This is a genomic window from Nonomuraea sp. LPB2021202275-12-8 (assembly GCF_037044575.1).
Taxonomy (GTDB): domain Bacteria; phylum Actinomycetota; class Actinomycetes; order Streptosporangiales; family Streptosporangiaceae; genus Nonomuraea.
In genome coordinates, this window is record NZ_JBAHWD010000042.1 from 1 (window position 1) to 55,353 (window position 55,353).

The 55,353-nt window shown below is 69.3% G+C and carries 57 protein-coding genes and 1 pseudogene (1 of these 58 only partly in view); 25 read left to right on the top strand and 33 right to left on the bottom strand.

Annotated elements, in window-relative coordinates:
• Positions 1-1,068 precede the first annotated feature (1,068 nt).
• Positions 1,069-1,521 (bottom strand): Lrp/AsnC family transcriptional regulator, encoded by a 453-nt coding sequence (locus tag V5E28_RS42600; protein ID WP_336215704.1) that lies wholly within the window; start codon positions 1,519-1,521, stop codon positions 1,069-1,071.
• 127 nt (positions 1,522-1,648) lie between these two features.
• Here V5E28_RS42600 and V5E28_RS42605 point away from each other — a divergent pair, with 127 nt between their 5' ends.
• Both V5E28_RS42605 and V5E28_RS42610 read left to right on the top strand, forming a co-directional pair.
• Complete coding sequence (locus V5E28_RS42605) at positions 1,649-2,536, top strand: phenylalanine 4-monooxygenase (protein ID WP_336215705.1); 888 nt, start codon at positions 1,649-1,651, stop codon at positions 2,534-2,536.
• 33 nt (positions 2,537-2,569) lie between these two features.
• The gene (locus tag V5E28_RS42610) at positions 2,570-3,688 is read left to right on the top strand and encodes a serine hydrolase (protein WP_336215706.1); all 1,119 of its coding nucleotides are present in this window, start codon (positions 2,570-2,572) and stop codon (positions 3,686-3,688) included.
• On the opposite strand, the gene V5E28_RS42615 is transcribed toward V5E28_RS42610, so the two are convergent.
• Together V5E28_RS42615 and V5E28_RS42620 are read right to left on the bottom strand one after the other, a co-directional pair.
• Complete coding sequence (locus tag V5E28_RS42615; protein WP_336215707.1) at positions 3,657-4,220, bottom strand: response regulator transcription factor; 564 nt, start codon at positions 4,218-4,220, stop codon at positions 3,657-3,659. The two genes, V5E28_RS42610 and V5E28_RS42615, sit on opposite strands and share 32 nt — an antisense overlap.
• Positions 4,220-4,807, bottom strand: a pseudogene (locus tag V5E28_RS42620) (phosphate ABC transporter ATP-binding protein); the annotation flags it as partial. The gene V5E28_RS42615 and the pseudogene V5E28_RS42620, both read right to left, overlap by 1 nt.
• 23 nt (positions 4,808-4,830) lie before the next feature.
• Here V5E28_RS42620 and V5E28_RS42625 point away from each other — a divergent pair.
• Complete coding sequence (locus tag V5E28_RS42625; protein WP_336215708.1) at positions 4,831-5,313, top strand: low molecular weight protein-tyrosine-phosphatase; 483 nt, start codon at positions 4,831-4,833, stop codon at positions 5,311-5,313.
• Positions 5,300-6,085: a fructosamine kinase family protein gene (locus tag V5E28_RS42630; RefSeq protein ID WP_336215709.1), complete on the top strand. Its 786-nt coding sequence runs from the start codon at positions 5,300-5,302 to the stop codon at positions 6,083-6,085. The genes V5E28_RS42625 and V5E28_RS42630 overlap by 14 nt, the downstream gene beginning before the upstream one ends.
• A 4-nt stretch (positions 6,086-6,089) precedes the next feature.
• Here V5E28_RS42630 and hisN read toward each other — a convergent pair whose 3' ends face one another.
• Positions 6,090-6,878 carry a histidinol-phosphatase gene (gene hisN, locus V5E28_RS42635; protein ID WP_336215711.1) on the bottom strand — a complete coding sequence of 263 codons (789 nt, stop codon included), beginning with the start codon at positions 6,876-6,878 and terminating at the stop codon, positions 6,090-6,092.
• Positions 6,879-6,969: 91 nt separating this feature from the next.
• On the opposite strand from hisN, the gene V5E28_RS42640 reads away from it, so the two are divergent.
• Positions 6,970-7,425, top strand: a complete 456-nt coding sequence (locus V5E28_RS42640) for a DUF4442 domain-containing protein (RefSeq protein ID WP_442945963.1) — start codon at positions 6,970-6,972, stop codon at positions 7,423-7,425.
• 9 nt (positions 7,426-7,434) lie between these two features.
• On the opposite strand, the gene rsgA is transcribed toward V5E28_RS42640, so the two are convergent.
• Together rsgA and aroA are read right to left on the bottom strand one after the other, a co-directional pair.
• Positions 7,435-8,517: a ribosome small subunit-dependent GTPase A gene (gene rsgA, locus V5E28_RS42645; RefSeq protein ID WP_336215714.1), complete on the bottom strand. Its 1,083-nt coding sequence runs from the start codon at positions 8,515-8,517 to the stop codon at positions 7,435-7,437.
• Complete coding sequence (aroA, locus tag V5E28_RS42650; protein WP_336215716.1) at positions 8,507-9,796, bottom strand: 3-phosphoshikimate 1-carboxyvinyltransferase; 1,290 nt, start codon at positions 9,794-9,796, stop codon at positions 8,507-8,509. Before aroA ends, rsgA begins: the two co-directional genes overlap by 11 nt.
• Before the next feature lie 111 nt (positions 9,797-9,907).
• On the opposite strand from aroA, the gene V5E28_RS42655 reads away from it, so the two are divergent.
• Both V5E28_RS42655 and V5E28_RS42660 read left to right on the top strand, forming a co-directional pair.
• Positions 9,908-10,654, top strand: coding sequence for an SOS response-associated peptidase (locus tag V5E28_RS42655; RefSeq protein WP_336215718.1), 747 nt, complete (start codon positions 9,908-9,910; stop codon positions 10,652-10,654).
• Positions 10,655-10,807: 153 nt separating this feature from the next.
• Complete coding sequence (locus V5E28_RS42660; protein WP_336215720.1) at positions 10,808-11,140, top strand: TraR/DksA family transcriptional regulator; 333 nt, start codon at positions 10,808-10,810, stop codon at positions 11,138-11,140.
• A 1-nt stretch (position 11,141) separates the two neighbouring features.
• On the opposite strand, the gene V5E28_RS42665 is transcribed toward V5E28_RS42660, so the two are convergent.
• The gene (locus V5E28_RS42665) at positions 11,142-11,885 is read right to left on the bottom strand and encodes a class I SAM-dependent methyltransferase (RefSeq protein ID WP_336215721.1); all 744 of its coding nucleotides are present in this window, start codon (positions 11,883-11,885) and stop codon (positions 11,142-11,144) included.
• Positions 11,886-12,118: 233 nt separating this feature from the next.
• Between V5E28_RS42665 and V5E28_RS42670 the strand changes: the two genes are divergently transcribed.
• From V5E28_RS42670 to V5E28_RS42700, 7 genes are all read left to right on the top strand, one after another.
• Positions 12,119-12,724, top strand: coding sequence for a sigma-70 family RNA polymerase sigma factor (locus V5E28_RS42670; RefSeq protein ID WP_336215723.1), 606 nt, complete (start codon positions 12,119-12,121; stop codon positions 12,722-12,724).
• The gene (gene rsrA, locus V5E28_RS42675) at positions 12,721-12,987 is read left to right on the top strand and encodes a mycothiol system anti-sigma-R factor (protein WP_336215724.1); all 267 of its coding nucleotides are present in this window, start codon (positions 12,721-12,723) and stop codon (positions 12,985-12,987) included. The genes V5E28_RS42670 and rsrA overlap by 4 nt, the downstream gene beginning before the upstream one ends.
• A gap of 9 nt (positions 12,988-12,996) precedes the next feature.
• Positions 12,997-13,941: an NAD-dependent epimerase/dehydratase family protein gene (locus tag V5E28_RS42680; protein WP_336215726.1), complete on the top strand. Its 945-nt coding sequence runs from the start codon at positions 12,997-12,999 to the stop codon at positions 13,939-13,941.
• A gap of 212 nt (positions 13,942-14,153) precedes the next feature.
• On the top strand, positions 14,154-15,509 hold the full coding sequence (locus tag V5E28_RS42685; RefSeq protein WP_336215727.1) for an HD-GYP domain-containing protein: 1,356 nt from the start codon (positions 14,154-14,156) through the stop codon (positions 15,507-15,509).
• A complete protein-coding gene (locus V5E28_RS42690) occupies positions 15,506-16,765 on the top strand; it encodes an HD-GYP domain-containing protein (protein WP_336215729.1) in 1,260 nt (419 codons plus the stop codon). Before V5E28_RS42685 ends, V5E28_RS42690 begins: the two co-directional genes overlap by 4 nt.
• Positions 16,766-16,913: 148 nt before the next feature.
• A complete protein-coding gene (locus V5E28_RS42695) occupies positions 16,914-18,302 on the top strand; it encodes an acetyl-CoA carboxylase biotin carboxylase subunit (protein ID WP_336215730.1) in 1,389 nt (462 codons plus the stop codon).
• Positions 18,303-18,334: 32 nt separating this feature from the next.
• On the top strand, positions 18,335-18,547 hold the full coding sequence (locus V5E28_RS42700) for a biotin/lipoyl-binding carrier protein (protein ID WP_336215732.1): 213 nt from the start codon (positions 18,335-18,337) through the stop codon (positions 18,545-18,547).
• Here the strand turns inward: V5E28_RS42700 and V5E28_RS42705 are convergent.
• Complete coding sequence (locus V5E28_RS42705; RefSeq protein WP_336215734.1) at positions 18,537-18,917, bottom strand: thioesterase family protein; 381 nt, start codon at positions 18,915-18,917, stop codon at positions 18,537-18,539. The two genes, V5E28_RS42700 and V5E28_RS42705, sit on opposite strands and share 11 nt — an antisense overlap.
• Before the next feature lie 270 nt (positions 18,918-19,187).
• Here V5E28_RS42705 and V5E28_RS42710 point away from each other — a divergent pair, with 270 nt between their 5' ends.
• Complete coding sequence (locus V5E28_RS42710; RefSeq protein WP_336215736.1) at positions 19,188-20,750, top strand: serine/threonine-protein kinase; 1,563 nt, start codon at positions 19,188-19,190, stop codon at positions 20,748-20,750.
• A 6-nt stretch (positions 20,751-20,756) separates the two neighbouring features.
• On the opposite strand, the gene V5E28_RS42715 is transcribed toward V5E28_RS42710, so the two are convergent.
• From V5E28_RS42715 to V5E28_RS42750, 8 genes are all read right to left on the bottom strand, one after another.
• Entirely contained in the window at positions 20,757-22,403 is a 1,647-nt protein-coding gene (locus tag V5E28_RS42715) for an acetolactate synthase (protein ID WP_336215737.1), read from the bottom strand.
• 41 nt (positions 22,404-22,444) lie between these two features.
• Positions 22,445-23,209 (bottom strand): DUF4097 family beta strand repeat-containing protein, encoded by a 765-nt coding sequence (locus V5E28_RS42720; RefSeq protein ID WP_336215738.1) that lies wholly within the window; start codon positions 23,207-23,209, stop codon positions 22,445-22,447.
• Positions 23,206-23,859 carry a response regulator transcription factor gene (locus V5E28_RS42725; protein ID WP_336215739.1) on the bottom strand — a complete coding sequence of 218 codons (654 nt, stop codon included), beginning with the start codon at positions 23,857-23,859 and terminating at the stop codon, positions 23,206-23,208. The genes V5E28_RS42720 and V5E28_RS42725 overlap by 4 nt, the downstream gene beginning before the upstream one ends.
• A complete protein-coding gene (locus V5E28_RS42730; RefSeq protein WP_336215741.1) occupies positions 23,850-25,010 on the bottom strand; it encodes a sensor histidine kinase in 1,161 nt (386 codons plus the stop codon). Before V5E28_RS42730 ends, V5E28_RS42725 begins: the two co-directional genes overlap by 10 nt.
• Positions 25,011-25,087: 77 nt before the next feature.
• On the bottom strand, positions 25,088-26,056 hold the full coding sequence (locus V5E28_RS42735) for a thermonuclease family protein (protein ID WP_336215743.1): 969 nt from the start codon (positions 26,054-26,056) through the stop codon (positions 25,088-25,090).
• Positions 26,057-26,095: 39 nt separating this feature from the next.
• Entirely contained in the window at positions 26,096-26,677 is a 582-nt protein-coding gene (locus tag V5E28_RS42740) for a helix-turn-helix domain-containing protein (protein WP_336215744.1), read from the bottom strand.
• A gap of 61 nt (positions 26,678-26,738) precedes the next feature.
• A complete protein-coding gene (bioD, locus tag V5E28_RS42745) occupies positions 26,739-27,461 on the bottom strand; it encodes a dethiobiotin synthase (protein ID WP_336215746.1) in 723 nt (240 codons plus the stop codon).
• A gap of 30 nt (positions 27,462-27,491) precedes the next feature.
• On the bottom strand, positions 27,492-28,211 hold the full coding sequence (locus V5E28_RS42750) for a GntR family transcriptional regulator (RefSeq protein ID WP_336215748.1): 720 nt from the start codon (positions 28,209-28,211) through the stop codon (positions 27,492-27,494).
• Between the two features lie 580 nt (positions 28,212-28,791).
• Between V5E28_RS42750 and V5E28_RS42755 the strand changes: the two genes are divergently transcribed.
• Positions 28,792-30,267, top strand: coding sequence for a histidine kinase N-terminal domain-containing protein (locus V5E28_RS42755; RefSeq protein ID WP_336215750.1), 1,476 nt, complete (start codon positions 28,792-28,794; stop codon positions 30,265-30,267).
• Positions 30,268-30,412: 145 nt separating this feature from the next.
• Here the strand turns inward: V5E28_RS42755 and V5E28_RS42760 are convergent, their stop codons facing one another.
• A complete protein-coding gene (locus tag V5E28_RS42760; RefSeq protein ID WP_336215752.1) occupies positions 30,413-30,667 on the bottom strand; it encodes a WhiB family transcriptional regulator in 255 nt (84 codons plus the stop codon).
• 270 nt (positions 30,668-30,937) lie between these two features.
• Positions 30,938-31,900 (bottom strand): diacylglycerol/lipid kinase family protein, encoded by a 963-nt coding sequence (locus V5E28_RS42765; protein WP_336215754.1) that lies wholly within the window; start codon positions 31,898-31,900, stop codon positions 30,938-30,940.
• Between the two features lie 118 nt (positions 31,901-32,018).
• On the opposite strand from V5E28_RS42765, the gene V5E28_RS42770 reads away from it, so the two are divergent.
• Positions 32,019-32,411 carry a hypothetical protein gene (locus tag V5E28_RS42770; RefSeq protein ID WP_336215756.1) on the top strand — a complete coding sequence of 131 codons (393 nt, stop codon included), beginning with the start codon at positions 32,019-32,021 and terminating at the stop codon, positions 32,409-32,411.
• On the opposite strand, the gene V5E28_RS42775 is transcribed toward V5E28_RS42770, so the two are convergent.
• The 3 genes from V5E28_RS42775 to sodN form a co-directional block, all read right to left on the bottom strand.
• Positions 32,408-33,187 carry an RNA polymerase sigma factor SigF gene (locus V5E28_RS42775; RefSeq protein WP_336215758.1) on the bottom strand — a complete coding sequence of 260 codons (780 nt, stop codon included), beginning with the start codon at positions 33,185-33,187 and terminating at the stop codon, positions 32,408-32,410. The two genes, V5E28_RS42770 and V5E28_RS42775, sit on opposite strands and share 4 nt — an antisense overlap.
• Positions 33,188-33,204: 17 nt before the next feature.
• The gene (locus V5E28_RS42780; RefSeq protein ID WP_336215759.1) at positions 33,205-33,630 is read right to left on the bottom strand and encodes an anti-sigma factor; all 426 of its coding nucleotides are present in this window, start codon (positions 33,628-33,630) and stop codon (positions 33,205-33,207) included.
• A gap of 128 nt (positions 33,631-33,758) precedes the next feature.
• Positions 33,759-34,160, bottom strand: a complete 402-nt coding sequence (gene sodN, locus V5E28_RS42785; RefSeq protein ID WP_336215760.1) for a superoxide dismutase, Ni — start codon at positions 34,158-34,160, stop codon at positions 33,759-33,761.
• A gap of 89 nt (positions 34,161-34,249) precedes the next feature.
• Here sodN and V5E28_RS42790 point away from each other — a divergent pair, with 89 nt between their 5' ends.
• On the top strand, positions 34,250-34,546 hold the full coding sequence (locus V5E28_RS42790; RefSeq protein ID WP_336215761.1) for a S24 family peptidase: 297 nt from the start codon (positions 34,250-34,252) through the stop codon (positions 34,544-34,546).
• On the opposite strand, the gene V5E28_RS42795 is transcribed toward V5E28_RS42790, so the two are convergent.
• From V5E28_RS42795 to V5E28_RS42810, 4 genes are all read right to left on the bottom strand, one after another.
• Positions 34,516-34,935 (bottom strand): CGNR zinc finger domain-containing protein, encoded by a 420-nt coding sequence (locus V5E28_RS42795; protein WP_336215763.1) that lies wholly within the window; start codon positions 34,933-34,935, stop codon positions 34,516-34,518. The two genes, V5E28_RS42790 and V5E28_RS42795, sit on opposite strands and share 31 nt — an antisense overlap.
• A gap of 68 nt (positions 34,936-35,003) precedes the next feature.
• Positions 35,004-35,747 carry an amino acid ABC transporter ATP-binding protein gene (locus tag V5E28_RS42800; RefSeq protein ID WP_336215764.1) on the bottom strand — a complete coding sequence of 248 codons (744 nt, stop codon included), beginning with the start codon at positions 35,745-35,747 and terminating at the stop codon, positions 35,004-35,006.
• A complete protein-coding gene (locus V5E28_RS42805) occupies positions 35,744-36,571 on the bottom strand; it encodes an amino acid ABC transporter permease (protein WP_336215765.1) in 828 nt (275 codons plus the stop codon). Before V5E28_RS42805 ends, V5E28_RS42800 begins: the two co-directional genes overlap by 4 nt.
• 3 nt (positions 36,572-36,574) lie before the next feature.
• Positions 36,575-37,429, bottom strand: a complete 855-nt coding sequence (locus tag V5E28_RS42810; RefSeq protein WP_336215767.1) for an ABC transporter substrate-binding protein — start codon at positions 37,427-37,429, stop codon at positions 36,575-36,577.
• 278 nt (positions 37,430-37,707) lie between these two features.
• On the opposite strand from V5E28_RS42810, the gene V5E28_RS42815 reads away from it, so the two are divergent.
• Together V5E28_RS42815 and V5E28_RS42820 are read left to right on the top strand one after the other, a co-directional pair.
• Positions 37,708-38,886 (top strand): NAD(P)-dependent malic enzyme, encoded by a 1,179-nt coding sequence (locus V5E28_RS42815; protein WP_336215768.1) that lies wholly within the window; start codon positions 37,708-37,710, stop codon positions 38,884-38,886.
• Between the two features lie 140 nt (positions 38,887-39,026).
• Positions 39,027-40,385 (top strand): hypothetical protein, encoded by a 1,359-nt coding sequence (locus V5E28_RS42820; protein ID WP_336215770.1) that lies wholly within the window; start codon positions 39,027-39,029, stop codon positions 40,383-40,385.
• Positions 40,386-40,433: 48 nt separating this feature from the next.
• On the opposite strand, the gene V5E28_RS42825 is transcribed toward V5E28_RS42820, so the two are convergent.
• The 6 genes from V5E28_RS42825 to V5E28_RS42850 all read right to left on the bottom strand — a co-directional run bounded on the left by V5E28_RS42825 (position 40,434) and on the right by V5E28_RS42850 (position 50,088).
• Positions 40,434-41,939 carry a hypothetical protein gene (locus V5E28_RS42825; protein ID WP_336215771.1) on the bottom strand — a complete coding sequence of 502 codons (1,506 nt, stop codon included), beginning with the start codon at positions 41,937-41,939 and terminating at the stop codon, positions 40,434-40,436.
• Between the two features lie 180 nt (positions 41,940-42,119).
• Positions 42,120-43,643 carry a hypothetical protein gene (locus V5E28_RS42830; RefSeq protein WP_336215772.1) on the bottom strand — a complete coding sequence of 508 codons (1,524 nt, stop codon included), beginning with the start codon at positions 43,641-43,643 and terminating at the stop codon, positions 42,120-42,122.
• A 433-nt stretch (positions 43,644-44,076) separates the two neighbouring features.
• Complete coding sequence (locus V5E28_RS42835) at positions 44,077-45,585, bottom strand: trypsin-like serine peptidase (protein WP_336215774.1); 1,509 nt, start codon at positions 45,583-45,585, stop codon at positions 44,077-44,079.
• Positions 45,586-46,171: 586 nt separating this feature from the next.
• Positions 46,172-47,335 carry a trypsin-like serine peptidase gene (locus tag V5E28_RS42840; protein WP_336215775.1) on the bottom strand — a complete coding sequence of 388 codons (1,164 nt, stop codon included), beginning with the start codon at positions 47,333-47,335 and terminating at the stop codon, positions 46,172-46,174.
• A gap of 202 nt (positions 47,336-47,537) precedes the next feature.
• Positions 47,538-48,641 carry a trypsin-like serine peptidase gene (locus V5E28_RS42845; RefSeq protein WP_336215776.1) on the bottom strand — a complete coding sequence of 368 codons (1,104 nt, stop codon included), beginning with the start codon at positions 48,639-48,641 and terminating at the stop codon, positions 47,538-47,540.
• A 325-nt stretch (positions 48,642-48,966) separates the two neighbouring features.
• Entirely contained in the window at positions 48,967-50,088 is a 1,122-nt protein-coding gene (locus V5E28_RS42850; protein WP_336215777.1) for a trypsin-like serine peptidase, read from the bottom strand.
• Between the two features lie 283 nt (positions 50,089-50,371).
• Between V5E28_RS42850 and V5E28_RS42855 the strand changes: the two genes are divergently transcribed.
• The 5 genes from V5E28_RS42855 to V5E28_RS42875 all read left to right on the top strand — a co-directional run bounded on the left by V5E28_RS42855 (position 50,372) and on the right by V5E28_RS42875 (position 54,575).
• Positions 50,372-51,811 (top strand): acetyl-CoA synthetase, encoded by a 1,440-nt coding sequence (locus tag V5E28_RS42855; RefSeq protein WP_336215778.1) that lies wholly within the window; start codon positions 50,372-50,374, stop codon positions 51,809-51,811.
• A gap of 99 nt (positions 51,812-51,910) precedes the next feature.
• Positions 51,911-52,168 (top strand): DUF6364 family protein, encoded by a 258-nt coding sequence (locus tag V5E28_RS42860; RefSeq protein WP_336215779.1) that lies wholly within the window; start codon positions 51,911-51,913, stop codon positions 52,166-52,168.
• A 7-nt stretch (positions 52,169-52,175) separates the two neighbouring features.
• On the top strand, positions 52,176-52,580 hold the full coding sequence (locus V5E28_RS42865; RefSeq protein ID WP_336215781.1) for a type II toxin-antitoxin system VapC family toxin: 405 nt from the start codon (positions 52,176-52,178) through the stop codon (positions 52,578-52,580).
• Positions 52,581-52,623: 43 nt separating this feature from the next.
• Positions 52,624-53,535: a hypothetical protein gene (locus tag V5E28_RS42870; RefSeq protein WP_336215783.1), complete on the top strand. Its 912-nt coding sequence runs from the start codon at positions 52,624-52,626 to the stop codon at positions 53,533-53,535.
• An 83-nt stretch (positions 53,536-53,618) separates the two neighbouring features.
• Positions 53,619-54,575, top strand: a complete 957-nt coding sequence (locus V5E28_RS42875) for a zinc-binding dehydrogenase (protein WP_336215785.1) — start codon at positions 53,619-53,621, stop codon at positions 54,573-54,575.
• Between the two features lie 217 nt (positions 54,576-54,792).
• Here V5E28_RS42875 and V5E28_RS42880 read toward each other — a convergent pair whose 3' ends face one another.
• Positions 54,793-54,948 (bottom strand): hypothetical protein, encoded by a 156-nt coding sequence (locus V5E28_RS42880; protein ID WP_336215786.1) that lies wholly within the window; start codon positions 54,946-54,948, stop codon positions 54,793-54,795.
• Positions 54,945-55,353 carry the 3' portion of a PadR family transcriptional regulator gene (locus tag V5E28_RS42885; protein WP_336215787.1) on the bottom strand. 311 nt of this gene lie beyond the right edge of the window, so the window shows 409 of its 720 coding nt (coding positions 312-720); its start codon lies off the right edge, out of view — the gene reads right to left on this strand; the stop codon is at positions 54,945-54,947. The genes V5E28_RS42880 and V5E28_RS42885 overlap by 4 nt, the downstream gene beginning before the upstream one ends.

Below are 55,353 nucleotides of genomic sequence, written 5' to 3' on the forward strand. Positions count from 1 at the left end.
GCTGGACACGGGTTTGGTGCCGGCTACTGCGGGCCTTTCGCGCCCACGTTTTGCTGCAGCTTTATTGGGGGTTTCCCGCGTCACCGCGGGGAGCCCCCTTTTTTGCGTTCCGGGCCGGGAAGCCGTCCGTTTTTCCGTTGCGCCGGGCGCAGCTGAGCCTTTTGCGTCGGCGTTGTGCTGCCGGTGCTGTGAGGGTTCGTGGGTCACTGCGGGGAGCCCTTTCGTGTGTGGGGGCCCGGGGGGAAGTCTGTTTCCGAGCTCGTATATCGGTATTGCCGCGTGGGGTCAGCGGGGTCAGCCGGAACCGACGGGTACGGCTGTATCGGGAGGAGCCACGGGTTTCCCCGTGTTCCGAATCGAGGACGTCGGCTTACGGCAAGTCCGCTGGCCTTGCGTGCACCGAGGCCGGTACTAGGCCGGCTGCCCGATAGGCACGGCCCATGTGGCCGCCGACGAGGCTGGGCGATGCTGCAGCTTGGACGCCGGCCCAGGTCGCCGACGGTGGAGTGCTGCTCTCGTGTGTGTGACGACCGCGTGAAAGCTGCCCCATGGGCATCGATGGGGGCCAAGAGTCGAGTGTCGTCGACATCGTGCGCCTCTGCTGCGAAGCAGGCGCGAACGCCGGTCACTGTTCATCCGGCTCGCGCCTGTCGATGAATGCTCACCCATCAGCTCAGATTGCCGGCCTGATCACGTCGGACGGAGTTGGCTAGCATCGTGAATATGGACGAGCCGCAGCCCGTTACCCTGCCTCACGGTGGCAACCTCACCTGTGACACATGCCGGAGTGAGCTCTTCGAAAGTTATCGGTGGAAGTTACAGACCACTGGGATGACATTCATGGGCTTTGACTGGGCCAATCGTGATGCGACCTGCTTCGTCTGCACCACCTGCCGCCGCATCCATTGGTTCCATTTGTGATCAGAGGCGGACCCGCCGGCAAGCTGTGCTCGGCGGGGCCGTTTGGGACCCTCGCCGGTGCTGCATCGCCGGCGATGGTGCCGGCAAGAGGCTCCAGCGGCTGCCGATCACCGTTGCTCCGATGGCCGCGATGGGTTGGAGGTCGTGTCAGCGGGCCTGGAGCAGGGGCTCGATGCGGTAGGGGATCTGGGTCGAGAGCGCGACCGTGGTGTCGGTGCGTTGCACCGCCGGAGACGTCAGGATATGGGCGATGATCTCCTGCAGGTGCTCGGTGCTCTTGGCGACCACGCGGCAGAGCAGGTCGTGCTGGCCGCTGGTGCCGTGCACCTCCAAGATCTGAGGTACGGTGCGCAGCCCCTCCACGGCTTCGGCCAGTCGCCCCTGGGCGATCTGGAGCCATACGAACGCCAGTATGGGGTGGCCGGCGTGTGCGGGCGACACCGCTGGGCCGAAGTCCTCGATCACGCCGCGGGACATGAGCTTGTCCACGCGGGCCTGGACGGTGCCGCGGGCCACGCCCAGGAGCCGGGCGAGCTCGGTGAGGCCGATGCGGGGGTGGGCGCGCATGGTGACGAGCAACCGGGCGTCGAGCTCGTCCACGGCTGCCTCCTCGAAGACTGTGCGATTCGACTAGAAATGTCGGCGTAGGTCGTACTGAATGCAGCGTATCGCGCAGTGAAACTGCGCGCTCTTGCCAGGGATGACGTGAGTTGCTGTCATTTGGTGCATGTTCGAGGAAGCGCAGTACTTCGCCCCGATCGCTACCCAGGACGATGGGTCGGTGGTGGTCGAGTTGGCCACGTCTCATCCGGGTTTCGCGGATCCGGTGTATCGGGCACGGCGGAACGCGATCGCGGGGCTGGCCGTCAACCATCGGCGCGGGACCCCCATCCCCGTCGCCGAGTACATCGAGCAGGAGCACGAGGTCTGGGCGCTGGTGACCAGGGAGCTGGCCGCCAAGCACGCCACCTATGCGACCGCCGAATACCTCGACGGCGTCGCCAGGCTCGGGCTGCCGCGTACGCGCATCCCGCAGCTCCAGGAGGTCGGCGAGTTGCTGGAGCCGCTGACCGGGTTCCGGTATCTGCCTGCCGCGGGGCTGGTGCCGCTGCGGGACTTCTACGAGGTCCTGGCCGACGGGTACTTCCACTCGACGCAGTACATCCGCCACCATTCCGTGCCGTTCTACACGCCGGAGCCCGACGTGGTGCACGAGGTCATCGGGCACGCCAACGCGCTGGCCAGCGACCGTTACGCCGCGCTCTACCGCCTGGCCGGGGACGCCGCGCGCCGGGTGCGGGGCGAGGAGGCGCTGGAGTTCGTGTCCAAGGTGTTCTGGTTCACGCTGGAGTTCGGAGTGATGCAGGAGGGCGGCGAGCTCAAGGCGTACGGGGCGGGCATCCTGTCCTCGTACGGGGAGATCGAGGAGTTCCGGGGGATGGACATCCGGCCGCTGGATCTGGCCGCGATGGGGACGACTCACTACGACATCACGAAATATCAGGACGTTCTGTTCAGGGCTGACTCGCTCCAGCACCTGGAGGACGTTGTGGGAGACTTCTGGGCCACCTGCGACGACGACTCGATCGCCAAACTTCTCGCCACGATTCCCTAGCGATGTGTCGCGAATTTTCGTGATAATTCACGAATGATCGCGGGCCGGGGGCGCGCGTTACGAATGATCATCATGGCGCTCGCCCTGCTGCTGTTCCTCGCCGTGTCGACGCTGGGCGCGCACTCCACCGCCTCCCGGACCTGGGTTTCAGCCCAGGCCGAGGCGGCCAGGGTGGTGGGGATCAGCGACGAGGGGCTCGGCCCGCCGGCCACCGCGGCGTATCCAAGGAGTGCCGCGCCCGACAAAGTCGCTCCCGGGGGTATCTGGTCCCACAACACTGTCCGCCCCAAGGAGGGGACCTGGTCCCTGACGGCCGTCCCGTGGGCCGTGCTGACCCGGGAGGCTGCCTTCCGGATCGTCCCATCCGTTGCGGCCGCTCCTCAGCTCGTCAGCTTCGAGCAGACCGCTTCACGGATCTCCTCCAATGAGATCACCAAGCGCCTCGACCGCTATCTGGCAGGCCGGGCCGGGCCGGTCACCGCCATGGTCGAGGATCTGACGACCGGCCGCCGATACCGTTACCACCCCGACGGGCGGATGATCACCGCCAGCACCGCCAAGGCCCAGATTCTCATGGCCCTCCTTCTGGACACCCCCTGGAGCAAGCTCTCCGCGAACGTCAAGCGTGACGCCGAGCTGATGATCCGCTTCAGCGACAACCACGCCGCCGACCGGCTCTGGCTGCGCATCGGCGGCGCTCCCGGCTTCACCGCGGCGGGCAGGAAGCTGGGTCTGCGCCACACCCAGGGCGTCTCCGGCAACTGCGTGGATCTCTATTGCTGGGGCATCACCAGGACGTCCGCACAGGACCAGATCCGGCTCATGCGGGCGCTGGTGTCGCCCGGCGGCCCGCTGTCCGCCAAGGACCGCAAGCGCGTGCTCGGGCTCATGGGGAGGATCGTCGACGGCCAGAACTGGGGTGTCAGTGCCGCGAGGTGCCCTGGCGAGCGCGTGGCGCTGAAGAACGGCTGGCTGAAGCGGGTGTCCAACAAGCGCTGGGCCGTCGTGAGCGTCGGGCTGGTCCGCGGCGACGGCCGTGACTACGCGATCGCGGTGCTGACCGAGGGCAGCGCCGAGGTGGCGACGGGCATAGCGACCGTCGAGGGCATCGCCGAGCGCATTATGCGTTCGTTCCGGAAATGCCCGGCGTGACCAGCCGGTAGCCGACGCCGCGTACGGTCTGGATGAGCTGGTCGTCGTCGTCGCCCAGCCTCGCCCGCAGCCGCTTGACGTGCACCGAGATCGTGTTGGTCGAGGTGCTGGACGCCGCCTGCCACACGTGGCGCATGATCTGCTCGCGGGTCACGGTGCGGTCCGCGTTGCGCATCAGGTAGAGCAGCAGCTCGAACTCGCGCAGTGGAAGGTGCACGATCCGTCCGTCCACCCGCACCTGGTAGGCGTGCAGATCCAGCTCCACCTCGCCCACGGCCAGCACCTTGCGCGACTCGGGGGAGGCCGCGTCGATGACCGGCAGCGTCGCCGAGACGAGCACCACATCAGGTTGCAGGGCACCGGCCTGGAGCAGGCCCTGCGCGCCGTCTGCGGCGCCTGTGACGGCCACGCCCTCGCGTTCGAGGGCGGCGGCCACGTCCTGTACGACCGCCGTGTCCGGGTCGGCGATGAGGAGCACGGGTTTCGTTCTCGTCTCTCCGTTCATCGTGGTCGCCACCTGCTGGCCGATCATCAGCCGAAGCGCCCGGTGATGTAGTCCTCGGTTGCTTTCTGTGAGGGATTGGTGAACATGCGGGAGGTCTCGTCCATCTCGACGACCTTGCCGGGCTTGCCCTGCTCGGCGAGGTTGAAGAAGGCGGTCCTGTCGCTGACCCGGGCGGCCTGCTGCATGTTGTGCGTGACGATGACGATGGTGAACTCGTCCTTGAGCTTGGCCATCAGGTCCTCGATGGCCAGGGTGGAGATCGGGTCGAGCGCCGAGCACGGCTCGTCCATCAGCAGCACCTGCGGCCTGACCGCGATGGCCCGGGCGATGCAGAGGCGCTGCTGCTGGCCGCCCGACAGGCCGGCGCCGGGCTTGCTGAGCCGGTCCTTCACCTCGTTCCAGAGGTTGGCGCCCTTGAGCGACTCCTCGACGACGCCGTCGAGCTGGGACTTGGCGACCCGGCCGTTCAGCCGGAGGCCCGCCGCCACGTTCTCGTAGATCGACATGGTCGGGAACGGGTTGGGGCGCTGGAACACCATGCCGATCATGCGGCGCACGGAGACGGGCTCGACGGTGGGGGCGTAGAGGTCCTCGCCGTCGAGCATGAACACCCCTGGTCGGCCTCATGATGGAAGGCATGAGCTCAGTGACGTACCGCGTATGTGTCGTGTGCATGGGGAACATCTGCCGCTCGCCCATGGCCGAGATGGTGCTCCGCAAGGTGCTGGCCGATCACGGGATGGCCGAGCGGGTGATCGTGGAGAGCGCCGGCACCGGCGGCTGGCATGCCGGCGGGCCGATGGACGAGCGGGCCGCGCGCATCCTGGCCGCGCACGGCTATGACGGCGCCGAGCACAGCGCCAGGCAGTTCACCGCCGACTGGTTCGACCGCTACGACCTGGTGCTGGCCATGGACCGCGACAACCAGGCGTTCCTGCGCCGGCTGGCGCCCGCCGACGTGGAGGTGCGGCTGTTTCGCTCCTTCGACCCCGACGCGCCCCCCGGCGCCGAGGTGCCCGACCCCTACTACGGCGGCGACGAGGGCTTCGAAGAGGTGCTCGAGCTGGTCGAGGTCGCCGCTGAGGGCGTGGCCGAGCACATAGCCGATGAGATTCACTGAGGAGCTCGGCACGTCCCACGGCCGGCGGCTGCGGCGGGGCGTGCTCGACGACGGGCGCGAGGTCTTCGCCAAGACGGGGGCCGGCTCCCCGGTGTTCGCCTCCGAGGCCAAAGGGCTGCGGTGGCTGGGCGAGGCGATCACCGTGCCGGAGGTGATCGAGGTCGCCGACGACCGGCTCGTGCTGTCGTGGGTGGGCGAGGAGCCGCCCACCGCCGCCGCGGCCGAACGCTTCGGGCGCGACCTGGCCCGCCTGCACGGTGCCGGGGCGCCCGCCTTCGGCGCGCCCTGGCCCGGCTTCATCGCCGAGCTGCCGATGGACAACGCGCCCGCCGATGACTGGCCCGCCTTCTACGCCTCCCGCCGCGTCCTGCCCTTCGTACGGCGCTCGCGGCTGCCTTCATCGGATGTTCACCTGATCGAGCGGGCCGTCGCGCGGTTCGGTGAGGTGGCGGGGGAGCCGGAGCCGCCCGCGCGCATCCACGGTGACCTGTGGAGCGGCAACCTGCTCTGGTCCGGCGGCACCGGTGTGCTCGTCGACCCGGCGGCGCACGGCGGTCATCGCGAGACCGACCTGGCCATGCTGGCCCTCTTCGGGGCGCCGCACCTCGACCGGATCCTGGGCGCCTATCGGGAGGAGGCGCCGCTCGCGGACGGCTGGCGCGAGCGCGTACCGCTCCACCAGTTGCACCCGCTGCTCGTGCACGTGGTGCTCTTCGGCGGCGCCTACCGTGACAGCCTGATCGCCGCGGCGGCCCGGGTGCTGGAGCTCTGAGAGGTCAGCCGTTGCCGTTGAGGCGCCTGAGCACCTCGTCGTGCAGGATGCCGTTGGTGCAGACCAGGCTGCCGCCCTCCATGCTGTCGACGCCCGCGAGATCGGTCCAGACGCCGCCGGCCTCCTGCACGATCACCGTGAGCGCGGCCATGTCCCACGGCGACAGCTCGGGCTCGGCCGACAGGTCCACCGAGCCCTCGGCCACCATCATGTGCGACCAGAAGTCCCCGTACGCCCTGGTGCGCCAGCACGCGCGGCCGAGGTCGAGGAAGTTGTCCAGGCGTCCGGTCTTCTCCCAGCCGCCGAAGCTGGAGTAGGAGAAGGAGGCGTCTTCCAGGGCGGAGACCGACGACACCCGCATCCGGGTCGCCTTGGTCAGGCTCCTGCCGGTCCAGGCGCCGCCTTCGGAGGCCGCCCACCAGCGCCGTCCCAGCGCCGGGGCCGACACCACGCCGACGACGACCTTGCCGTACTCCATCAGCGCGATCAGCGTCGCCCACACGGGCACGCCGCGCACGTAGTTCTTGGTGCCGTCGATGGGGTCGATCACCCACGACCTGGCGCCCCAGCCGGTCTTGCCGAACTCCTCGCCCACGACCGCGTCGCGTGGCCTGGCGCGGCGCAGCGTCCCTCGGATCGCCTCCTCCACCGCCCGGTCGGCATCGCTGACCGGCGTCAAGTCCGGCTTGGTCTCGACCTTGAGGTCGACCGCCTTGAACCGCCGCATGGTCAGATCATCGGCGGCGTCCGCCATGACATGCGCGAGGCGTAGATCATCGGTGTAACCCTGCACGAACAGTCACGCTACCGTGCCTGGTGTGCCGAACATCAGTCAACCGGCCCGCCTTTTCTGGTAAGTCCGCTTCCGGTTACTCGTGAGTAGCATGTGTGCCATGTCTCTAGACGCCGGCGACCTCCTCCTCCAGACGGTGCCCTTCGCCCGCACCCTCGGCATCACCTTCGACTCGGCCGGCGACGGCCGCGCCACCTGCCGCATGCCCGACCGCGCGGATCTGCACAACCACGTGGCGGGGCCGCACGCAGGCGCCCTGTTCACCTTGGCGGAGTCGGCCTCCGGCGCCGCGATGCTCTCGGCCTTCGGCGACCAGCTCAGCCGTGCGGTGCCGCTGGCCACCGCGTCCACCATCCGCTACCGCAAGCTCGCCATGGGCGAGGTGACCGCGGAGGCGCGCCTGCTGGCCGCCCGCGAGGACGTGGTGGCGCGGCTGGACGCGGGTGAGCGGCCGGAGTTCGACGTGGAGGTGGCGGTCAAGAACGCCGACGGCGAGCTGGTCGCGAACCTCACCGTCGGCTGGACCCTGCGCCCCAACCGGCCCTGATCTCCCGGGTCAGTCGTCTGGAGTGCCTTCGCGGCCGGCCAGGAGGCGGCGCAGGGACTCCAGGCGGGTGGGGTCGGCGTGGCCCTGCGCCACCCAGTCGTCGAGGGCGCACTCGGCGGCCAGGTGGGTGCACCCCTTGGGGCAGTGCACGGTGCCTTCGATCAGGTCGGGGAAGCCCGCCAGGACGGTCTCCACCGACACGTGCGCCAGGCCGAAGCTGCGCACGCCCGGCGTGTCGATGATCCACCCGCCCTCGGGCAGAGCCAGCGCCACAGCCGAGGTGGAGGTGTGGCGGCCGCGCCCGGTGACGGCGTTGACCTGCGCCACGGCGCGGTTGGCGTCCGGGACCAGGGCGTTGACCAGGGTCGACTTGCCGACGCCCGAGTGGCCGACCATGACGCTGATCCGGCCGGCGAGGTGGCCGCGGAGCTCGTCGAGAGAGCCGCCCTTGTGGACGACGACGTGCTCGACGCCGAGCGGCTCGTAGAGCGCCACGAGGTCGTTCGGCGGGGCGAGGTCCGCCTTGGTGAGGCAGAGCAGGGCATCGATCTCGGCGTCGAAGGCGGCGACCAGGATCCGGTCGATCATGCGGGGCCGGGGGGGTGGGTCGGCCAGGGCGGCCACGATGACCAACTGGTCGGCGTTGGCCACGATGGGACGCTCGATGCCGTCGGTGTCGTCGGTGTCGTCGGCGGATCGGCGCAGCATCGACGTGCGCGGCTCCACCCGGACGACCCTGGCCAGGCGGTCGGGCTCCCCGGAGACGTCGCCGACCAGGGCGACGCGGTCGCCCACCACGACACCCTTGCGGCCCAGCTCGCGCGCCTTCATGGCGACCACCAGACGAGGCTGCTGCTGCTTGCGCTTGGCGGCGGAGCCCTTGGGGCGCTCGGGCTCGACCAGTGTGGTGTAGCGGCCGCGGTCGACCGCCACCACGAACCCCTCCACGGCGTCCTCGTGCGCAGGACGGATGCGGGTCCGCGGCCTGGAGCCCTTGCCCGGCCTGACCCGTACGTCGTCCTCGTCGTACTCCCGCTTTCTCAGCGGTCCGCTCCCATGAACTCGAACCCCTGACCGGCGATCATCGGGCATCCAGCATCGACGTCCACATCTCCACGAACTCCGGAAGGGTTTTACCCGTCGTCGCGATGTTCTCCACCTCTATGCCGGGAACCGCCAGGCCGATCACCGCTCCGGCCGTGGCCATGCGGTGGTCGGCGTAGCTGTGGAAGGTGCCGCCGTGCAGCGGCCGCGGCCGGATGATCAGGCCGTCGCCGGTCTCCTCCGCGTCGCCGCCGAGGCGGTTGATCTCGGTGACGAGCGCGGCCAGCCGGTTGGTCTCGTGGCCGCGCAGATGGGCGACGCCGCGGATCCGGCTCGGCGACCCGGCCAGGGCCGCCAGCGCGGCGATCGTCGGCGTCAGCTCGCCCACCTCGCGCAGGTCGGTGTCGATCCCGGCGATCTCGCCGTTTCCTGTGACGGTGAGCTCGGCCGTGCCGTCATCGCCGGTGGCCATGCCGACCACGGCGCCCATGTCGGCGAGCAGGGCGCGCAGGGCGTCGCCCGGCTGGGTGGTCTCCAGCGGCCAGCCCGGGACGGTGACCGTGCCGCCCGCCACTATGGCCGCGGCGAGGAACGGCGCGGCGTTGGACAGGTCGGGCTCCACGACCCACTCCCTGGCGGCGACGGGCCCGGGCTCCACATGCCAGACGTCCGGCTCGGAGTCGTCGACCCGTACCCCCGCCGCGCGGAGCATGTGGACGGTCATCGTGATGTGCGGCTGCGACGGCACGGGCGGCCCCACGTGGCGGATCGTGACGCCCTTGTCGAAGCGGGCGGCCGTCAGGAGCAGACCGGAGACGAACTGCGAGGAGGACGAGGCGTCCAGCGTCACCTCCCCGCCGGTGAGCGGGCCGTGGACGGTGAACGGCAGGGCGTCGCCGTCCACCCGGGCTCCCAGGGCGCGCAGGGCGTCGAGGATCGGGCCCATCGGGCGCTTGCGGGCATGCGGGTCGCCGTCGAAGGAGACGGGGCCGTCGGCCAGGGCGGCCATCGGCGGGACGAAGCGCATCACCGTGCCGGCCAGGCCCGCGTCGATGGCGGCGCCGCCGCGGATCGGGCCAGGCGTCACCTGCCAGTCGACGCCGGAGGCGGTCTCGGCGCCCGCGGTGAGGGTGGCGCCGAGGTCGCGCAGCGCCGCGACCATCAGATCGGCGTCACGGCTGCGCAGCGCCCGGCGTACGGTCCCCGGACCGTCGGCGAGCGCGGCGAGCACCAGCGCGCGGTTGGTCACCGACTTGGAGCCGGGCAGCGAGACGGACGCCGCGACCGGTGCGGCGGCGACGGGGGCGGGCCAGTGCGCGTTGGGCATGGTCGAAGTTTACTGGCCCGGCCGTGGCACGGCCCCGGACGCGCGTCACGACTGAGGAAGTCCTCCGGGCTCGCACACGCATGCGAAAGTCGTACGTGGCAGTGTGGACGCATGTGCGGTAGATACGCGTCGGCGCGCGACAAGCACCAGCTGCTCGAGGAGTTCCAGGTGGAGCTCGACGGCGATCCGGACGAAGAGCTCCGGCCCGACTACAACGTGGCGCCGACCAAGAACGTCTACGCCGTGCTCAGCCGCGTCCCCAAGGACGCCGAGCGGGCGGTGCGGCAGTTGCGGATCGTCAAGTGGGGACTGGTGCCCGCCTGGGCGAAGGATCCGTCGGTCGGCTCACGGATGATCAACGCCAGGATCGAGACGGTGGCGGAGAAGCCGTCCTATCGCCAGGCGTTCGCCAAGCGGCGCTGCCTGCTGCCGGCCGACGGCTACTTCGAGTGGATGCCGGTCGAGGGCGACAAGAAGAAGAAGCAGCCGTACTTCATCCATCCGGAGGACGGCGGCGTGCTGGCCATGGCGGGACTGTACGAGTTCTGGAAGGACCCGGGGCGCGCCGACGACGACCCGCTGAAGTGGCTGGTGACCTGCACGGTGATCACCACCGACGCGGAGGACGATCTGGGGCGCATCCACGACCGGATGCCGATGATGATCGAGCAGGAGCGGTGGGCCGAGTGGCTCGATCCGAAACTCACCGACCCGAAGCAGGCGTCGGGGCTGCTGGTGCCCGCGCAGTCCGGCCGGCTGACCGCGCATCCTGTCAGCACGGATGTCAACAACGTGCGCAACAATGGCCCGGAGCTCATCGAGCCATTGCCTCCGGAGGAGGAAAGCGCCCTTTTGTAAAGGTGTAAGAAGCACGCTAAGTGGGCATTCGGTGAGGAAAGCGATGCATCCGTTTACTCGGAGTCACCGCCACACAATGCCCCCAATTGCACCGGGCGGGATTTCCGGGGATTCTCGCCGCGGGTTGCCCTCATTTCCCGGAGGTGCGGATTCGTGGACGTCACGACCGCTCGTGAGCGGCTGGAAGGCATGCTCTCGGAGCTGGACCGATCGATCGGAGTGCTGCAGGGAGACCCCGTGGCGATTCGTGACCGGTCGGCGGCCGACGCGGGCTCCGACCTTACGGACGCCGACCGCGCCCAGGCCATGCTGACCGTGGCGACCACCCAGCGCCGGGCCGTGATCGACGCGCTCAAGCGCGTGGACGAAGGGACCTACGGCCGGTGCGTCGACTGCGACAAGCCCGTGCCCGAGGGCCGGTTGGAGGCCCGCCCCGAGGCGGCCCGCTGCGTGCAGTGCCAGGGCAAGCGGGAGCGGCGCCGCTAGCTCACGCGGGGCTCTTGCGGGCACTGGCCACCAGATGGATGCCGACCGTGTCGTCGTCGTCCGGATGCGCCTCCAGCTCGGTGCGGACCAGATAGGACATCGTCCGGGTGTCGGAGCCGAGCACGTGATCGACCGTCGAGGGTGACAGCACCGTGCGCGGGCGCATCCACTCCACCTCCAGCCCGGCGCCCATCAGCAGCTCGCGCAACTGCCCGCTGCTGAAGCAACGCGTGATGCTGCCGTCGGGCCACGGCACCAGCATGACCTCGCCCGTCTGCCGCAGGTGCTGCCACTGGCCCTGCTCGGCCAGGATCGCCATGCCGAGCACCAGCGAGTCGACGCACACCAGGGCCCGGCCGCCCGGCTTGAGCACCCGGGCCACGTCCGCCATGGCCGACTCCGCCATCAGCTCGATCGACATCGCCCGCTCCTCGGCGACCACCGCGTCCACGCTCTCGTCAGGCAGGAACGACAGGTCGTCGGCGCGCACGTGGCGGACCAGATCGGCGTCGCGCAACCGGCTCGCCTCGGCGGTGCGGCGGAAGTCGAGCACCTCGATGACCCGGTGCCCGGCCCTGGCCGCCTGGCCGGACCAGCGCCCGCGGCCACCGGACAGGTCGAGGATCACGGCGGGCTGGTCGGGGAGCCACCTGCTGAGCTGTTCGGCGACGACGGCGCGATAGAAGGTCCAGTACGGCCCCAGCGTCCCTGAGCCGTTGAGTTCCTCGGCCGGAATGGGCAGCACACGCGACTCCTGGGTTCCGGAAAATGGCTACCAGCCGGTACGTATGGTTTTCCCCGCACCGGGTTGTTCGTCACCTTCTATCTTGCGGGAACAGACGAAGGTGCGGGCGTGTTGCGACGAGCATGCTCACATTGCTCGAACCCCTCCCCAGTGACCGGTCGGTCGCTGACAAGCGGGTATTCTCCCCTGAGTACGGTGTCCCGCCACAGCCGGCCACCGGTGATCTTAGGGGGGTGGGTCCGGTGCCCGCGACAGGCGCGGAGACTCTGGAGCAGCGGAGCGAGCGATTCGAGCGCGACGTCATGCCGTATCTCGAACAGCTTTACTCGGCGGCGCTCCGGATGACCCGGAACCCCGCTGACGCGGAGGACCTGCTCCAGGAGACCTTCGCCAAGGCGTTCGCGTCGTTCCACCAGTTCCAGGAAGGCACCAACCTCAAGGCCTGGCTCTACCGGATCCTGACGAACACCTTCATCAACAGCTATCGCAAGAAGCAGCGTGAGCCCAAGCAGTCCGGCACCGAGGAGATCGAGGACTGGCAGCTCGCGCGGGCGGAGTCCCACACCTCGAGCGGGCTGAAGTCCGCCGAGGTCGAGGCGCTGGAGCACCTGCCCGACGGTGACGTCAAGCACGCACTCGCGGCCCTGCCCGAGGAGTTCAGGATCGCGGTCTACCTCGCCGACGTCGAGGGCTTCCCGTACAAGGAGATCGCCGACATCATGGGGACTCCCATCGGCACCGTGATGTCGAGGCTGCACCGTGGGCGCAGGCAGCTGCGAGGCCTTCTCGAGGACTACGCTCGCGAGCGTGGCCTGGTCCCAACGGAGGGATCGAAATGAGCTGTGGCAACCCGCACGACACCGACTGTCGCGAGGTGCTGGACAAGGTCTACGCCTATCTCGACGGCGAGCTGACCGGGCACGACGTGATGGACATCCGCGTCCATCTCGAGGAGTGCAGCCCCTGCCTGCAGGAGTACGACCTGGACAAGGCGATCAAGCAGCTGGTGGCCAAGAAGTGCGGCTGCGACCCCGTCCCGGACGACCTGCGCTCCAAGGTGCTGGCGCGCATCGCGCAGGTGAGGTCGGAGCTTTCCGACTAGGATCTCCCCATGCGCGTGCTTGTCACCGGGGGTGCCGGCTTCATCGGATCGAATCTCGTCGACCGCCTGCTCGCTGACGGGCACGAGGTCGCCGCGGTGGACGACCTGTCCTCGGGGAGTCGCGACAACCTGGCGGGAGCCGCGCTGAGCGACCGGTTCACCCTGCACGAGCTGGACATCCGCGATCCCGCGCTCGTCCGGCTGGCCGCCGAGTTCCGGCCCGAGGTCGTCTGCCATCTCGCCGCGCAGATCAGCGTGCGCAAGAGCGTGGCGGACCCGGTGCACGACGCCAGGATCAATGTCGAGGGCACCGCCGCGACGCTGGTCGCCGCTCGCGAGGGCAGCGCGCGCAAGGTGGTGTTCGCCTCCTCCGTCGCGGTCTACGGCAGGCCCGCCACGATTCCGGTGCCGGGCGACGCCGCCACCGACCCGAGGTCCCCTTACGCGGCCTCCAAGCTGAGCGGCGAGACGTACCTGGCCATGTTCCGCGCCCTGCACGGGATCGAGTTCACCACGCTGGTCCTGTCCAACGTCTACGGCCCGCGCCAGTCGCCCGAGGGCGAGGCGGGGGTGGTCTCGATCTTCACCGACGCGCTGCTCGCCGGCACCCCGACGGTCCTCTACGGCGACGGCACGCAGACCCGCGACTACGTCTACGTCGACGACGTCGTCGACGGCTTCGCCCGGGCGTGCGGAGCCGAGGGCAACGGCCGCAGGTTCAACCTCGGCACCGGCATCCAGACCACCGACCGCAGGCTCCACTCGCTGATCGCCGACGCGGCGGGGGCGCCCGACAAGCCCGGCTTCGCGCAGCCGCGACCGGGCGACCTGCCGGCGATGGCGGTCGACCCGGTGCCTGCTTACGAAGGGCTCGGCTGGGAGCCGCGCACCGATCTGGGCACCGGCGTGAAGCTCACCGCCGAGTGGGCCAGGACTCGTCGCGTAGTCAGTTGATTACGCTTTGCTTGCGATTCTCGGCTCCGCCCATGTGAGACGGCCTTCTTCTGTAGCGTGAGCCCAGAAGTAGACGTGGAGGCGGATGTTGAAGGCTACGATCGCCCGGCTGTTCACGGTCGCCGTGCTCATCACCCCTGTGGTCCTGGTGATGGCGGGCGGAGCCGCGCCGCCCGGGGTTTCCTGGACCTGAGCGCTCGTGGGGGGCCGCAATGCGTGATCTGCCGTGGCCCGCGAGGGTCTACCTGCTCGCCGTCATCGGCGCGGCGGCCGCCCTCATCGGGCGCAGTCTGATCACTTCCGGGAGCCTGGTGGCCCCGGAGAATCTCGATGTCCTGCTGGTGCTCGTTCTGCTGTTCCTGGTGTGCGAGTCGATGCCGACCCTGCTCAACGTGGAGCACTTCGCGGTGTCGGTCAGCTTCTCGGCGGCGCTGGCCGCGGTGGTGCTGATCGGGCCCGAAGGGGCGGCGCTGGTGGGTCTCACCGCCGTGCTGAGCGTGCGGCCGGGGCTGCCGCTGATCAAGCGGGTGTTCAACGGCGCGCAGTTCGCCATCTGCGGCTACGCGGCCGGCGGCGTCTACGTCTGGCTCGGCGGCGCCATCGGCGTCCCCAGGGTCAACGCCTTCGACGACCTCATCGGCCCCTACGCCGCGGCCACCGCCGTGTTCGTGCCGCTGAACATCATGCTCACGCTCACCATGATCCGGCTGGCGACCGACGCCGGGTCCATGGAGGTGCCGCTGCGCGGCCTGACCCAGTTCCTGCTGTCCTATCTGGGCTACGGGACGTTCGGGCTGCTGGTGGCCGGGCTCTGGGCGACCGTGCAGTCCATCTCGGCCGTGCTCGTGCTGCTGCCGCTGTTCGTGGCGCGCTGGGCGTTCGGCCAGTATCACGCGCAGCAGCGCTCCTACGACGCCACCATCGCGGCGCTGTGCCAGGCGGTGGAGACCAAGGACTACTACACCAGGGGCCACTGCACCCGCGTCTCGCTCGCCTCCACCATGATCGCGCAGGAGATCGGCATGGGCATGGAGCGGCTGCGGGCCATCCGCTACGCCGGCATGCTGCACGACGTGGGCAAGCTCGGCGTGCCGACCAAGGTCCTGCAGAAGGACGGGCCGCTGACCGAGGAGGAGTTCGCCGCGATCCAGCTCCACCCGATGCGCGGGCTGGAGATCGTGCAGGGCATCGACTTCCTGGACGAGGCGTTCGCCGGGATCATGCACCATCACGAGCGCCACGACGGCAAGGGCTACCCGATGGGGCTGGCCGCGGACGAGATCCCGGAGTTCGCCAGGATCATCGCGGTGGCCGACGCGTTCGACTCGATGACCTCCGACCGCTCCTACCGTGGCGCCAGACCCGTCGAGGTGGCCGTGGATGAGCTGCGCAAGGGAGAGGGCAGCCAGTTCGACCCCGTCATGGTGACGGCCTTCGTCAGGGCGCTGGAGCGCGAGCCGTGGCAGCCGCCGCGCCGCGTCGATCCGCCGCCTCCCGAGGACGCCGACACGCTGACCAAGGACCACGACGACCCGACGATGCCCATCCAAGTGGTGACAGGACCGTGACCCGCGCCTACCAACGGCTCGACTCCGGGCAGCTGCTGCTCATCTGCGCGGCCGGGCTGGTCGCCGTGGCCGGGATCGCGCACACGTCCGCGGTGGGCCTCGACCGGCCGGAGATCGCCGTCGGGTTCGGGGCGCTCATCGCGGCCGGCGAGCTCGCCAGGCTGACGATGCCGGGCAACCGGGAGGTGGCCCCCGTCGGCGCCGCCGCGGCGCTCGGCTACACGCTGCTGCTCGACCTGAGCCAGGTCCCGCTGCGTCACTCGGCTCTCCAGGTGGTGGCGGTGATCGCCGTCGGGATGATCGCGGGCGCGCTGCCGCACCTGGCGGTCGGCCGCCCGCCGCGCCTGGACGCGATGGCCCGCCGGCTGCTCACCGGCGCCCTGCTCGCCTTCGCCTTCCGCCCGCTCGCCGACCCCCTCTACCAGGCCACGCAGGGGGAGCTGGGCACGTGGTGGCCCGCGCTCGGCGTGATGGTCGTGCTCATCAGCCTCACGCTGCTGATCGACGTCCTGATCGCCGCCATGCTCAGGGCCGAGCAGGTGCGCACCGCCTTCAGGGTGGCGGTTCGCGACGAGCTCAACGTCACCTTCCCGCTCGGGGCCGCCGTGGCGTCGTCAGGCGTGCTGCTCGCCCTGGCCACGCACAGCATGGACCTGGTGGCCCTGCTGGTCTTCGCGGCCCCGCTGCTCGTCACGCAGGTGGCCTTCCGCAAGTACGCGGGCATCCGCGCCACCTACCTGCAGACGGTCCGCGCCCTGTCTCGGGTCACCGAGGTGGGCGGCTACGTCGAGCCGGGCCACTCGCGCAGGGTGAGCCGCCTGGCGGTGGCGATCGGCAGGGAGCTGGGCATGGCCGAGCCGGAGCTGCTGGAGCTCGAGTACGCGGCCCTGATGCACGACATCGGTCAGCTCTCGCTGCGCGATCCGATTCCCGGGGGCGCGACCGTGCTGACCGACCCGGAGCAGGCCCGGCGTATCGCCGAGCTGGGCGCGGAGGTGATCAGGCAGACCGGCGTGCTCGACCGGGTCGCCGACCTGGTCAGCCGCCAGTGCGACCCGGTGGGCGAGGACCCGCCGCTGTCGAGCCGCATCATCAAGGTCGCCAACGCCTATGACGACCTGCTCGGCGGTTCGACCGACCGCGACCGTGCGGGCGCCGCCCTGGAGCGGCTCAGGCTGGGCGCCGGCACGGCGTACGAGTTCGCGGCCATCGAGGCGCTGGCCCGAGTCGCGGACCGGCCGTCGCACCGGCTCTGAGGCGCTGACCTGTAGGTCTTGTCCAGTGTCGTAGGGTGCCTGAGCGTTTCGGGAGGCTCACTTTTGTAGGGTTCCTACAGATCCGAAGGTTCGGATCGGTGGTTTAGGGGGAAGGGGCGGCGGGCTCGGCGGTCGTAGGGTTGGCGGCGTGCTTATAGAGACGCTCGGACCTGTTCTGGTCGCCAACCGGGGGGAGATCGCGCGACGGGTGGTCCGCACGGTCAAGCGGCTGGGGCTGCGCGCCATCGCCGTTCACTCCGAGGCCGACGCCGATCTGCCCTATGTCCGCGAAGCCGACCAGGCCGTGCTGATCGGGCCGGCCAGTCCCGCGCAGAGCTATCTCGATCCGGCCAAGGTGCTGGAGGCGGCCCGGGCCACGGGGGCGAAGGCGATCCATCCCGGTTACGGGTTCCTCGCGGAAAACGCCGATTTCGCCCGGGCGGTCATCGACGCCGGGCTGGTGTGGATCGGCCCGGAGCCCGAGGCCATCGACCAGATGGGCGACAAGATCAACGCGCGCAACCTGATGGAGGACGCGGGAGTCCCGGTCGCGGCCGGCACCCGCGAGCCCGTCACGGATGTCGGCCTTGCACGCGCCGCCGCCCGGGAGATCGGCTACCCCGTCATGGTCAAGACCGCCGGAGGCGGTGGCGGGATCGGGATGAGCGTCGCCCATGACGATCAGGAGTTGGGCAAGGCGTTCGAGCAGGCGTCCAGGGCGGCGCTGAGGTTCGCGGCCGCAGCCGCTGCCGGAGGCCAGGGCGACGTGCTCGCCGGACCCGGCATCCTGCTCGAGCGCTACATCGAACGCGCCCGTCACGTCGAGGTGCAGATCCTCGGACTGCCCGACGGGAGGGTCGTGGCGCTGGGCGAGCGTGACTGCTCGGTGCAGCGCCGCCACCAGAAGGTGGTGGAGGAGTCGCCGTCGCCGGGCATCACGCCCGAGCTGCGCGAGCGCATGCTCGCCGCCGCCGTACGGGCCGGCGAGGCGGTCGGCTATCTGGGGGCGGGCACGGTCGAGTGCCTGGTCGACGCCGACAAGCAGGACTTCGTGTTCCTGGAGATGAACACCAGGCTCCAGGTGGAGCACCCGGTCACCGAGCTCGTGACCGGGCTGGACCTGGTGGAGCTGCAGCTGCGCGTCGCCGCGGGGGAGAGCCCCGAGGTGAGCCCGCAGGTCAGCGGGCACGCCGTGGAGTTCCGCGTCTACGCCGAGGATCCCAAGCGCTTCTTTCCCGGCCCTGGCAAGATCACCGCATGGGAGGAGCCCTCGGGTGACGGCGTCCGCGTGGACTCAGGTTACGAATCCGGTAATACGGTCACGCCGTTCTATGATCCGCTGATGGCCAAGCTGTGCGTGCACGGCGCGACGCGTGCCGAGGCGCTGGAGAGTGCGCGCAAGGCGGTCGCCGCGTTCGTGGTCGAGGGGCCCAAGAACAACCTGCCGTTCTGTGCGGAGCTGCTGGACAACGACGAGTTCGCGACCGGCGACTATGACACGGGCCTGGTCGGGCGGATGCGCGCCAAGCGCGCATGACATTGTTGGCGCATTACCAGAGGGGAGTCGTCGTGGCTGAGGTCCGCGCTGAGATGGTGGCGAACGTGTGGAAGGTCGTCGTCAAGGAGGGCGACGAGGTCTCCGAAGGCGACACGCTGGTCATCCTCGAGTCGATGAAGATGGAGATCCCGGTGCTCGCCGAGGACGACGGTGTGGTGGCGCAGCTCAAGGTGGCCGAGGGCGACGTGATCCAGGAGGGTCACCTGATCGCGGTCATCGACTAGCGCGGGCGAGAAACCTGTCGCGGTCGACCACCATCCGCTCGATCGTGCCGCGGGCGACGAGGGAGTGCTTGTCCCTCGCCTGAAAGCCGAAGGTCAGGCGCTGGCCGTCGACTCCGGTGAGCTCGACGCCGATCTCCACGTGCGTGCCGATCGAGCTCGCGGCCAGATGTTCGAGCTCGATCCGGGTGCCGACCGAGGTCTCGCCCGGCGCCAGGACCTGGCCGAGGGCCTGGACGGTGGCCTGCTCGGCCAGCGCCAGCAGGCGCGGCGTGGCCAGCACCGGGACGTCGCCGCTGCCGATCTTCTGGGCGGTGTCCTCCACCTCGACCATGATGAGCAGCTTGGAGCGGAGACCGGGGACGAGCGTCATGGCGCAAGCCTAGTGCGGGGACCGCCGTCGCCCGCTCGCCGCGTACCCAGTACGGTGCTGTGTTCTCACACAAAACCGGGACAAGTGTGGTTCGTAGGCCACAGGATAGGGTTTATACGGCTTGTGGCTTTTGGGTGGCGTGTGAGATGTGAGGGCCGTACACTCGCGGAGTTCCGTGACCTCTGTGTTACCTCACCGCGACACAAGTCCGCTTTGTTGGAGAACCCTGGGGTGGGAGAGGTTCGAGAGGTAAAGGGGTAGCGGGGGAGCATGGTAGCCCAAGGGACGACGCTGGCGGGGCGGTATCGCCTGGATACCCGCATCGGCGCCGGTGGCATGGGCGAGGTCTGGCGTGGAGAGGATACGGTCCTCGCGCGGACGGTCGCTGTCAAGGTGCTGCTCCCCGGACGCATGCAGGACCCGGGGTTCCTCGCCCGTTTCCAGGCGGAAGCCAGGGCGATGGCGACGATCAACCACCCTGGCGTGGTCGACGTCTACGACTACGGGGTCAGCGGCGACACCGTCTACTTAGTGATGAAGTTCGTCGACGGAGAGCCGCTCGACCGGCTGCTGACCCGGCTCGGCAGGATCTCGCCGCAGCCCGCGATGGAGCTGATCGCACAGGCGGCGTCGTCGCTGCAGGCCGTCCACGACCAGGGCATCGTGCACCGCGACGTGAAGCCGGGCAACCTGCTCGTGCAGCGCGACGGCACGCTCGTCATCACCGACTTCGGGATCGCCAGATCGGATCTGGCCAACCGGCTCACCGACGCCGGCATGGTGCTCGGCACGGCCGCTTACTGCGCGCCCGAGCAGGCCGAAGGCGCGCCGGTCACGCCCGCGGTGGACATCTACGCGCTCGGCGTGGTCGCCTACGAGTGCCTGGCCGGACAGCGGCCATTCGACGGCGACAGCCCCGTCACCATCGCGCTCAAGCACATCCGCGAGGCGCCGCCGCCCCTGCCCGGCGACATCCCGCCGCCCGTGCGGGCGCTGGTGGAGCGCGCGCTGTCCAAGGACCCGGCCAGGCGCTTCCCGAGCGCCAGGGCGATGAGCGACGCGGCCCGCATGGTGGCCGCCGGCGAGGTCCCGAGGGACCTGGTCCCCCCGCCGACGACGGGCGCCACGATGGCCCCGCCGGTGGCGGCCTACCAGACGGGGGCCGTCCAGGCCGCCCCGGAGGCCACCACGGTCGCCGGGCCGCGGCAGGGCGGACGCCGTGCGGGCAAGGCGCCGCGCAGGGGCGGGCTGGTGGCGGGCCTGGCCACCGCGGTGGTGCTCGGCCTGGGCGCGGGCGCGATCGCCCTGACCAACATGAGCGCGGAGGCCCTCCCCGGCCCCGGCGCGACCGCGGACGCCAGCTCGGCGGCCCTCACCGAGCCCGCCGACACGCCGACCCCGCCAAGGAGGACCTCCAGGACGCGCACTCCCACTCCCACCCAGGAGCAGCCGGACAGGAACAGGACGTCACCGACGCCGACTCCCACTCCGACCGAGGAGGAGCCGACCGAGACCCCCTCCGCCACTCCCACCGTCAAGCCCTCGAAGACGCCGAGCCCCACCCCCAAGCCGGCCGTCAAGAGGGAGGTGCCTCAGGTGGTCGACCTGCCCTACCCGCAGGCCCGGAACCTGATCTTCCAGGCGGGGTTCAAGATCAGCGTGGATGACCAGAGCGGCAAGCTGCCCGAGTCCTGCCGCAGGGTCGGGGAGAGCTGGCCCAAGGCCGGCGAGCTGTTCGAGGTGGGCAAGGCGGTCAAGGTCGTTCTCATCCCGATCGAGCCCTGCAGCACGCCCACCCCGAGTGTGACGGTGACGACCACCGTCAAGCCCTAGCGGACCTCACACGCCGGTCGTGCTGCGCGGGTAGGCGATCTCCGGGTCGGTGGCGATGTTGACCATGTACGGAATTCCGGAGTCGAACGCGCGGCGCAGCGCGGGACCGATCTCCGACGGCTTGGTGACCAGCTCGCCACCGCCGCCCAGTGCCGTGACGACCTGGTCGTAGCGGCACTGCGGCTGCAGCTCGGCGGCCACGTCGTAGCCGTACAGCATCTGCATCGGGTGCTTCTCCAGCCCCCAGATGCCGTTGTTGCCGCAGATCATGACGACCGGCAGGCGGTGCCGTACCAGCGTGTCGACGTCCATCAGGGAGAAGCCCGCGGCGCCGTCGCCCAGCAGGAGCACCACCTGGGAGGAGGGCCTGGCCAGGCGGGCGGCGATGGCGTAGCCGAGCCCGGTGCCGAGGCAGCCGTACGGGCCCGGGTCGAGCCAGTTGCCGGGCTGCTTGGGCTCGACGTACTTGCCCGCGTAGGAGACGAAGTCGCCGCCGTCGCCGATGACCACCGCGTCCTCGGCAAGCACCTTGCCCAGCTCGCCGTAGATGCGCATCGGGTGGATCGGGTCGGAGTCCGCGGCCAGCAGGCCGGCGTCACCGGCGATGGCCGCCGCCGCGGTCTCGGCCAGCTTCGTCACCCAGTCGGCGTATCGGGTCGGCTTCACGCCCGCGTCGCCGCAGGCGGCGCCGAGACTCCAGAGCACCACGGACAGGTCGCCCGAGGCGGACGCCACCGGCTTCGTGTGCGTGGCCAGGTGGGACGGCGCGTCGGCGATGTGCACCACCTTGGCCAGCGGCGCGCCGTCCTTGCCGCCGAACCAGCCGTAGCCGAGGCGGAAGTCGAGCGGGGTGCCGATGACGATGACCAGGTCGGCCTGGGCGAAGGCGGCGCCGCGGGCGCGGGTGACGAGCAGCTCGTGCCCGGCGGGCAGGATGCCGCGGCCCTGGCCGTTGGGGATGACCGGCAGCCGCCAGTTCTCGGCGAAGTCGCGGGCGGCCTCCTCGGCCCGGTCCATCCACACGTCCGAGCCGTACACCACCACCGGCCGCTCGGCCTCGGCCAGCAGCCTGGCGATGCTGCGCAGGTCGTCGGGGTCGGGCTCCAGCGGCGACGGCGACTGCGTCTCGGTTTCGAGCACGGGCGAGGGCGCGAACAGGTGGTCCATGTAGAAGTCGAGGAAGACCGGCCCCCGGTGCGGCGCGAGCGCCGTGCGGAAGGCCATCTCGACGTCCTGGCCGACCGAGTCGGCGCCGGACCCGGTGAACGCCAGCTTGGTGATCGGGGCGAGCAGCGGCGGGTGGTCCATCTCCTGCAGCGCCCCGCTGCCCCAGCGAGACTGCGGCGCGCGCCCGCCCATGACGACCACCGGCGAGCCGTTGAAGTGCGCGGTCGCCACGCCGCTGATGCCGTTGGTGATGCCCGGCCCCGCCGTCAGCACGGCCAGGCCGGGTGTCCTGGTCAGCCGGGCCGTCGCCTCGGCGGCGAAGACCGCACTCTGCTCGTGGCGCACGTCGAGGATGCGCATGCCCTCGTGCTGTGCGCCGTCGTAGAGGGGGAAGACATGCCCTCCCGAAAGGGTGAACATGGTCTCGACACCGTAGGCCTTGGACACGGCGACGGCAGCGTCACCGGCGTGCTTCGCAGACTTCATGCCGGGGAACTTACCAATGAGTCACGAGAGTAAACAGACCTTCAGCAGCAGACCGTCACCGTGCCCTCCGGGGTGGACAGGGAGATCTTCCTGGGCGAGGTGGGGTCACGGCCCGTCGGCAGGAAGATGTCGGGAGCCTCCGCCGTCAGGTCGTAGGCGGCCTCGGGCAGCTCCACAGTGATGTCGCCGGACGTCCTGACCACCGCTCTCACCTTGGCGGGCGGCGTGCGGAACGACAGATCCACGTTCCCGGCGCCCACCTCCACGTCGGCATGGTCCGCTCGCAGGTCATACCCGCTGACGGAGCCCGAGCCGCTTCTGGCCCACAGGTTCCCCGAGGTCTCGGTCACGAAGACGGCGCCGGAGACGGAGCTGACGCGTACGTCGCCGTACATGCGGCTGACGGTGACCGCGCCGGTGGACGCCGTGGCCTCGATATCGGTCTCGGGAGGCACGAGCAGGTGATACTCGGCCTCGCACAGCGGCTGTTCCGGCTGCCCGGAGCAGGAGGCGCCGAGCCGCAGTGTCCGGCCGTCCCAGTCCTCGGAGACGGACGGCTTGTCCTGCTCCCAGCGCAGCCATCGGTCGATCACGATCACGCCGGCCTCGCCCGCCTGCACCGTGACCCGCACGTCGCCCCGATCCGCCGCGATCTTGAGCTGCGTACGTCCCTCGAAGGCGATGGTCCGGACGGAGCTCTCGGTCGGCAGCAAGGCTTGGGCGAACCCCGCCGAGATCGTGACGGTGGACAGCGTCAGCGCCACCACGGTCAGGATGGCTCCGGCGACCCGCCAGACCGCTCTCATGGCAGACTCCTGATTTTGAGGAACTGCAGGACGGCGAGTACCCGCCGGTGATCGCCCTCTGCCGGGGGAAGGTCGAGTTTGGTGAAGATGTTGCCGATGTGCTTGCCCACCGCGCCCTCGCTGAGCACGAGCTGCCTGCCGATGGCCGCGTTGGAGCGGCCCTCGGCCATCAGCTTGAGCACCTCGCCCTCCCTGGGCGTCAGCCGGTCCAGCGGGTCGCTGTGGCCGCGCAGCAGGAGCTGGGAGACCACCTCGGGGTCCAGCGCGGTGCCTCCCGCCGCGACTCTGCGCAGCGCGTCGATGAACTCGTCCACGTCCGCCACCCGGTCCTTGAGCAGATAGCCGACGCCGCCCGTGGCGGAGGCGAGAAGCTGGGCGGCGTAGCGCTCCTCGACGTACTGGGAGAGCACCAGCACGGCCAGCGACGGCTGCCCGCGGCGCAGCACGAGCGCGGCTCGCAGCCCCTCATCGGTGTGTGTGGGCGGCATCCGCACGTCGGTGAGCACCAGGTCGGGGCGCTGCTCCTCGGCCGCGCGCAGCAGCCCCTCGGCGTCGGCCACGGCCGCCACCACCTGCATGCCCGCGGCCTCCAGCAGCCGGATCAGCCCCTCGCGCAGCAGTACGGAGTCCTCGGCCAGCACTACTCGCACGGCAGGTCCACCTCGATCGTCGTCGGCCCGCCCAGCGGGCTGCGCAGGCGCAGGGTGCCGTCCACGGAGTCGATCCGCTGGCCCAGGCCGCGCAGCCCGGTGCCGCCGTCGAGCCTGGCGCCGCCGCAGCCGTCGTCGTGGACGAGCAGGCGCAGCCGGTCGCCCTCGCGGCGGACCGTCACCTCCGCCTTCGTGGCCGCGGCGTGCTTGGCGATGTTGGTGAGTGCTTCGGACACGATGAAGAAGGCCACCGCCTCGATCGTCGGGGAGGTGCGGCGGTCGATGTCGACGCGCAGCCTCACCGGTATGGGAGCCCGGGCGGCGACGCCGGAGAGCGCCGCGTCCAGGCCCTGGTCGTTGAGCACCGCGGGATGCAGGCCGCGGACGAGGTCGCGCAGCTCCTTCAGTGCCTGCTTGGACTCCTCGTGCGCCTGCTCGATCGCCTCGCGGGCGGGGGCGGGCAGGTCGGAGAGGGTGGCGCGGGCCAGCCCGAGGTTCATCGCCAGCGACACCAGCCGCTGCTGCGCCCCGTCGTGCAGGTCGCGTTCGATGCGGCGGCGCTCGGCGTCGGCCGCGTCGATCACGCCGGCGCGACTCTCGGTCAGGGTCTCGATCCGCCGGCCGAGCTCCCAGCGGCTGGGGCCGAGCAGGGCGCGGGCCACCGCCAGGTCCAGCATGGCCATCGCGCGCGCCAGGATGGGCGCCAGCAGCAGGAACAGGAGGCCGGCGACGATGTAGGCCGCCACCACTGCCGGTTCCCTCAGATCGGGCAGGAAGACCATGGGCGGTGGCTGCAGCAGCGGCGGCACGAAGGCGGTCACCCCGACCAGGCCCGCTCCCCACACCATCGCGACCAGGAACACTCCCACCACGCTCACCAGCGGGGAGAGCAGGTGATAGCCGAGCTGCCGCCACAGGCTGTTGGTGCGCAGGGTCTGCGCGGCCGGCACCGGGGGGATGTGCACGCCGAGGAAGGCCTCGAACCTGGAGCGCTGCACCCCGGTGATCCACGGCATCCCGCGGCGCAGCGCGCGCGGGGCCACGGCCAGCACGCAGGTCAGCGCGGCCAGCACGACGGCGACGGGCAGGCCGGTCATGACGTGGGCGGTGTCCAGCCAGGCCCTGGCCGACCAGGGGCGGATGGCTTTCATGTCTCCAAAGGTATTGATTTGCCGGGGACGTGCGACATGGCCCTGGTGTGTCCGTACGGGGTGGGGCTAGCCCCACCTCACAGCGGCGGCACCGACCAGCCCTTCTGCGCGAAGAGCGGGGCGTGCTCGGCGTTGACGAACAGGCGGTCCTCCGGGTGGGGGACGCGGAAGTAGCTCTGCGGGTGCAGCAGCTCCCTGGCGGTGTCGGACAGGTCGAGCACGTAGCGGTCGGGAGCGCGCCGCTGGGCCAGGAAGCGCAGCTCGAACGGGAGCACGGCCAGCGGGGCCGCGTGGTCCCAAAGCCCGAGTCCCGCCGCGCGGGCCCGCTGCACGGCGTGCCTGGCCCTGCCCAGCGCGCCCTCCTCGGCGATCGTGCCGGCCGTCCCCGGCGCCGGCACCGCGTCGGCGACGCGTCCCTCCTGGCGGACGAAGGGGTCGACGTTGGGCCAGATGAAGTACGGCACCACGTGTCCGGCCTCGAGCAGCCGCTCGTTGTAGGGGTCCGGGCGGGGCCTGTCCCGCTGCTCGCGGTTGACGTAGCAGAGCATCCTGCCGTACCTGTCGAGGATCTCGTACGCGAACGCCAGCCTGAGCTTGAACGTGGCGTCGCTGTGGCCCTGCTCGGTGATGTCGCCCTGGATCATGTCCTTGAGCGCCTGGGTGGCGGGGGCGGCGTGCGCGGCGTGGTTGGCGGCGGCGTCCGGGCCCAGCTTGGTCAGCAGGTGGGCGCGGAGCGCGGCGCGCAGGGGCAGCTCGGCGTAGCCCTTGGCGAAGGGATCGGCGAGGAAGGTCGTCCAGGCCGGGTGGCCGATGCGGGCGAAGCCTTTGGGGAAGTCGGGGAAGTCGGGATTTCGCGGCAGCTGGAAGCTGACCTCGGGGGCGTCGACGCCGAGCAGGCGGACGCCGAGGTTGCCGTCGGCCGCGATGTTGATCGTGTCACCGTCGTGCACGACCTTGCTCACCGGCTCGGCCGTGCCGTTTCGCCGGGCGAGGAGCCCGTGGCCGACCGTGATGCCCGGAACGGGCTGTTCGAGAGCCTTAGCCATGCACGCATCATCCCCCGATAACGCGCTAAGTTCCGATATTCAGGCTTTGGGCTTGGCGCGGACGTGCATGCGCTCGCCCTGGGGGCCGAACAGGACGAGGACCTCCACCGGCTGGTCGTCGGCACTGCCGAACCAGTGCGGCAGCCGGGTGTCGAACTCGGCCGCCTCGCCGGCGCGCAGCACCAGATCGCGCTCGGCCAGCAGCAGCCGCAGCCGCCCGGACAGCACGTACAGCCACTCGTAGCCCTCGTGCGTCTGCTGCTCGGACCGCGGGCGATCCGGCGGGATGATCATCTTGAAGGCCTGCGGGCTCCCCGGCTGCCGGGTCAGCGGCAGCACGGTCATGCCGTTCAGCCGGCGAGCGGTGGGGCGGATGCGCGGGTCGCCGACCTCCGGCGCGCCGACGAGCTCCTCCAGGGGCACCTGGTAGGCCTGGGCGATCGGCAGCAGCAGCTCCAGGCTGGGGCGGCGCTGGCCGGACTCCAGACGCGACAGGGTGCTCGTGGAGATGCCGGTGGCCTCGGTCAGCGTGGCCAGGGTGAGGCCCCGCTCGGCACGCAGACGTTTGAGCCGGGGACCGACCTTCGCCAGCACCCCTTCGATCGCCGTCGTGTTGTCCATGGCATCTCTCATTCCCGGAAAGAGCACCAGAAGTTGCCACATCCAGGGAGCGAGCGCAAGCTCACGGCGCCAGCGTGAAGGTCTCCCTGAACCTCGCGGGATCGAACGAGCCTCCCAGCGTGACGGCGAGGCCGCGGCGCGCCACGGCGGCGAACTCGTCAGCCGAGAGCCCGGCGGCGCCTGCGGGCAGCACTCCGGCCAGCGGACGCGCCGCCAGCATCTCCAGGTCGCCCACGTCGCTCCGCTCGGCCGCGCCAGGCTTGTCAGGCCATGCCCCGATGACCACCCCGGCCAGGTCGAGCCCGCGATTGGCCAGGGCCTCCAGGGTCAGCGCGGCGTGGTTGAGCGTCCCGGGCCCGGACCCGGCCACCACGAGCACCTGCGCCCCGAGCAGCCTCGCCAGATCGGCGACGGTCGCGCCGTCCTCGTCGAAGCGCACCAGCAGCCCGCCCGTGCCCTCCACGATCACCAGCCGGTTGCTCTCGGCCAGCTCCCGGATCCGCCTGGCCGTCTGGGGCATCGACACCGGCGCCACCCTCGCGGCCCGTGCGGCGGCGGCGGGCGAGAGCGGCGACTCGAACCGGGCGATCTCGAACGTGGTCGCCACCCCGGACAGCCTGATGATCTCGTCGAGATCGCCTCTCTCCCCGGCGGGCACCCCCGTCTGGGCGGGCTTCACCACGGCCACGCTCGCTCCCCGGCCCCGCGCCAGCGCCGCCAGGGCCGCGCACACCACGGTCTTGCCCACGCCCGCGTCGGTCCCGGTCACGACGATCACGCTCATCCGGCCAGCGTAGAGCGCCGGAAGCCGCTGCTACGGGCGGCGCAACCGGGTGACGAACTTGTAGCGGTCTCCCCGGTAGAGCGACTGCGCCCACTCGACCGGGTTCCCGTCGGCGTCGAAGGCGTGGCGGGTGAGCAGCAGCATGGGCAGGCCCACGTCCACGCCCAGCAGCTTCGCGTCGTACGGGGTGGCGAGCACGGTCTCGATGATCTCCTCGGCGTCCGTCAGCCGCACGTTGTAGGCGTTGTGCAGCGTCTCGTACAGAGAGGAGTGCACCTCCAGCTCCCGCCGCAGCCGGGGGAAGCGGCGCGCGGACAGGTGGGTGGTGTCGATGGAGACGGGTTCGCCGTTGGCCAGCCGCAGGCGGTGGATGCGCAGCACGCGCCCGCCCGGGTTGATCGCCAGCCGCCTGGCCAGCGCCTCGTCCGCGGTGACGTAGCCGATCTCCAGGATCTTGGTGTCGGGCTCCAGCCCGGCCGTGCGCAGGTCGCCGATGTACGAGGTCAGCTGCAGCACCTGTGCCACCTTGGGCTGCGCGACGAACGTGCCCTTGCCCTGGATGCGCAGCAGCCGCCCTTCCACGACCAGCTCGGTCAGCGCCTGCCTGACCGTCGTGCGGGAGGTCTCGAACCGTACGGCCAGCGTCCGCTCGGGCGGCAGCGCGGTGCCCGGCGCGAGCGACTTGGTGAGCTCGAGCAGGCTCCGTTTCACGTCGTAGTACTTCGGTACGCGAGGGCCGTCGTCTGTCACGCTCTCACCTTCACTTCTGCCACGGCGGTGAGGGCGTGTCTGATCACCGCGAGATCATCGGAACTCAGATTGGCCCGAGCGGTCAACCGCGGGCAAGGGCGGCCCACCGGCGCGGACGGCGGCCGGCAGCCTCCTGCCCGCGATTGCGGCTCCGCACGGGTGGCGGGATCCGGGAGGGCGAGGCCGGGCGGCTCGCTCGCCCTGTCGCACGCCAGTCCGGGCAGCTCAGGCTGATGGTGAAGGATAACCGCAGCGGCAGGCCGGGCCGCAACCGAGGTCGGTGCGAGAGTGCCGCGGCGGGCCGGCGAGGACGTGCGGATCACCTCTGGCTCTCCCGGTAAGGGCACGCGATGGGATCCGGGCGACTCTGGCAGTGTGATGGTTCTCACAATGTGAGATTTATGTAAAAGGACGGTTAAGTCGACCTTTTTACGTCTCGCCTGCCGAGACATCCGTCCGCGGCGCCCGCGACCCGCCCCCGGCCTCCGGGCGGCAGTCCGCGATCGCACGCAGCCCCATGTGCGCATTCGACCAGGGTGCCGGTTTGGCTGTTCGGCGGGAAAGCACGCATGATGCAGTCGTGCCGACTCTCAGCGACCTCGTCGTCCGCCACACCGCGCTGGACGAGGACGACCTCGACTGGCTGCACTCGCTGGTCTCCGACTGGCAGTTGCTGGCCGACCTGTCGTTCGCCGACCTCATCCTGTGGGCGCCCCTGCTGGGCGAGGGCGGCTGGATCGCGATCGCGCAGATGCGCCCCACCACCGGCCCCACCGTCTACCACGACGACATCGTCGGCTCCGTGGCCGCCAAGGGCGAGCGCCCGCTGATCGACACGGCCTGGAACGAACGACGCATCTGCCGGGAGGGCGACCCCGACTGGTCGACCGGCGTCCCGGTCCGGGAGGAGACCATTCCGGTGCGGCGCGCGGTGCCCGACGGCGAGGCCCGCTTCCTCGCGATCATCCAGCGCTCCACCAACCTGTCGTCGGCCCGCACCCCGTCCCGGCTGGAGCTCACCTACCTGCAGAGCGCCTCCGACCTGGCGCAGATGGTGGCCGAAGGCCGCTTCCCGTTCTCCGGCGAGGAGCCCATCCTGGTCCGCTCGCCGCGCGTCGGCGACGGCCTGCTGAGGCTGGATCGGGCGGGCCGCGTCACCTACGCCTCACCCAACGCGCTGTCGGCCTACAGGCGGCTCGGCCTGCACGCCGACCTGGTGGGCGCCGAGCTCGGCCGGGTGACCGCGACGCTGTGCTACTCCGACGAGCCCATCAACGAAGACCTCATGATCGTGGCCAGCGGGCGGGCAGCCAAGGAGACCGAGGTCGAGTCGGGCGGCACGATCGTCCAGCTCCGGGCGATCCCGCTGATCGTCGGCGGCGGGCGCATCGGCGCGCTGGTGCTCATCCGCGACGTGACCGAGCTGCGGCGGCGCGAGCGCGAGCTGATGACCAAGGACGCCACGATCCGCGAGATCCACCACCGGGTCAAGAACAACCTGCAGACGGTGGCCGCGCTGCTCCGGCTCCAGGCCAGGCGGCTGCAGGTGCCGGAGGGCCGCGAGGCGCTGGAGGAGGCCGTGCGGCGGGTCGGCTCGATCGCGATCGTGCACGAGACGCTCTCCCACGCGCCGGAGGAGTTCGTCGACTTCGACGACATCGCCGACCGGGTGATCGCGATGGCGGGAGAGGTGTCGGCGCCGGAGGCCGCGGTCACGCCGCGACGGGTGGGGGGCTTCGGGGTGCTGCCCTCGCTGATCGCCACCCCGCTGGCGATGGCGCTGACGGAGCTGCTGCAGAACGCGCTCCAGCACGGCCGGCCCAGGCGGCTGCAGGTGGTGGTGGAGCCGGGGGCGGAGCGGCTCAACGTGCTCGTCTGGGACGACGGCCAAGGGCTGCCCGAGGGGTTCGACCTCGACAGCTCCACCAGCCTCGGGCTGCAGATCGTCCGCACGCTCGTCGAGGGGGAGCTCTCCGGCAGGCTCGCGGTCGAGCCGCGCGAGGGAGGCGGCACGGAGGTCAGGCTCTCGATCCCGCTGCCGTCCGGACCCGCTTGAAAACCTGAACGCCGCGTCCCGTTGTCAGGGACGCGGCGCTGTCCTGGCGGAAACGCTGTCGCGCCAGGCTTCATCGCTCTTTGCGGTCTTCAGACGGGGGCTCCTTTGCCGCGCGCTGCTGGTCAGCCTGTCGGTCGGGGGTGTCTCAGGCGGTCGCGCGGGCGCGGGCACGGGCGCTGCGGCGCTTGAGCGCACGACGCTCGTCCTCGCTGAGCCCGCCCCAGACGCCGGCGTCCTGTCCGGACTCCAGCGCCCACTTGAGGCAGGAGTCCATGGCCGAGCAGGAACGGCAGACCTGCTTGGCCTCCTCGATCTGCATGAGTGCCGGTCCAGTGTTCCCGATGGGGAAGAACAGCTCGGGGTCCACGTCACGGCAGGCGGCTCGGTGGCGCCAGTCCATGCGTCCACTCCTTAGTAGATGGAGCCTTGGGTCGGCTCCGTGCGGCTACTTTGTGAAAGGTTTCACTAAGGCGTGCGAACAGTGTCCCGGACGGTTGGCCGGGATTGCTCGCCGACAGTCGGACGGGGGCCCTGGGGCCTCGTTAAAGGTCCTACGTTCCGACGTCAATAGTGAGCTTTTCAGCCACGGAGAGTGCACGCAAGAGGGTAGGGCCGAAGTTTTGCCGGTTATAGATGTCGGATGCGTCACACAATGACCGAATGTAACGGGCTAGACCAGAACTTGTAACGCGTTCGGTGTAGACCGGAACGTTACGGATTCCCGTTCGCCCAGGTAGTCCCCGTCCAGTTGAAAAGCCACGGGACGGCTCGCCGTGAGGGTGAACTCGGCCTCGTCGTGCAGCTGGACCAGGTGCCTGCCGGACGGGAGGCTGTCACGCTCGGTGAGGATCTGCCTGATCACCGGCGCCATCGCCACCAGCCCCATCCGCTGGAGCCCCAGCAGGTCGAGCCCGGTCTCGAACCCCGACCACGGAGTCGGCGTGACGGGCTTGCTCCCGATGTACGTCCACGGTGAGGTGTTCGTGATGATCGCCATGAACATCCCGCCCACGGACGGGATGCCTGGACCGGTCAGCCGCATCGCTGGATGCCGCTTGTCCGTCGCCAGATAGTGCCGTAGGGCGGTGTTCACATACCGCGTGGGGGTAGCTTTACGCCCGGTCCCTCGCAGCCCCTCAACGGCCCGTATGACCTCCGCGTCGTAGCCCATGCCGGAGCAGAAGGTGAAGTAGCGGCTCTCGCCGTTCCACAGGGCCTGGCCCAGGCCGACGGTGCGGCGCCGGTTCTCGCGCAGCGCCTCCAGCACCGCGCCGGTGGCCTCGACGGGCTCGTTCGGCAGCCCGAGGGCTCTGGCGAACACGTTCGCGCTGCCGCCGGGGATGACGACCAGCGCCGGCCGTCCCGTGCTCGGGTCGTCGCCGGGCGGCTCACCGCCGTTGACCGGGTTCAGCAGGCCGTTCACCGTCTCGTTGATGGTCCCGTCGCCGCCCAGCACGGCCACCACGTCGTAGCCCTTGGCGCGGGCGGTGGCGGCCAGCGTGGCCGCGTGCCCCCGGTAGGCCGTCTGCTCGACGGTCAGCTCGACGGCCGCGCCGAGCGCGCGGATCAGCACGTCACGCGTGCGGGCGTTGGTGGTGGTGGCCTTGGGATTGACCAGGAGCATCGCGCGCATGTCGTCAGCGTAGCCGTTGACCCATGTCTGGCTTGTCGCAAAGATCCCATTTGCGACACAAGGGATTCCCATCTGAGCCGCAGCGCGACCCGGCGGTGGGGATCGGTAGGGTTCGGATGTGTCGAAGCGTCCCTGGAGCCTGCTTGCCGCCGCCCTCGTCGTCGCCCTCGAAGGGCTGGTCGCGCTGGGGCTCGGGATCTATGTCCTGGTGGAGACCGTGCGCGGCGGTGCGGACAATCTGACGGCCGCGCTCGCGGAGGCGGCATTCGGCCTGCTGGTCGGGGCCGGGCTGCTCTGGGTGGCCTGGGGCGGGCTGCTGGCGGCCGAGCGGTGGGGGAGAGCGCCCAGCGTGCTGACCCAGATCTTCATGATCCCCGTCGCGGTCACGCTCATCCAGTCGGAGCAGCCGCTCATCGGGGTCCCGCTGATCGTGGTCGCCCTGATCGGGCTCGGCACGCTGCTGGCGCCTCCCACCACCCATGCCCTCTACGGAGACGGGGACGACGATTAGTCGTCGGCCGTCAGGCCCTCGCGGAGCTGGGCGAGGGTGCGGGCGAGCAGCCGCGACACGTGCATCTGCGAGATGCCGAGCTCGGTGGCGATCTGCGACTGCGTCATGTTGCCGAAGAACCTCAGCAGCAGGATCCGCTTCTCGCGCGGCGGCAGCCGCTCCAGCAGCGGTTTGAGCGACTCGCGATACTCGACGCCCTCGAGCGACTCGTCCACGATGCCGAGCGAGTCCGAGACGGCGGGAGCGTCGTCGTCACCGGAGTCGGGCGCGTCCAGGGACACGGTCGAGTAGGCGTTGGCCGACTCGAGGCCCTCGAGCACCTCCTCCTCGGTCATCTTGAGGTAGGCCGCCAGCTCGGCCACCGTGGGCGCCCGGCCCTCGCGCTGCGACAGCTCGCTGATCGCCTTGGTGAGCGACAGCTTGAGCTCCTGCAGCCTGCGCGGCACCCGGACCGCCCAGCCCTTGTCACGGAAGTGGCGCTTGATCTCGCCGACGATCGTGGGCGTGGCGTAGGTGGAGAACTCCACACCGCGGTTGAGGTCGAACCGGTCGATCGACTTGATCAGGCCGATGGTCGCCACCTGAGTGAGGTCGTCGAGCCATTCGCCCCGGTTGCGGAAACGGCGGGCCAGGTATTCGACCAGGGGAAGGTGGAGCTCGACCAGCTCGTCCCTGATGCGCTGGCGCCGCGGCTCCTCGGGACTCAGCTCGGAAAGCTCGGCGAAGAGCATGCGAGCTCGCACCCGGTCGGGCACGGCGTGTTCGCTGGTGGCCATGGCTCCGGTCCCTTCCGTCACGCCGACCTCGCCGCGCCTCGGCGCTTACGCAGGACGATCGCCATGCGATCGGGTGAGTCGGTCACCGCGTCGACGTCGTCGGCCAGCGCGGTCAGCACCATCCAGGCGAAGTCATCGCGCTTCGGCGCGGAGCTCCCGACAGTCGCGACCTCGACCCGAACCTGCATCTCCTGCCCGGTGAGCTCGAACTCGGCGGTCAGGTCGGTGCCCGGCACCGCCTCGCTCAGCAGCATGGCGCACGCCTCGTCGACCGCGATCCGCAGATCCTCGATCTCGTCCAGCGTGAAGTCCAGCCGGGCGGCCAGCCCGGCCGTGGCCGTACGCAACACCGACAGGTAAGCGCTCGCGGCAGGGAGCCTGATGCTCACCACGTCGCGGATGGCGGCCTCGCCTGTCGCACGCGTCTCGGTTTCCTCGGTCACGTTCCTCCTCGCGTATACGACGCTGACTGCAACTTACCGCCCCTGGGACGTGCTTGGCGGAATCAGACTCGCCATCAAGGGAAAAGGCTCTGTGCGGTCTCAGACCGGACAGAGCCTTTTGTGCCGGTTTAAGCGGCCTTGGTCTCCCAGAAGATCTTGGAGATTTCGTCGATCTTGCCCAGAAGGTCATCGGCCTTGGCGACGTCGACGGTGCCCTTGCCGCCGGCCGCGCCCGCGAGCTTCGTGGCGTCCCAGAAGAGCTGGTGGAGCTGGGGGTACTGCTCCAGGTGCGGCGGCTTGAAGTAGTCGGTCCACAGCACCCACAGGTGGTGCTTGACCAGCTCGGCGCGCTCTTCCTTGATGGTGATGGCGCGAGCGCGGAAGACGGGGTCCTCGTTGCCCGCGTACTTCTCCATGATCGCCTTGACCGACTCCGCCTCGATCCGGGCCTGAGCGGGGTCGTAGACGCCGCAGGGCAGGTCGCAGTGCGCGGAAGCGACATGCTTGGGTCGTAGCAGTCGTGCGAGCATCAGAAAATCCTTCCTTGATGCCGAATCAGCTTGGTCCAACTACCGACCTTACTCGGGTCCAAACGCCTGCGGAGGAGGGGGTCACGGCGATGAGGGTGCGTGTCGAGGGCGACTCGATGCGGCCGGCGCTGCTGCCCGGAGACTGGCTCCTGGTGCGCCGGGGCGCCCGGGTGCGCCCCGGCGACCTCGTGGTGGCCAGGCTGCCCGACGATCCGAGCCGGCTGATCGTGAAGCGGGCCAGGTGGCACGCCGAGGACGGCTGGTGGCTGGAGAGCGACAACCAGCGGGCGAGCGGCCGCCGCGACAGCTGGGACTTCGGGCCTGTCGGCGACCTCGTCGGCCGGGTGGTGCTGCGCTACTGGCCGCCGCGGCGGCGCGCCCGGTAGGCGGCGACGTTGGCCCTGCTGGCGCAGCGCGGCGAGCAGTAGCGGCGCGAGCGGTTGGAGGAGGTGTCGAGGAAGGCGCGCGAGCACCGGGGGTCCAGGCAGCGGCCGAGCCGGTCGGAGCCCAGCTCGGCGACGACCGCGGCCAGGCCCATCACCGCGGCGGCTCCGGTCTGGTCGGCCAGGTGCAGGTGCCAGCGGCCGTCATGGTCCGTGAGCTGGGGGCGTACGGGGTAGCGGGAGAGCAGGGCGTTGAGCAGGCCGGCCACGGTGGCGCCGTCCGCGGCGTCGAACACGGCGGCCAGCTCCGCCCGGAGCGGCTGGAGCTCGGGCGGTGCGGCGGGATCGTTGACGAGGCGGACCGCCCACTCGGCGTAAGAGGTCAGGTCCATGCCGGAGTATTACACGAAGCGCGGGACGCCCCGAAACGGGACGCCCCGCGTGCGCGTTCGCCGTGGGACTACCCCTCGGGGTGCAGGACCCGCCGCAGGAAGGAGCGGGTGCGCTCATGCTGCGGGTCGCCGATCACCTGGGCGGGCGGGCCGTCCTCGACGATGACGCCGCCGTCCATGAAGACCACCCGGTCGGCCACCTCGCGGGCGAAGCCCATCTCGTGGGTGACCACGAGCATGGTCATGCCCTCCTCGGCCAGCTTGCGCATGACCGCGAGCACGTCGCCGACCAGCTCGGGGTCGAGCGCCGAGGTGGGCTCGTCGAACAGCATCAGGTCGGGACTCATGGCCAGCGCCCTGGCGATGGCCACCCGCTGCTGCTGCCCGCCGGAGAGCTGGATGGGGAAGGAGTCGCACTTGTCGCCGACGCCGACCTTCTCCAGGTTCTCCCTGGCGACGACCTCGGCCTCCTTGCCGCTCCGCTTCAGCACCCGCTGCTGGGCGATCATCACGTTCTGCAGGGCGGTCATGTGGGGGAACAGGTTGAACTGCTGGAACACCATGCCGATGCGGCGCCTGACGGCGTCGATGTCCACATCGGGATCGGTGACCTCGATGCCCTCGACGAACACCTGGCCCAGGGTCGGCGCCTCCAGCAGGTTGACGCAGCGCAGCAGCGTCGACTTGCCGGACCCGGAGGGGCCGATCACGCAGACCACCTGGCCGGGCTCGACCAGCATGTCGATGCCCACGAGCACCTTGTTGTCGCCGAAGTGCTTGTGCAGGTCCTTGATCTCGATGGCGTGGGTCATCGGCTCGTCCCCTTCCGCTTCTCCAGCCGGCCCGCGAGGTAGCCCAGCGGGACCGTCACGATCAGGTAGGTGATGCCGGCGACCATGATGGGTGTGGCGTTGGCGTACTGGGAGGCCAGGTCGTTGCCGAACTTGGTCAGCTCCACGTACTCGCCGGAGACGCCGAGGAAGAGCACCAGCGAGGAGTCCTTGAGCAGGGCCACGAACTGGTTGGTCGTCGGGGGGATGACGATGCGGATGGCCTGGGGGATGACCACGGTCAGCTGCGACCGGCTCGCAGACATGCCGAGCGACCTGGCGGCCTCGATCTGGCCCCGCGGCACGGCCTGCAGGCCCGCCCTGAAGATCTCGGCCTGGTAGGCCGCGCCGACCAGGCCGAGCCCCAGGATGCCCTGCCCGTAGGTGCCGAAGGGCACCTGGAAGCCGGGCAGCGCCAGCGGAAGGAAGGTGATCAACAGGAAGATCAGCAGCGCGGGCACTCCGCGGAAGATCTCGATGTAGATCAGCGAGATCCACCGGTACGGCCGCACCGTCGACAGCCGCATCAGCGCGAGCAGCAGTCCGAAGGCGAACGAGAAGGCGAAACCGCCGACGGTGTAGATGATCGTGTTGCGCAGCGCGATCGTGAACAGGTCGGGCAGTGCCTGAGCCGCCACGTCGGGCTTGGCGAAGTTCTGCGCCAGGCTCGGCCAGTCGGCGTAGAAGATGAAGCCGACGAGGGCGGCGACCAGGATGGCGTACTGGACGCCGCGGCTGATCCGCTGTTTCTTGCGGGGGCTGAGCCGGGCACGTGCCGGCTCAGCCGTCTTCGGCTCGTCCGCCATGGATCAGCCCAGCTCGCCGGGCTTCTTGCCGAACCACTTCACGAAGATCTTCTCGTAGGTGCCGTCGGACTTGGCCTTGGTGATCTCGTCGTTGATCGTCTTGAGCAGGACCGGGTCGGCGCCCTTCTTCAGGCCGATGCCGTACTGCTCACCGGTGTCGAGGCTGCCGATCAGCTCGAACTTCTCCGCGACCTCCGGCTTCTTCAGCCAGGTGAGCACCACGGGAAGGTCCTGGACGATCACGTCGGCCTGCCCGGCCTGCAGGGCGAGCAGCTCCTTGGCCGAGTCGGCGTACTCGGTCGGGTCGAAGCCCTGCTTCTTGACGTACTCGAGGCCGGTGGTGCTGGCCTGCGCGCCGAGCTTGAGGTTCTTGGCCTTGACGTCCTCCAGGGAGGTGGCGCCGGTGCCCTTCTTGGCCAGCAGTGCCTGCGTGGCGTCGAAGTACGGGACCGAGAAGTCGATGTTCTGCTGGCGCTCGGGGGTGATCGTCATGCCGGCGGCGGCCACGTCGCACTTCTTCGCGGCCATGGCCGCGCCGCTCTTGATCACGGCGAAGTCGATGTCGACGATCTCCTGCTGGACGCCGAGCTTCTTGGCGGCAAGGTCCACGATGTCCACGTCGAACCCGACGATCTTGCCGCTGCCGTCCTTGAACTGGAAAGGCTCGTAAGGGATGTTCGTGCAGACCGTGAGCTTGCCGGGAACCACGAGCTGCGCGCCACCGGCGGCGGAAGCGCTGGCGGAGGTGGTCGTCCCCGAGCCTCCGGTGTCGCTGCCGCAAGCGGACAGCGCCAGGGCGGCGGTCAGGGCGAGCGCGCCTGCGGCGTAGCCGCGGCGGGTCAAGGGCCACAGGGCCATGAGTGGCCTCCTCAAGTGATATGCCACGAAAGTTGAGTTTTGTGCAGTTTAGAGGGGCTTTAGCAGCACTCTGTCACCCGGGATTTAACAATGCGTCAACGGAACGGCGTCGGCCCTGATACCAGCGGGCATCCAGGCATGTGGCAGTATGGAGAAACGGGTGACCCCCGTAACCCCTCAACGAGACGATCGACGAGGGGATCCTGGCGACTACCGAAGCCAGGCCTCTCGTGCGTCTGCCGAAGGTCTCTTCCGTCCGCTGAACTACTGGGGTCTCTGTGTCCATCACACCCGCTTTTGATCACGATCCTGCCTTCGCCCTGCACCGCGGCGGCAAGCTCGAAGTCCGCTCCACCGTCCCGGTCCGCGACGCCGCCGACCTGTCGCTCGCCTACACGCCCGGCGTCGCCCGCGTCTGCACCGCGATCGCCGAGACGCCGTCGCTGGTCAACGACTACACCTGGGTCTCCAACGTGGTCGCCGTCGTCAGCGACGGCACCGCCGTGCTCGGCCTCGGCGACATCGGGCCCGCCGCCGCCATGCCTGTCATGGAGGGCAAGGCCCTGCTGTTCAAGGAGTTCGGCGGCGTCGACGCCGTCCCGCTCTGCCTGGCCTGCACCGACGTCGACGAGCTCGTGGAGACCGTGGTCCGGCTCGCGCCCTCGTTCGGCGGCATCAACCTGGAGGACATCAGCGCGCCACGCTGCTTCGAGGTCGAGGCCCGGCTGCGCGAGCTGCTCGACATCCCTGTCTTCCACGATGACCAGCATGGCACCGCCATCGTCGTCCTGGCCGCTTTGCAGAACGCCGCGCGTCTCACCGGTCGCTCGCTGGGCGAGCTGCGCGCGGTGGTGGCCGGCGCCGGCGCCTCGGGCGTCGCCGTCAGCCGCATCCTGCTGGAGGCCGGCATCGGCGACATCGCCGTCGCCGACTCCAAGGGCATGATCTACGACGGCAGGGAGGGCCTCAACCCCGTCAAGCAGGCCCTGGCGCGCGACACCAACAAGGCCGGCCACACCGGGTCAACCGAGGAGGCACTGGCGGGCGCCGACGTGTTCGTGGGCCTGTCCGGCTCGACCGTCACCGAGCAGGCCATCGCCGCCATGGCCGCCGACTCCATCGTGTTCGCCCTGTCCAACCCCACCCCCGAGGTCCTCCCCGAGGTGGCCGCCAGGCACGCCGGCGTGGTCGCCACCGGCCGCTCCGACTTCCCCAACCAGATCAACAACGTCCTGGCCTTCCCCGGCGTCTTCAGAGGCGCGCTGGACGTCAGGGCCACCACGATCACCGAGAACATGAAGGTCGCCGCCGCCAACGCGCTGGCCGCCGTCGTGGGCGACGACCTCACCGCCGAGTACGTCATCCCGAGCCCCTTCGACGCGCGCGTCGCCCCCGCCGTCACAGCCGCCGTGGCCGCCCAGGCGAGAGCGGACGGCGTGGCACGACTGCACGACTGAAACGCGGCCCTCAGGGCAGGAGCAACCTCGACGAGAGTTTGTGAAGGCGCCGGGAATCCCCAAATTCTCTTTACTCGCCGTGCTATAACAAGAGCTCTCTGTAAGGATGCGGGCGCCGGCTCCTGCCCATGAGGAGAGCGATGGAACGCGAGCCCAACCGACTGCTGCAGCGACTCATCGCGGAGGCGGGCTTCTCCCACAAGGGTCTGGCCAGGCGCCTCAACGATCTGGGGGCAGCACGCGGCACGCCGGGGCTGAAGTACGACCACAGCTCCGTGCTGCGCTGGATCGGTGGTCAGCGGCCGAGAGATCCGGTGCCATGCCTGCTCACCGAGATCTTCGCGCTACGACTCGGCAGGCCCGTAACGGCCGAAGACCTGGGCATGCCGGCCATCACTACACCCCTCGATCTCGGGCAGGCGTTCACGCACACGTGGCAGGAGGGGGTCGCGACCGTGACTGCACTGTGGCGGGCCGATGTGGAGAGGCGGAGATTCCTGGTCGACTCGACGTTCGCGATAGGAGCGGGCTCGGTGGGAGCCGTGCGATGGCTCACGTCCCCGCCGGAAGGGCGTCCCAGCAGTACGGGCGCGCGCCGCGTGGGCACGGCGGACATCGCCGCCATCCACGAGGTCACCCGATCCTTCGGCGAGCTCGACAACCGGTTCGGCAGCGGCCGGGTCCGCTCCTCGGTCGTCAAATACCTCGACACCGCGGTGACGCCGCTGCTCAAGGACGGCTCCTACGGCGACGGCACGGGCAGGCGACTCGCCGCCGCGGCGGCCGAGCTCACCCGGCTGGCCGGCTGGATGGCCTACGACCTGGAGCAGCACGGACTGGCCCAGCGCTACCTCATCCAGGCCCTGCGCCTGGCCAGAGGCGCCGACGACCACGCGCTCGGCGGCGAGATCCTGGCCGGGATGGCCCACCAGGCCGTCTACATGGGCCAGCCGGCCCACGCCCTCGACCTGGCGCGAGCCGCCCAGCTGTCCGCCCGCCGCGCCGGGATCCCCACGCTGCTCGCCTCCAGCCACGTCCTCGAGGCCCACGCGCACGCGGGCCTCGGCGACTCCCGCTCCTGCGGCGGTTCGTTGCACGAGGCCGAACGCGCCTTCGACGCCCGCAGCCCCGCTGACGAGCCCCGCTGGCTGAGCTACTTCGACGAGGCCTACCTGTCGGCGAAGTTCGCCCACTGCTTCCGCGACCTCGGCGAGGGCGAGCGCACCGTGCGGCAGGCCCGGCGCTCACTCGACATGGACGGGCGCTACGTGCGCGGGCGGATGTTCAACCTGTCGCTGCTGGCGGCCGGCCTGCTGCAGTGCGGGGAACTGGAGGAGGCCTGCGCAGCGGCGGTGGGGGCGATGACCCTGGCCGGGGAGCTGCAGTCGGCCCGGTCCCGGTCCTACGTGGCCGACCTGCGCCGACGGCTGGAGCCGTACAAGAACGAGCCCGTGGTCCGGGCGCTGCACGAGCGGAGCCGGGAGCTCGCCGCCGTATAGGAAAGAGCCCGCCACCGGTCGTGCCGATGGCGGGCTCTGGCGGTGCGCTTACTTGAGGAGCTCGCCGTTCGGGCCGACGATGTTCTTCGTCTCGGCGTAGTTGGCCTTGTTGTAGACGTCGGCCACCTCACCGTCGAAGTAGGCCGAGCTGATGAAGTCCACCCGGTCGTTGCCGTCCTGGTCGTGGAACAGGCTCGTCACGCCGTTGAGGTAGCCGGTGCGCTTGCTGTTGCTGTACTTCAGCAGCCACGGGCCGCCGTCGGCGCCGCCGGTCATCGAGCACTTGAGCACCTGGTGCGTCTCGACCCTGAACATGTTGGCCTGGTAGGTCTTGGTGCCGGTCTTGCCGTAGCACCACTTGGGCGTCACACCGGTGAAGGCCTTGTGGCCGTCGGGGTGCGCCTCGGCCGGGTAGCCGAAGGCCGTGACCGTCTGGCCCAGGGGCTGGTTCCACGCGACGCCCTGGCCGCCGACGACGTCGCCCAGGCGGCCGGTGTCCTTGGCGACGCCGACGTAGAAGAGCGTCCTGAAGTAGTCCGTCTTCGAGGTCTCCTTCACCCAGTACTTCAGGAAGTAGTGGGTGATGGTGAAGTTGCCGCTGGCGTCGATCTTGCGGTAGCCCGGGCCCTTGTAGGCCTCGTACTCGCTCTTGGTGACGTGGTCGGCGACCGTCTTGTCAGGCGCCTGGGTGCCGTTGGTGTCGCCCTTGGGAGCCTTGTCGAACTCGTCCTTGTCGACTTCCTTGTAGGCCTGCTTCTTGGCGCCCTTGTAGTCGGGGCCGACGATGTCGGTGGTCGTCGACAGCTTGGCCCAGCAGTCGCTGGTCTCCTTGCCGTTGAGGTCGACGCACTTCTTGTACGTCGCGGCGTCGATCTCGACATCCTTGGCCCACTTGTCGCCGGCCCACTTGTCGTACTCGTCCTTGGTCACCTGCTTGTCGCCGGCGAACTGGAAGCCGTTGTGGACCGCCACGAAGGCGAAGTCGCCGTCGTAGTCGTCGTAGGTGTCCAGGTCGTAGGCGGTGAAGGCGTACGCGCCCGCGTAGATGCCCCACGGGGCCTTGCCCCCGTAGTAGCCGGGGACGAACACCCACTTGTCGTAGACGTCGTCCTTGCCGTTCTCGAAGACGCAGTGGCCCGCGGTGGCGACCAGGTTGCGGTACCTCGACTGGACGGAGGTCGCGGAGCACCAGCGGTACTCGCCCTTGTTGTCGAGGAAGAACACCTTGCCGATGGTGCGCGGCAGGTTGACGTTCTTGACCTTGGTGCCGGCCGGCGCGTTGGCCGTCGGGGCGGTCGAGCCGGGCTTGCCGTCGTCAGGCGTGGTGCCGCCCTTGGCGACGACCTTGGCCACGGCCTTGGCGTCCCAGTGGTACTGGGTGGCCTTGCGCAGGGCGTCGCCGTTGGCGTCGAGCCAGAAGAAGGCGTTGCTGTAGGCGTCGGCGGGCTTGGGGGCAAGAGGGTCGGAGGCCCAGCTGGGGGCCGCGCCGGCGGGCACGGCGAGAGCGGCGGCGCTCAGGGCGGCAGCAGTGAGGGGGATGAGCAGGCGCTTCACGGGAAGACTCCACAACATTAACAAAAGGGGTGTTAGAACCCTATCGTCACTCTGGTCACACAGTTAAGTGCTTTCTGGATATCCGTAAAAGGCCGAAGGGCCCGGCAGAAGCCGGGCCCTTCGGGTGAAGCTGGGGTGAGTGCGGAGTTTGGACCTCCGCGCTCGTGACTGCCCTCAGATTTACTTGAGGGAGCCGGACCAAGCAAGGTCAGCCTGCTTGTAGACCGTAGCGGTCTCACCGTCGAAGTACGGCGAGGAGCTGTAGTCGTAGCGGCTGTTGCCGTCCTGGTCGTGGAAGATGCTGGTGACGCCGTTGACGTAGCCCAGACGCTTCGCGTTGCTGTACTTGATGAGCCACGGGGCACCGTCGGCGCCCGGGGTCATCGCACACTTCAGAGCGATGTGCTCCTCAGCCTTGTAAGCAGCGGAGGCGTAGGTCTTGCCCTGGGGCGTACCGTAGCACCACTTCGGCGTGACACCCGTGTAGGCCTTGTGGCCGTCGGGGTGAGCGTCGGCCGGGTAGCCGAAGACGAAGACCTTGGAGCCAGGCTTCTGGTTCCAGGCCACACCCTGGCCACCGACGTTGACACCCAGGGCGCCGACGTCCTTGATGAAGCCGTCGACGACGTAGAACTGGGTCTTGAAGTACTCGACCTTGGTGTCCTTCTTCACCCAGTACACCACGTTGTAGTGCGTGATGGTGAAGTTGCCAGCCGCGTCAATCTTGCGGTAACCGGGGCCGGTGTACGCCTTGTACTGCGACTCGGTCACGAACTCGGTGACGGGCGTGAGCGAGGACTTGCGGCCGTTGACGTCGGGCGAGGCCGGAGGAGCGGCGTCGTACTGCTCCTTCGTGACTTCCTTGCGGACCGGCACAGCGCCGGGCGTACCCGGGCCCGCCAGGTCCTCAAGGTCAGTGGACTTCGCCCAGCAGTCGCTGGTCTCCTTGCCGTTGAGGTCCTTGCACTTGTCGTACTCGGCCTTGGTGATCGGGACGTACTTGTCGAACTTGGCGCCCGCGAACTTCTCGAAGTCAGCCTGGGACACCTGCTTGGGGGTGCCACCGCCGACCTGGATGCCGTTGTACACGGTCACGAACGCGTAGTCGCGGTCGCGGTCGTTGTACACCGAGTAGTCGTAGTGCGTGTACGCCGTCTTACCGACGTAGATGCCCCACGGGGTCTTGCCCTGGTAGTAACCCGGGACGAACACCCACTTGTCCATGACGCTGGCGTTCTTGCTGTCGTCGAAGACGCAGTGGCCGGCCGTCGAGACCAGGTTCTTGTACTTGGCCTGGATCGAGGTGCCGGAGCACCACTTCAGGGCGCCAGCGGAGTCCACGAAGAACACCTTGCCGATGGTCTTCGGCAGGTTGATGTTCTGGGTCTTCGTGGCGACCTTCTTCTCCTCGCCGATCGGCGCGACCGTCGAAGCCTTGGTGTCGGGCGTATAACCGCCGCTGACCTTGAGCTTCGAGGTGGCCTTGGTCTCCCAGGTGTAGGGAGTCGCCTTGGCGAGGTTGTTGGTGTGCCCGTTGGCCTTCAGCCAGAAGTCAGCCACCGCCAGAGCGGAGGGGGCGTCCTTGGCCATGGTGTCCGAAGCCCAGTCGGGAACCGCGTTGGCGTTCGCGGCACCGGCCAGACCGGCGGCCAGGAGACCGGTGGCCAGAATGGCGCCACCGGCGGGGAGGAGGATGCGCTTCAAGGTAACTCCTTGCGCTGTCGTGGAACGCTTTTTGCGCCCCAGTCGTCAGTAAAGGGATAGCCAGGAACATACAGTGCCGATCTTGAAGTCCGGTAGCCGCTTTGAAAGGAAAAGATGCGACAAGGCGGGCGTGACCGTTCTGTGATGTTTAACCGGCTGAAGCGCATGGGGTGGACGAGGGGGTCTCACGGGACGTCTTCGCAGATCAACATAAGAATGTTGTTAGTGTGACAAGAGAGTCGGCAGTGTTCCGGCGCCGCCGCCCGTGCGGGCAATGTGACGCAGATCACAGTCACTTGATGGCACCGTCTGAGGCTCCCGTGCGTCCAAACGCCTTCACATTCGCCCCGGAAACGGCCGAAGGGCCCGGCGGTGCCGGGCCCTTCGGGTCGAACAGTGACGATCAGCTTGGGCGGATCGCCGGGTGTGACTACTAGATGACCTTGCCGGACCACACGTTGGCGGCGGCCTTGTAGACGGTGTTCGTCTCGCCGTCGAAGTACGGCGACGAGATGTAGTCGACGCGGTTGTTGCCGTCCTGGTCGTTGAAGGTGCTGGTGACACCGTTCACGTAGCCGAGACGCTTGGCGTTGCTGTAGTTGAGCAGCCAGGGGCCACCGTCGGCGCCCTCGGTCATCGCGCACTTGAGCGCGACGTGCTCATCGATCTTCTTGGCGGCCGAACCGACCAGCTTCTTCGTGGTCGTGCCGTAGCACCACTTCGGCGTGATGCCGGTGTAGTTCTTGTGGCCGTCGGGGTGCGCGCTGGCCGGGTAGCCGAACACGCGGACGGTCTTGCCGGTCGGCTGGTTCCAGGCGAAGCCCTGGCCGCCGACGTTGTCACCAAGGCGACCCGCGTCCTTGATGAAGCCCTCGATGACGTAGAACTCGGTCTTGTAGTAGTTGATCGACGAGGTCTCCTTCACCCAGTACTTGACGAAGTAGTGGGTGATGGTGAAGTTGCCCTTGGAGTCGATCTTCCGGTAGCCCGGGCCGGTGTAGCCCTTGTACTGGGACTCCGTGACGTGCTCGACGGTGGTCGCGCCGGTGGCCTTGCCACCGTTGACCTTGCCGGTCGGAGCGGCGTCGTACTGCTCCTTGGAGACTTCCTTCAGGACCTTGACGGCGTCCTTGTAGTCCGGGCCGACGACGTCCTGGTTCTTGGAGGACTTGGCCCAGCAGTCAGGGGTCTCGCCGCCGTTGAGGTCCTTGCACTTCTGGTACTCGGCCGCGGTGATCTCGACGTCCTTGGCGTCCTTGACGCCCGTGAACTTGTCCCACTCGGCCTTGGTGACCTTCTTGGCGGTGCCGCCACCGATCTGGACGCCGTTGTACACGGTCACGAACGCGTAGTCGCGGTCGTAGTCCTCGTAGACGTCGAAGTCGTAGTGGGTGAACGCCTGCTTGCCGACGTAGATGCCCCACGGCGACTTGCCCTGGTAGTAGCCCGGGACGAAGACCCACTTGGACATGACGTCCGAGTTGCCGGCCGTGTCGTAGACGCAGTGGCCCGCGGTGGCGACCAGGTTGCGGTACTTGGACTGGATCGAAGTGGCGGAGCACCACTTGCGCTCGCCCTTGCTGTTGACGAAGAAGACCTTGCCGATGGTCTTCGGCATGTTCACGTTCTGCGTCTTGGCGGTGGTCTTCTTCTCCTCGCCGATCGGCGAGGCGGTGCCCGGCTTGGTGTCCGAGCTGTAGCCGCCCTTGCTCTGCAGCTTGGCGACGTCCGCGTTGTCCCAGACGTTGGACTGGGTCGCGGCCTTCAGGGCAGCGCCGTTGGAAGCCGCCCAGTAGTCCGCGATGGCCTTCGCGTTGGCAGCACTCGTCGCCATGGGGTCCTTGGCGACGTCGGAGGTAGCGGTGGCCGAGCCGGCGAGGCCGGCGGCCAGAAGGCCGGTGGCCAGAATGGCGCCACCGGCGGGAATGAGGATGCGCTTCAAGGGAACTGCTCCTTGGTCTGTCGTGGGTCGCAACATGCGCCCCATGCGTCAGTAAAGGGATAGCAAGGAACATAGCGTGGTGATCTCCGCAGGTGGAAGCCGTTTCGACGGGTCCGGCGGGAACCTCGGCCGCCGTGACCATCCTGTTATCAGTCAGAGACAAATGCGGACAGTGATCATTTGAGTGCGTTTTCGCAGGGTATGGAGGAGGTGTTGCGGATGGGACGAATGTGCTGTTAGCGCCCATGCGCTGTCTGTAGTCACGGAAATGTGACTCAGATCACAGGAACCAGATTGGCGCCAACTCCGTCTAACTTGGCTTGATCTTCACAGGGAACGTTCAGGTTCACGGTTTCGGGCCCTGTTCGACGCTGAAAAGGGGGCTCCCGGGCCTTCCGGGATCCCCTTCCGACTGCCCGCACGAGCGGACCAGGACGCCGGAACCAGCCGGCGGGCGCTCCTCGTCCCTGTGTGGCCCCCTGCCGCGGCATCGTCATCCTGGAACGGCGCGTGCAAGTCCTCACCCTGGAACTGCGCATGCAAAAGGGGCCCGGCAGCAGCCGGGCCCCTCAGAAGGTGTGCGGTGTTACTTGTAGAGCTCGCCGTTGCGGCCGACGATCTTGCCGGACCACACGTTCTTGGCGGCGCTGTAGACCGCCGCGGTCTCGCCGTCGAAGTACGGCGAGGTGATGTAGTCGATCCGGTCGTTGCCGTCCTGGTCGGCGAAGGTGCTGGTGACACCGTTGACGTAACCCAGGCGCTTGCCGTTGCTGTACTGGCTCAGCCAGGGGCCGCCGTCGTAGCCGGGAGTCACGGCGCACTTGAGGCCGATGTGCTCATCGATCTTGAGCCAGGACGCGCCGACCGTCTTGGCGGTGGTCCTGCCGTAGCAGTGCTTCGGGGTGACGCCGCTGTAGGCCTTGTGGCCGTCGGGGTGCGGCGCGGCCGGGTAGCCGAACGTGCGGACCGTCCTGTTGGAGGCCTGGTTCCAGGCGACGCCCTGGCCGCCGACGTTGTCGCCGAGACGTCCCGCGTCCTTGGACAGCAGGATGTAGTAGCGGCCGCCCCAGGAGCGCTTGGGGCCGGTGAAGCGCTGGTAGTCCTTGCGGTCCACCTGCTTGACGCCGTTGAACTGGATGCCGTTGAAGACGGTGACGAACGCGTAGTCGCGGTCGTAGTCCTCGTAGACGTCGAAGTCGTAGTGGGTGAACGCCTGCTTGCCGACGTAGATGCCCCACGGCGCCTTGCCCTGGTAGTAGCCGGGCACGAACACCCAGTTGTCCAGCGTGGCGGAGTTGCTGTCGGTGTCGTAGACGCAGTGCGCGGCCGTGGCGACCAGGTTGCGGTAGTTCGACTGGATCGACGTGGCGGAGCACCAGCGGAACTTGCCGGAGCCGTCGACGAAGAAGACCTTGCCGATGGTCTTGGGCAGGTTCACGTTCTGCGAACTGGAGGAGGAGCGCTCCGCGCCGGTGGGAGCGGCGCTGCCGGGACGGCCGTCGGGGTTGTAGCCCCCCTTGGAGACGACCTTCCTGACTTCCTTGGCGTCCCAGGGGTAGGCCGTGGCCTGGCGGAGGGCTGCGCCGTTGGAGGCGAGCCAGAAGGACGCGACCGAGGCCGCCTGGCTGGTGTTCCTGGCCAACGGGTCGGTCGCCACGTCGTCGGCGGCCTGTGCGGTGCCGGTCAGGCCGGCCGCGAGCAGGCCGGTCGCCAGGGCGACGCCGCCGACGGGAAGAAGGATTCGTTTCAAGGTAACTCCAGGCTTTCCTTAAGCTGACGCGGCGCCTTCGTGCGCCCCGAAGGTCAGCAAACGGACAGCCGGAACCGTACAACGCTGACTCTTCCCGTGCGGCTTCTCCGTAGATCATGTCAATGCGGGGGATACCGCCGTGATCGTACTGAGATGTGGATCGGCGCTGATCACCCCGTGTGACCGGTGAGTAGCTTATGAACTACGTCACATTTGCCGGAGTGGTCTGTGCGGCGGCGTGGCGGTAGACCTCGCCCGTGACGACGCTGAAGTAAGGGGAGGACACCGCGTCGAACTCGCCCTTGGCGTCTCTGTTCCAGGTCAGGCTGTTGACGCCGATCAGGCTGCCGAGCTTCTGGGCCGCCTGCCAGTTGAACAGCCAGGGGCCGCCGCTGGCACCCTTGCTGAAGTTGCAGGGGGCCAGCTGGACGCCGAAGTCGAGGTCGAGGCCGGGGGCGACGGCCTTGCGGGTGCTGCCCACGCAGGACACCAGCGCCTCGCCGGTGAACGGGCGGGTGCCGTCGGGCTGCGGGCCGGCCGCGTAGCCGAAGGCGTCGATCCTGCTGACCGGGTGCTTCCTGCTGAGCTCCAGGCCCTGACCGCCGACGTTGTCCTGCAGCTTGCCGACGTCCTTGGCGACGTAGCCGTCGCCCTGCTTCTCCCAGGTGAACCCGCGGTGCACGGTCACGAACGCGTAGTCGTAGTCGTAGTCGTTCTTGCCCGGCCAGTCCTCGTGCATGCTGATCGAGGAGCCGACGTAGATGCCGTCGGGCGTGGTGCCGTTGGCGCCGGGGTTGGGGACGAAGATCCAGAACTGGGCGGCGCTGCCCTGCCGCGGGTCGTAGGCGCAGTGCCCGGCCGTGGCGACCACACTGTGGTTCTTGGCCGCGACGGCGCTGGCCGAGCACCAGTACTCCTTGTCGCCGAAGCGGAAGAAGACCTTCCCCATGGTCCTGGCGGCGCCCTTCTGCGGCGCGGCGGGCGCCACCGCCCGCGAGCCGAGCTGCGCGGCTGCGGCCTGGCTCGGCACGTTGACGGCGCCGGCCGAGGAACCGGTCGGGGCCGGCGCGGCCTGCGAGCCGGGCGTGGCGGGGCTGTAGCTGTCGGCCTTCTTGAGCCGCTCGGGCTTCCAGTAGTCGGCGACCTTCTGCACGTCGGCCTTGGTCTTGGCCAGCGACACGGCGTAGACCTTGCCGGCCGCCGAGGCGTCCGCGGTCCCCGTGAAGGCGGTCCCCATGAGAGCAGGCGCCATCAGCAGCACGCCGCTGAGTGCGGCTGCCGCCAGGTGCCTGGCTCGGGGGATCATGAATTGCCTTTCTGGGGTGTAAGGATGGATTTTTCCAGATCAACTGCCTGTATTGCAGCCCGGATGGAGATTTGTTATCGGATCAAGCGTGACGTGCGTCCCATAAGGGCCATGTCAAGCATGCTGCTGGCATACCTGGCATTGACCCTATAGGGCGGGCTCGGCCGCAGGTCGGACGGCCTGTCCCGACGGTGAACGGACGGTTCTTTCGCCGGCGGCTTTCGCGGCTGCGCCGATCTCAGTTGATCTTCGTTCGACGCCGATGCCATTCGGGATCAGGGCGGCCGAAGGCCCCGGTCCGGCGGACCGGGGCCCCATCCGCGGGTTACGGCATGTTGCCGGTCCAGCGATTGGCGGCGGCCTTGTAGACCTTGTAGGTGTCGGTGTTGAAGTACGGGGACGAGATGTGGTCGTAGCGGTCGTTGCCGTCGGTGTCCCACGCGACGCTGTTGACGCCGATCAGGTAGCCGGTGCGGCTCGCGCTCTTGTAGCTGTAGAGGAACGGTCCGCCGCTGGCGCCGGCGGTGAAGGAGCACTTGAAGCCGACGTGCTCCTGCAGGTTGTACTTCGGCGCTGCGGGCATCGGGGTCGTCTTGCCGTAGCACCACTTCATCGTGCGACCGGTGAACGGCGTGTCGCCGTCGGGGTGCTCGCCCGCCGGGTAGCCGAAGGAGAACACCTTCGCCTTGGTGCTGCGGTTCCAGGTGAAGCCCTGGCCGCCGACGTTGTCACCCAGGCGGCCGGCGTTCTTGACGGTCCACTGCCACTTGCCGTTGACCTTCTCCCACTTCACCTTGATGCCGTTGTAGACGTTGACGAACGCGTAGTCGAAGTCGAAGTCCTCCTTCACCACGAAGTCGTCGTGCGCATTGAACGTCTTGGCCGCGTAAATGCCGTAGGGCGCCTTGCCGTCCCAGACGTTCTTTCCATCCCAGTAGGACGGGATGAAAATCCAGTTGGTGTAGAAGGTGTTCTTCTTGATGTCGTAGACGCAGTGCGCCGAAGTGGCCACGAGGTTGCGGAACTTGCCCTGCACTGAGCTCGCCGAGCAGTACCTCCAGCTCTTCGGGTCACGCGGGTCCGTCTTCGGCAGCGTGAAGAACACGCGGCCGACGGTGTTGGGCAGGTTGACCTGCTTGCTCTTGACGCTCTTCGTCTTCTCCTCGCCGATCGGGGGGACGGATCCGGGCGGGCCGTCGGGGGCGGAGTTGCCGCCCCTGACGCCCTTGGAGCGTGCGTCGATGCTGTCGTCGTGGTCGCTGGCCTGCTTGATCCGCTCGGGCGTCCAGAACTGGATGGCCTGCTCGGCGGGGGTCGCCGCGTTCTTCGACACGACGTCTGAGGGTGCGGTCGCGCTCGCCGCGGTGCCGCTCACCAGTCCGGTGGCCAGTCCGATGGCCACGAGGCCCGCGAGGGGGATCGCGATGCGCCTTGCTCGGGAAAACATGGAGCTCCTCTCAGTTCTCGGCGGCCCAGAGCGGGGTGCTGCGCCCCGGTGGGCCAGGAAAACGTTGGGAACGTTAATGAATGGCGCAACCGGTCGGCCAGGAAACGACGGGAAAAAGCATGGTCCGGTTCCGTTCCGTTATGAAAATAGCGAGATCGCATGTATTACTAAAAAGCATCTGCGCAGGTGGGATGCACTGTAATTTATCGCAGACAACAGCGGTAACAGTGATTATCAAACGCCACTTCTTATCAACCGAATGTTGTTCTGGTTAGATGGTCGTATGGATTCACGCACCCCCTGCCTCATTGGCGCCGCCCAGCACACCGTTCGCGAACAGCCCGGCCCCGAGCCGCTCGATCTGTGGGAGGAGACGGCACGCGCTGCCGCCCGGGAGGCCCGGCTCCCGGTGCGGAGCCTCGACTCGATCCAGATCGTCTACACCGACTCCTGGCAGTACGACTCTCCGACCGGCCGGCTCGCCGAGCGGCTCGGCGCCACCCCGCGCCACCACTCCTACTCCAAGGTCAGTGGTACGGCGCCGCAGCTGCTCATCGGTGAGGCCGCCGCCAGGATCGCGGCGGGGGAGCTCGACTCGGCCCTGATCACCGGGGCTGAGGCGCTGGCCACCCGCCGGGCCTACCGGCAGGCGGGCGAGCGGGTGCCGTGGAGCCATGCCGCCGATCCCAAGCCGCCCTACGGCTGGGAACGACCGCCGCACCCCGCCGAGCTCGCGCACGAGCTGTTCCTGCCGGTGCACACCTACGCGATCATGGAGACGGCCCGGCGGGCGGCCCGTGGCCTGACCGTCGAGCAGGAGATGTGCGACCGGGGCCGCATGATGGCGCCGATGACCGAGGTGGCCGCCGCCAACCCGCACGCCTGGCGGCGCACCCCACGCACGCCGGAGGAGCTGGTGAAGGGCAACAGGTTCGTCGGCTGGCCGTACACCAGGAACACCGTGGCCGTGATGGAGGTCGACCAGGCGGCGGCCGTCATCCTGGCCAGCACCGAGCTGGCCGACCGGCTCGGCGTGCCGCGCGACCAGCGCGTCTACCTGCGGGGCTGGGCCTACGCCGAGGACACCTGGGAGGTGGCGGCGCGGCCCGCGCTCGGCGCGTCGCAGGCCATCGCCGAAGCGTCCGCGTCCGCGTTCGCGCGGGCCGGGCTGGGGCTGGACGACATGCACGCCCTCGACCTCTACAGCTGCTTCGCCATCGCGCTGCGGCAGGCCTGCGACGCGATCGGACTGGACCCGATGGACCCACGAGGTCTCACCGTCACCGGAGGCCTGCCGTACGCGGGCGGTCCGGCCAGCGACTACGTGCTGCACTCCACCGCCACCATGGCCGGGCTGCTGCGCGCCCAGCGGGGCCACGGCCTGGTCACCGGGGTGGGGATGCACCTGACCAAGCACACCTACGCCGTCTGGTCCAGCGAGCCGGGGGGCACGCTGGGGGGCGGGGACCCCGTCTTCGCCGCCGAGCCGGTGCCCATCGCCGCCGCCCATGAGGGGCCCGCCGTGGTGGCCGGCTACACGGTCGCGCACGGCAGGGACGGGGCGCCGCAGAAGGGCATCCTCGTCGTCGACCTGCCGGCCGGTGGGAGGGCGTACGCGCACGTGACGCGGGAGGACCTGATAGCCGACGCGGAGTCCCGTGAGCTGGTCGGGCAGGCCGTCGAGCTGGTGACCGACGGGAAGGTCAATGTGGCGAGTTGGTGAGGTGGCAAAGAGGCTGCAAAAATTGTGACGGCGTGGCTACTATCCGCTGTTGACATTTTTATGTCGGCGGCGGACGCTGGAGTCATGCGGAGGACCACGGTGCGCATCGACGAGACGCTCCTTAACGAGGCGAAGGCGTACGCGGCACGACACGGACGCAGTCTCACTTCAGTGATGGAGGATGCCTTGAGGCAACTGCTCAACCGCTCCACAGAAGCCGCGGAGCGGCCCCCCGTAGTCCTTCCCCTGTCCGGCGACGCCACAGGGCCGAAGCTGACATGGGCGGAGATCAAGGAAATGTCGGAGCTCGATGACATCGAGCGCGTCTTCGGTGGAGCGCGGCATGCGGATGCTTGACGTAAACATGCTGGTCAACGCCCAGCGCAGGGACATGGAGCACCATGAGCCCTGTCTCGCCATGCTCAGGGAGCTGCTCGGCGGCGATGAGGCGTATGCAGTCAGCGACTTTGTCATCAACGGCTTCGTGCGCATCGTCACCAACCGCCGTATGCCGGGCGCCACTACCTTCGAGACGGCCAGACAGTTCGCCGACAGTGTCAGAAACCAGCCGCACGCGGTCATGGTGCACGCAGGTGACCGGCACTGGGAGATCTTCACCAAGCTCTGCCGCCAAGCCGGAGCGACCGGCAACCTCATCCCCGACGCCTACCTGGCCGCGCTCGCCATCGAGCATGGTTGTGAATTCGTGACCTGCGACAAGGACTTTGCCAGGTTCGAGGGCTTGCGCTGGCGGTCCCCGCTCAACTGAACTGGGTCCGAGGCACAAGCCTCACTACCCGGCGAGGTTCGTCGTGGCCGATCAGTTCGACGTCATCGAGGTTGGCGAGCGCGGCCGCCGCCGATGGACCGGGCTGGCGGTGGTGCTGGTGCTGGTGGGCGTCCCCGTCATCGGCCTGCTCGCCAGCCGTGAGCCGCCGCCCGAGCCCGCGCCGCAGCCGGCTCCCATCCAGTCCCTCACCAGAGTGGACAGCGCGCCCAACGTCCTGCAGGCGCCGGGGAAGCACACCGGTGACATCGAGATCCTCGACGTGGTGTTCCCGGACGGGCAGCGGGCGGAGGTGCGCTACCCCGCGGAGCTGGACCTCGACCGGCTGGGGTCGCGGCCGTTCCAGGGCGTGTGGGTGGGCGGGCACTACCGCCAGCTCGTCGCCCCCTACAACGGCGAGATCGAGGTGACCAAGGGCGGCCAGCCGATCAGGAAGTTCGCCCCCCACGTCACGCTCTGGCCGCGCCAGCCCGGCAGCGGCTCCTACGGCCAGGTGCTGCTGTTCGCGTTCGGGTCCTGGCGGATGGCGATGTACGACCGCCAGGAGGGGCTGGACTTCGACGACCGGATGGCCCTGGCCGAGGGGCTGAGCGGCGACACCGAGGACGGTTACCTGGTGCTCTCGGGGCCGGACCTGAAGACGGCGACGGAAACGGCATCGAACCTGGAAACGGACGCGGTCCGGCTCGCGCGGCCGGGCGAGAACGCGATGGGGGATCCGGCCGGGCCGCAGCTCTGGTTCGGCGGCGGCGCCAGCGACATGGTGATCCTGATCCCGACGCCCGGCTGCAAGGACGTCAGCACACTGCCGCGCGGGATCAGGGGGCGCGGAACCCCGGTCAGGGACGTGTGCAGGAGTGGCGTGCGCATCGCCGTGCTGGGCGACGACAGGTTCGTCAGCACCGCCCTCGACAGGATCAGGGTCAAGCTGAAGTGAGTCGCCGACGGATCCCCGGCGGTGATCGGGGTGGAAGTGAAGCGGTCGGCGGGATCCTGGCCGGGCTGAAGTAAGGTGCGGCCATGTTCGCCGTTACCGCCACACAGACCGACCCCGACAACCCTCTCGCCGGGCTGACGCTCGGCGAGCACCCGGAGCCGAAGGTTCCGGACGGATGGACGACCGTCTCGGTGCGGGCGGCCGCGCTCAACCATCACGACCTGTGGACGCTCAAGGGCGTCGGCATCAGGCAGGACCGGCTCCCGATCGTGCTCGGCTGCGACGCGGCGGGCGTGGACGAGGACGGCAACGAGGTCATCGTGCACGCCGTCATCGGCGCGGGCGCCGACGAGACGCTGGATCCGAAGCGGTCGCTGCTGTCGGAGCTGCACGACGGCACGTTCGCCGAGCGGGTGGCAGTGCCGCGCCGCAATCTCGTGCCCAAGCCGGCCGCGCTGAGCTTCGAGCAGGCCGCCTGCCTGCCCACGGCCTGGTTGACGGCCTACCGCATGCTGTTCGACAAGGCCGGGCTGGAGCCGGGCTCGACCGTGCTCGTGCAGGGCGCCGGCGGCGGGGTCGCGACCGCGCTGATCGCGCTCGGCAGGGCGGCCGGCTATCGGATCTGGGCGACCAGCCGGTCGGAGGCCAAGCGCGAGCGGGCCACCGAGCTCGGCGCCGACCAGGTCTTCGAGTCGGGCGCGCGGCTGCCGGAGCGGGTGGACGCGGTCATGGAGACCGTCGGCCAGGCCACCTGGGATCACTCGCTCAAGTCGCTCAAGCCCGGCGGGCGCATCGTGGTCTGCGGCGCCACCAGCGGCGCGGCCCCGGCGGCCGACCTGAACCGTGTCTTCTTCCTGCAGCTGTCCGTGGTCGGCTCCACGATGGGCACCCGCGACCAGCTCCAGCGCCTGGCCGTCTTTCTGGAGCAGACCGGGCTGCGGCCGGTGATCGACAGGACGCTGCCGCTGGCCGAGGCCCGCGACGGGTTCGCGGCGCTGCACGAAGGGGACGTCTTCGGCAAGATCGTGTTCACGAGCTGAGGCGTCCTCAGGGCGGTCGTATCACCTGGGGGGCGCGTCATGGCGTCCAGCCTGTCGGCCCGGAAACGTCACGCCCGTGCAGGCTGGGTGTACGGGCCGGCGGCTGGGCGGCCTGCGCAGGCCGCCCAGCGGCGTGGACGAGCGCGGCTGAACGGCGAGGCGTGGCGCCCGCCGAGATCCTGCGGACGCCCGAGCGGGAGCTGCTCGGCGTCCGCGCTCACGCCGCGCCTGCTGGAGCGATCACGGTGCGTGCCGACCGTCTGTCGTGCGCGCAGGGCCGCTCAGGAGCCGGAGCCGGCTCTTCGGTGGCCGCCCGGTCCTGCCGCTGGGGGACCAGACGCTGCATCGGGGGGCGCAGGCCGTAGCGGATCATGACCGGAGGGTGTCGCGGATCCGTGCGGCGGCCTCGTCGAGCGTGACGCGCAACTCGTCGAGCTTCTCGCGGGTGATGCGGGCGTCCGACGCCTCCTCGCGCACCTGGGCGACGAAGTCGGCCAGCACCCCGCCCAGCTCGTTGTCGAGCTCCCGCCGGCTCGCCGGCGCACCGCCCACCGTGCTCCAGACCTCGGCCCAGATCCTGCGCCACTCGCCGCTGAGCCGCTCGCCCTGGTCCTGCCACTGCTGGGCGTGCTCGCTCCACTGGCGCCGCTGCTGCTCCTTGAGCCGCTGGAAGTCGTGCATCTGCTGGTCGCGGGTGCCGGTGCGGACGTCCTTGGCCATCCGGGTCAGCTCCTCGCGGAGCGACTTGACCGTGTCGCGTACGTCCTCCTTGACCTCG

Bases quoted from the DNA above. Each gene is read 5' to 3' on its own strand.
- V5E28_RS42605 (WP_336215705.1), top strand. From the start codon at position 1,649: ATGTTCGAGGAAGCGCAGTACTTCGCCCCGATCGCTACCCAGGACGAT.
- V5E28_RS42610 (WP_336215706.1), top strand. From the start codon at position 2,570: ATGATCGCGGGCCGGGGGCGCGCGTTACGAATGATCATCATGGCGCTC.
- V5E28_RS42615 (WP_336215707.1), bottom strand. From the start codon at position 4,220: ATGATCGGCCAGCAGGTGGCGACCACGATGAACGGAGAGACGAGAACG.
- V5E28_RS42625 (WP_336215708.1), top strand. From the start codon at position 4,831: ATGAGCTCAGTGACGTACCGCGTATGTGTCGTGTGCATGGGGAACATC.
- V5E28_RS42630 (WP_336215709.1), top strand. From the start codon at position 5,300: ATGAGATTCACTGAGGAGCTCGGCACGTCCCACGGCCGGCGGCTGCGG.
- V5E28_RS42640 (WP_442945963.1), top strand. From the start codon at position 6,970: ATGTGTGCCATGTCTCTAGACGCCGGCGACCTCCTCCTCCAGACGGTG.
- rsgA (WP_336215714.1), bottom strand. From the start codon at position 8,517: ATGCCCGATGATCGCCGGTCAGGGGTTCGAGTTCATGGGAGCGGACCG.
- aroA (WP_336215716.1), bottom strand. From the start codon at position 9,796: ATGCCCAACGCGCACTGGCCCGCCCCCGTCGCCGCCGCACCGGTCGCG.
- V5E28_RS42655 (WP_336215718.1), top strand. From the start codon at position 9,908: ATGTGCGGTAGATACGCGTCGGCGCGCGACAAGCACCAGCTGCTCGAG.
- rsrA (WP_336215724.1), top strand. From the start codon at position 12,721: ATGAGCTGTGGCAACCCGCACGACACCGACTGTCGCGAGGTGCTGGAC.
- V5E28_RS42680 (WP_336215726.1), top strand. From the start codon at position 12,997: ATGCGCGTGCTTGTCACCGGGGGTGCCGGCTTCATCGGATCGAATCTC.
- V5E28_RS42685 (WP_336215727.1), top strand. From the start codon at position 14,154: ATGCGTGATCTGCCGTGGCCCGCGAGGGTCTACCTGCTCGCCGTCATC.
- V5E28_RS42705 (WP_336215734.1), bottom strand. From the start codon at position 18,917: ATGACGCTCGTCCCCGGTCTCCGCTCCAAGCTGCTCATCATGGTCGAG.
- V5E28_RS42710 (WP_336215736.1), top strand. From the start codon at position 19,188: ATGGTAGCCCAAGGGACGACGCTGGCGGGGCGGTATCGCCTGGATACC.
- V5E28_RS42715 (WP_336215737.1), bottom strand. From the start codon at position 22,403: ATGAAGTCTGCGAAGCACGCCGGTGACGCTGCCGTCGCCGTGTCCAAG.
- V5E28_RS42720 (WP_336215738.1), bottom strand. From the start codon at position 23,209: ATGAGAGCGGTCTGGCGGGTCGCCGGAGCCATCCTGACCGTGGTGGCG.
- V5E28_RS42730 (WP_336215741.1), bottom strand. From the start codon at position 25,010: ATGAAAGCCATCCGCCCCTGGTCGGCCAGGGCCTGGCTGGACACCGCC.
- V5E28_RS42735 (WP_336215743.1), bottom strand. From the start codon at position 26,056: ATGGCTAAGGCTCTCGAACAGCCCGTTCCGGGCATCACGGTCGGCCAC.
- V5E28_RS42740 (WP_336215744.1), bottom strand. From the start codon at position 26,677: ATGGACAACACGACGGCGATCGAAGGGGTGCTGGCGAAGGTCGGTCCC.
- bioD (WP_336215746.1), bottom strand. From the start codon at position 27,461: ATGAGCGTGATCGTCGTGACCGGGACCGACGCGGGCGTGGGCAAGACC.
- V5E28_RS42760 (WP_336215752.1), bottom strand. From the start codon at position 30,667: ATGGACTGGCGCCACCGAGCCGCCTGCCGTGACGTGGACCCCGAGCTG.
- V5E28_RS42765 (WP_336215754.1), bottom strand. From the start codon at position 31,900: ATGCGCGCGATGCTCCTGGTCAATCCCAAGGCCACCACCACCAACGCC.
- V5E28_RS42775 (WP_336215758.1), bottom strand. From the start codon at position 33,187: ATGGCCACCAGCGAACACGCCGTGCCCGACCGGGTGCGAGCTCGCATG.
- sodN (WP_336215760.1), bottom strand. From the start codon at position 34,160: ATGCTCGCACGACTGCTACGACCCAAGCATGTCGCTTCCGCGCACTGC.
- V5E28_RS42790 (WP_336215761.1), top strand. From the start codon at position 34,250: ATGAGGGTGCGTGTCGAGGGCGACTCGATGCGGCCGGCGCTGCTGCCC.
- V5E28_RS42795 (WP_336215763.1), bottom strand. From the start codon at position 34,935: ATGGACCTGACCTCTTACGCCGAGTGGGCGGTCCGCCTCGTCAACGAT.
- V5E28_RS42800 (WP_336215764.1), bottom strand. From the start codon at position 35,747: ATGACCCACGCCATCGAGATCAAGGACCTGCACAAGCACTTCGGCGAC.
- V5E28_RS42805 (WP_336215765.1), bottom strand. From the start codon at position 36,571: ATGGCGGACGAGCCGAAGACGGCTGAGCCGGCACGTGCCCGGCTCAGC.
- V5E28_RS42810 (WP_336215767.1), bottom strand. From the start codon at position 37,429: ATGGCCCTGTGGCCCTTGACCCGCCGCGGCTACGCCGCAGGCGCGCTC.
- V5E28_RS42820 (WP_336215770.1), top strand. From the start codon at position 39,027: ATGGAACGCGAGCCCAACCGACTGCTGCAGCGACTCATCGCGGAGGCG.
- V5E28_RS42845 (WP_336215776.1), bottom strand. From the start codon at position 48,641: ATGATCCCCCGAGCCAGGCACCTGGCGGCAGCCGCACTCAGCGGCGTG.
- V5E28_RS42850 (WP_336215777.1), bottom strand. From the start codon at position 50,088: ATGTTTTCCCGAGCAAGGCGCATCGCGATCCCCCTCGCGGGCCTCGTG.
- V5E28_RS42855 (WP_336215778.1), top strand. From the start codon at position 50,372: ATGGATTCACGCACCCCCTGCCTCATTGGCGCCGCCCAGCACACCGTT.
- V5E28_RS42865 (WP_336215781.1), top strand. From the start codon at position 52,176: ATGCTGGTCAACGCCCAGCGCAGGGACATGGAGCACCATGAGCCCTGT.
- V5E28_RS42875 (WP_336215785.1), top strand. From the start codon at position 53,619: ATGTTCGCCGTTACCGCCACACAGACCGACCCCGACAACCCTCTCGCC.
- V5E28_RS42880 (WP_336215786.1), bottom strand. From the start codon at position 54,948: ATGATCCGCTACGGCCTGCGCCCCCCGATGCAGCGTCTGGTCCCCCAG.